Source organism: Aliivibrio sp. SR45-2, assembly GCF_963890165.1.
Taxonomy (GTDB): Bacteria; Pseudomonadota; Gammaproteobacteria; order Enterobacterales; family Vibrionaceae; genus Aliivibrio; species Aliivibrio salmonicida.
Genome location: NZ_CAWPRC010000150.1, coordinates 1 through 57,671, shown reverse-complemented (window position 1 = coordinate 57,671; position 57,671 = coordinate 1). Strand labels below are relative to the sequence as shown.

Below are 57,671 nucleotides of genomic sequence, written 5' to 3'. Positions count from 1 at the left end.
CCACGAATTTCAGCTAGCTGTGTTTGACGTCCATTGTTACTGCGTGAACTTGCGTATAATTTAGGCGGTGTAATACCTGGATTAATCGCCACTTCAATAAATGGTTTTAGTAGCGTTAATTCACCACTGGTTGCAATCATATAGACCGCATCAATATCGCGACGACTGCGTGGTTGAGATTCTAAATCAATACCAGCTAAGGCGTTCATTTGGTAAATACGAGCTTGGCTGCTTTCAAGGCCAAATACGCTGTTCACTTTTTGTTGTAGCTGTGCTTTTGAACCAAAGTAACTTGTCGATGGTTTTTGTGACGTTAATTGGAACCATTTATCACTGAATGCTTGATTCAAACGTTCACCCATTCTTCCTTGCGGAGCAAGAAACAAGGGATGTTTGTGACCAAGTTTAAATAAGTGAATGGCTGCTTGCTCTACTTCTTGTTCCGGAGATAGAGTGAAATAGCAGCTGTTTTTATCAACATTAATTTCGCTTGGAATATTAAGCGCGAGTTGCGGAATGTCTGCTGAATTTAAGGTCTGAAACTCTTCAATTTCACTGCGAATTAGCGGGCCAACCACAAATTGAATTTGCTCTTTATCAAGGATAGGAAGAATCTCTGACATTGGGGTTACTTGAGTGTCGATAATTTTTAATGTAGTGAAATCGTCACGTTCTTTATCTTCCATCATGGCATTAATAAAGCCATCGCGTACACGCATACCTTGTGGTCCAAAGCGACCAGTCAAAGGAAGAAGTAAAGCGACATGCTCTGGGCGAACAATATCTAATGCTAATATATCTAATACTTCTTGTGGAGTGTAAGTCGCTGCAGGATGCATTGGATTTGCTTGTAACCAGTCTTTAAATGCTTGCTGCAAACGAACAGGAGAATGTTTTAGTGTGTCTGAATAGGTTGCTAATTGGACCCAACCATGAAGAATGTTTTCTTTTTCGTCAAGTTGTATTGCTTGAAGGCTTGCGCTATTTAGTGATGAAATATTCGTCCATACTTGTGACCATAATTGCGCTTTTTGATCTTGGGCTTTAAAAGGTTCTAATTGAATGAGCTCTCTTGCCGCATTCAGATTGTCGCCATTAAATAAATACAGTTCATGACGAAGTTCGTAGTACTCAATCCATTGTGAGTTTTCTAGTTTCCACCAAGCTTCAAAGTGTAGTTCTTGCAACGCTTGAGTGTATTTATTTTGTGACTTCAGTTGCTCTGCTTTTATTAACTGAATCTCAGCGATTTGAGCTGGGGATAAATCCATCGTAGCTAAACGCGTAAGTAAATTTTTAGAGAGCTCTGTATTCTGTTCTTGTACCGCGGCCTTCAATGCCATGATAAGTAAGTCAGCTTGTAAGTTACCTTGTTGCTGATCGGCTTTTAGAATATAAGCAGAACTTGTTTCTGATGGCGATTGAGTGATATCAAGACGCTCAGGGGATGTCGGTGAGCTTGAACACGCGGCTAATGTTAGCGCTAAGGCTACAGGAGCAACAAGGCGTGTTACACTGTTCTTTCTAAAGGTCATATTTGCCATGGGTAATATACTGGTCCTACTTAAAAGGGCTGTTTTTACTATGGATGCGAATCACCCGAACAGCTAAAATATTATTTTCATTATAGTGATGTCTACTTATATTCCCTATATTAATCGCAGAAGAGATAGTAAACAAATGACAGATCACAATTTATCTGTGGTAGAGGCTGCAACTTTGTACATTGTACCTACCCCAATCGGTAATTTAGGCGACATAACCCAACGCGCTTTGGATGTTTTAAAATCCGTAGACTTGATTGCGGCTGAAGATACCCGACATACAGGCAGGTTATTGTCTCATTTTGGCATTTCTAGTCAAACGTTTGCATTACATGATCACAATGAACAGCATAAAGCAGACCTTCTAATCAGTAAATTACAAGAAGGTAAATCTATTGCTCTTGTCTCAGATGCGGGAACGCCACTGATCAGTGACCCAGGTTACCACTTAGTAAACCGCTGTCGTCAAGCAAATGTCAATGTTGTCCCATTACCTGGCGCTTGTGCTGTTATTACTGCATTGTCTGCTGCTGGTTTACCTTCTGATCGATTTAGTTTTGAAGGTTTCTTGCCCCCGAAAAGTAAAGGTCGTCGAGATAAATTTGAAGAAATAGCACAAGCAGAACGTACGTGTATTTTTTATGAATCACCACATCGAATTATGGATTCATTAGACGACATGTTGACAGTACTTGGTGCTGACCGACAGGTTGTCTTGGCTCGTGAATTAACAAAAAGATATGAAACCATTTATGGCGCACCACTGGGTGAGTTGATTGAATGGGTTAAAGAAGACGAAAATCGCAAGCGTGGAGAGATGGTTTTACTTATCCATGGCTTTAGAAGTGAAGCGAAAGATGAACTGCCATTTGAAGCAACTCGCTCTGTTTCTATCCTTGTAAAAGAGCTTCCGCTTAAAAAAGCAGCGGCGATGGCGGCTGAAATACACGGAGTGAAGAAAAATGCCCTATACAAATGGGGTTTAGAGCATTTAGATTAAGAGAATCGAGAAAAAGGGTGGTAAGTTATAACTGACTCTTATATCATTCGCTTCAGGAGCTGACTCGGTAATCGCTGCTTCATTCAAGTCCTTAGGGAAACTGGTGAAGGGGAGGAAAGTCCGGGCTCCATAGAGCAGGGTGCCAGGTAACGCCTGGGAGGCGCAAGCCTACGACAAGTGCAGCAGAGAGAAAACCGCCGATGGCTTAATCTTCTTTTATTCTTCGGGATAGGGAAGTAAGCACAGGTAAGGGTGAAAGGGTGCGGTAAGAGCGCACCGGGCGTCTAGTAATAGTGCGTTGCAAGGTAAACTCCACCCGGAGCAAGATCAAATAGGCCCTCACATAGCATTGCTCGTGTTTGGGGGCGGGTAGATTGCTTGAGCCTGTGAGCGATTGCAGGCCTAGACGAATGGTTACCACCGCGCAAGCGGGACAGAACCCGGCTTATATGTCGGCTCCTAACTTAGCCCACCATAAAACTATTTCGGTAGTCTTATGGTGGGCTTTGTGCTTTCTGCTACATTGGTTTAGAATTATCACTAATTTGACACACACCACTGTATTTTTAGTTTACACTTCTAGCTAAAATTCAGTCGCTTATTCTCATTATTACGGTAGTAAATACTCACTATGTCTGAACAATTTCAACACGTATCCGTTCTTCTTCATGAATCTATTGATGGTTTAGCGATTAAACCTGATGGTATCTATATTGATGGTACTTTTGGTCGCGGTGGTCATAGTCGTCAAATTTTATCTCGATTAGGTGAAAACGGACGTTTGTACAGTATTGACCGTGATCCTCAAGCAATCGCTGAAGCGAAAACCATTACGGATCCTCGATTCAACATTATTCATGGACCATTCTCGGGTCTAAAAGGGTATGTTGAAGAGTTAGGTTTAGTGGGACAAATTGATGGTGTTTTACTTGATTTAGGTGTGTCATCACCACAGCTCGATGATGCAGACCGTGGTTTTAGCTTCATGAAAGACGGCCCATTAGATATGCGTATGGATCCAACCTCTGGAATGCCGGTATCTCAATGGTTATTGACTGCCGATGTTGAAGATATTACTTGGGTTATTCGTGAGTTTGGCGAAGATAAGCACGCATGGCGCATTGCTAAAGGTATTGTTGCTTACCGTGATAACGAAGAGAATGAGCCGTTAACTCGTACTGGTCAACTCGCTAAATTAATTTCTGATGTTGCGCCTAAGAATTTTAAAGAGAAAAAGCATCCTGCGACTCGTACTTTCCAAGCATTCCGCATTTATATTAATAGTGAATTGGATGAGATTGATACGGCGTTAAATGGCGCTCTTGATGTGTTTGCTGAGGGTGGACGTTTGTCTGTGATTAGTTTTCATTCATTAGAAGATCGCATGGTTAAGCACTTTATTCGTAAAGAAAGCAGAGGTCCACAAGTTCCTCATGGTATTCCTCTGACTGAAAACCAAATTAAAGCATTAGGCAGTGCAAAAATGAAGCCTATTGGTAAAGCCATTAAACCTACCGTTAATGAAGTTGATGTTAATGTTCGCTCGCGTAGTTCTGTTCTACGTATCGCTGAGCGCTTATGAGCCACAAAGCATCATCACAATCCAGTTTAACTAAAATGATAGGTCTAGACTTAATAGGTGTAGGCCGTTTTCACTCGATCTTATTAATGTTTCTTTTTATCAGTGCTATTGGTGTTGTTCTTATCACTCATAATACTCGTCAAATGGCCGTGAAAAGTGAAAATTTATTACTTGAGAAAGATATTTTAGATGGTGAATGGCGAAATTTGATATTAGAAGAAAGTGCACTCGCAGAGCATAGTCGAGTGCAGTCTCGTTCCATACGTGAATTAGATATGGAAAGACCCTCCCCGGATAAAGAAGTCATAATAAAACTACGATGAAATTACCAAGTAGAAAGACAAATAATAAACGTATAAGCAAAGCGCCACCGACTTTAATTCAGTGGCGCTTTGGCGTTATTGTTTTTTTTGTTTTTCTTGCTTTGGCTATTTTGATTGCTCGTGCGGCTTATATTCAAGTAATAGAACCAGATAACCTTATTAAACAAGGTGATATGCGTTCTATTCGAGTTAAGACAATGCCTTCTGCTCGCGGTATTATTTCAGACCGAAATAATGAGCAACTTGCGGTGAGTGTTCCTGTTGATGCGGTGTGGGCTGATCCTGTCGCGATCTATAAAGCGGGCGGTTTAGTTGAAGTTGATCGTTGGCATGCTCTGGCTGATGTTCTTGGTTTAAAACGTACCGAATTACTCTCCAAAATAGAAAAGAATAAAAAACGCCGTTTTATCTATCTTCAGCGTCAAATTTCCCCTGCGGTTGCTGCTTATATTCGAAAATTAAAACTCGCCGGTATTGGTTTAAAAGCGGAATCTCGTCGGTATTATCCTTCGGGTGAGATCAGTGCTCATGTTATTGGTGTGACGGGGATTGATAGCCACGGCCTTGAAGGTGTGGAGCGAAGCTATGATGGCTGGCTAACCGGTGAACCAGGTCGTCGTACAGTGCGAAAAGATCGTTATGGTCGAGTGGTTGAAAATATTTCGTTAAAAGAGAAACAAGAAGGTAAGCCATTAACGTTAAGTATTGATCAACGTTTACAAGCGATTGCTTATCGTGCGATTAAACAAGCCGTTTCAGACTTTAGAGCCATGTCGGGTTCTGTTGTCATGATTGATATTAAAACGGGTGAAGTATTAGCAATGGTTAACGCCCCGTCTTACAACCCAAATGACAGAAGTCAGTTACAAAACTTTAGAATGCGAAATCGTGTTATTACCGATACGTTAGAGCCAGGCTCAACCGTTAAGCCTTTTGTCGTATTAGCGGCGCTTGATAGTGGCACTGCAAACCTAAATACGATTGTGGATACCGGTAATGGCATTATGCGAATTGGTGGAAGTCGAGTTCGTGATAGCTCTAAAGTGGGTAAAGCGAACTTAACTACTATTTTAAAAAAATCGAGTAACATCGGTGTGGCGCACTTGGCGTTAAATATGCCCTTACAAGAACTATTGGCGGAATACAGTGCGGTTGGTTTGGCAGATCCTTCTGGATTAAGTTTGATTGGTGAAGCGACGGGTATATTCCCTGATCGCCGTCGTTGGTCTGATTTTGAAATTGCCACTCTTGCATTTGGTTACGGCCTTTCTGTTACTCCCATTCAGTTAGCTCATGCGTATGCAACATTGGGTGCTTATGGTGAATATCGTCCGCTTTCTATTTTGAAAACGACGGGACCCACTCCGGGTAAACAAGTGGTTAATCGTGAACACGCTAAAGCGGTATTAGCGATGATGGAAACGGTAACTCAACCTGGAGGTACAGCGACTAAAGCGGCCGTTCCTGGATACCGAGTTGCTGCGAAAACAGGGACATCTCGTAAAGCGGTTCGCGGTGGCTACAGTGATGAATATATGACGGTAACCGCGGGTGTTGCTCCGGTAAGTAATCCTCGAATTGCTCTGGTGACGATAGTGAATCAACCGCAAGGCGATGAATATTATGCGGGTCAAGTCGCTGCGCCTATTTTTGGTCAGGTGATGAAAGATGCATTACAAATATTAAATGTAGCCCCAGACGAAAGTACCGTAAAACATATCGATGTATTGAATTAGGAAAAGGATGATGCAGTTATCTGAATTATTGTTGCCTTGGTGTGAATTAAATCAAGCCGTAGAAATATCATCCATGACATTGGACAGTCGCAAAGTAACCACTGGTTGCCTATTTGTTGCGATTAAAGGCCACGCGGTCGATGGCCGACAGTTTATCCCTGTTGCGATTAAGCAAGGAGCATCGGCGGTATTGGCTCAAAGTGATGAGGTTAATCAGACGGGAACCATTAGTTTTCTCGATCAGACCCCTATTATTTATCTCGATGCGCTATCGATAAAACTCAGCGCGGTCGCTGGGCGTTTTTATCACGCTGAACAAAGAAAAATGCAGTTGGTTGGCATTACTGGAACCAATGGAAAAACAACCATATCGCAAATTATTGCTCAATGGGCCACATTACTTGGTAAACCAGCTGGAGTCATGGGGACGACGGGCAATGGATTATTAACCGATCTGAAACCTGCGTTAAATACGACGGGTAGCCCAATAGAGATCCAACAGACATTAACGGGTCTTGAAAATATAGGGGCAAAGCTAACCGCATTAGAAATATCTTCTCATGGATTGGTTCAAGGGCGTGTTAATGCCTTGAATTTTGATGCTGCTGTATTCACTAATTTAAGTCGTGATCACTTAGATTATCATGGTGATATGGCAAATTATGCTGAAGCAAAAAAACTGTTGTTTACCTCTCACCGTCCTAAATATTCAATCATTAATGCCGATGATACTGTGGGTGCTTCTTGGTTAAAAGAATTGCCTAATGCTGTCGGGGTATCATTGAACGAAGGTAATCTTTCTTTTCATTCAGGGAAAAAAGTGTTTGCAACTTCTGTCATTTACTCTACGGATGGAATTCAAATATCTCTGAATTCTGATTGGGGAACGGCGGATCTTTCTGTTCCGTTGATCGGTGCGTTTAATGCCAATAATATTTTAGTCGCTTTTGCTACTCTTCTATCGCTTGGTTACGACATAACTGAATTAGCGGACGCTGCTCCTAAATTAACCGCGGTTATTGGACGAATGGAGCTTTTCAGTTCTGAAGGTAATGCGAAAGTGGTTGTGGACTATGCGCATACTCCAGATGCTTTAGATAAAGCCTTGCAAGCCCTTCGAGTTCATTGTGAAGGCAAGCTGTGGTGTATATTTGGTTGTGGCGGTGATCGAGATACGGGCAAGCGTCCGATGATGGCTAGTATTGCTGAGCAACAAGCTGATGTGATTATTTTAAGTGATGATAATCCTCGTTCAGAAGATCCAAGTTTGATTACTAAAGACATGTTAGCCGGTTTGAACCAACCAGACATTGCACACGTGATACATCAGCGTTTTGATGCATGCCAGTTTGCTCTCTCTCAAGCAAGTAAGCATGACATTATTTTATTGGCAGGCAAGGGGCATGAAGAATATCAAGTGCTTGCTACAGAAACGATTCATTATTCTGATCGTGAAACTGCGCAGAAATTATTAGGACTATCATCATGATCTTAATGTCATTGAATGAAGTGGCGAACATTTGTCAGGGACGTTTGAATGGGGTAGATACCTCGATTTCAAGCGTGTCGACTGACAGTCGACATATTGAGGCTCAAGGGCTGTTTGTTGCGCTGATTGGTGAGCGATTTGATGCCCATTCTTTTGTCTCAGTGGCTGAAGAACAAGGTGCGGTTGCTTTACTTGTTTCACATGAGGTTGATTCTTTATTACCTCAAGTGATCGTTAGTGATACGGAAAAAGCGCTTGGGTTACTCGGTCAATATGTTCATCAGCAATGCCATTCCTTTACCATTGCTTTAACTGGCAGCTGTGGCAAAACCACGGTAAAAGAAATGTTAGCGTCTATTTTAAAACGTTCTGGTGAAGTGTTGGCGACAGCGGGTAATTTTAATAATGAAATCGGCGTGCCATTAACGTTGTTACGATCTCAACCAAGTAATGATTTCTCTGTTATTGAACTCGGCGCTAATCATCAAAATGAAATCGCTTATACCACACAACTGGTTCGTCCTGATGTCGCCTTAGTCAATAATATTGCGGCGGCACATTTAGAAGGATTTGGTTCGATAGAAGGGGTTGCGAAAGCAAAAGGTGAAATCTTTGAAGGCCTAAAAGAAAATGCGACGGCTATTTATAATTTAGACAGTAATGGATTGCCTCGTTGGTCTGATTTATTTGAAAACAAAACGGTATTGAGTTTTTCACAAGAAAATAATCAAGCTGACTTTCATGCAAGTAATATAGAGGTCAATGGTCTTGGTGCTTCTTCATTTACATTGAATACACCGGTAGGAAGCATCGTGGTTTCACTCACGATTATTGGTAAGCATAATGTATCAAATGCAGTAGCGGCTGCGGCGTTAGCTGTTCAAGCTAACTGTACATTAGCTGATATTCAACAAGGCTTACAATCGCTTGAAAATGTAAAAGGAAGGGTTGCTGTTGAGGTTTTACCTTCTGGTTTGAAGGTGATCGATGATACTTACAATGCCAGTGTTCCTGCGATGAAAGCCGCAGTGGACTTACTTGGTGGCTTTAATGGCAGTCGTTGGCTGGTTTTAGGTAATATGGCTGAGCTTGGTAAAGAAAGCCTTGCACTTCACCGTGAAGTTGGTGAATATGCTGCCCCATATCAATTTGAGCAAGTAATAACGTTTGGTGATGATACCAAGGTGATCAGCGAATTATGCAATGGTCGACACTTTGAGTCTCGTAACGAATTAAATGCCTATTTATTGCAAGAATTACAATTAATTAAACATAATGAGGTTACCGTGCTAGTAAAAGGTGCCAATAGTTCACGTATGAGCGAAGTAGTTTTAGCTCTTAAGGAGTGTCAGTAATGATTATCTGGTTATCTAACTTTCTAGAGCAATATTTCCCATTTTTTCGTTTATTCGAATACCTTAGCTTTCGAGCTATTTTAAGTATTATTACCGCATTATCTATTTCGTTATGGATGGGGCCTAAACTGATTCGATGGTTACAAAACCTTCAAATCGGTCAAGTAGTACGTGATGATGGTCCTGAATCTCATTTCAGTAAGCGCGGTACGCCAACCATGGGCGGTATCATGATATTAACGGCTATTACGGTCACTGTCTTCTTATGGGCAGATCTTACAAACCCTTATGTTTGGGCGGTCATGTTTGTATTGCTAGGCTATGGTGCCGTTGGTTTTGTTGATGACTATCGTAAAGTGGTTCGTAAAAATACGGACGGTTTGATTGCTCGTTGGAAGTACTTCTGGCAATCAGCCATTGCATTAGTGGTTGCGTTTGCTTTATATGCTTATGGTAAAGATACGGCGGCAACACAGCTCGTTGTTCCTTTCTTTAAAGATATTATGCCGCAACTTGGTTTAACTTATATTTTGCTAACCTACTTTGTTATTGTCGGTACAAGTAATGCAGTAAACCTAACGGATGGATTGGATGGTTTAGCTATCATGCCAACGGTATTTGTTGCCGCTGGTTTTGCTTTTATTGCATGGGCGACAGGCAACGTACAATTTGCGAATTACTTACATATTCCACATATTCCACAAGCAAGTGAGTTGGTTGTTGTCTGTGCTGCGATTGTCGGTGCTGGATTTGGTTTCTTATGGTTTAACACTTACCCTGCACAAGTATTTATGGGCGATGTTGGTTCATTAGCACTGGGTGGCGCACTAGGTACGATAGCGGTTTTAGTACGTCAAGAATTCCTTTTGGTTATCATGGGTGGTGTATTTGTTGTAGAAACACTTTCTGTAATTCTACAAGTTGGCTCATACAAGCTACGTGGTCAACGTATCTTCCGTATGGCTCCAATTCATCACCATTATGAATTGAAAGGGTGGCCAGAACCGCGTGTAATCGTGCGTTTTTGGATTATCTCTATGTTATTGGTTCTTATTGCATTAGCGACATTGAAGGTACGTTAATATGACTGGTTTTTGTGGTGTAAAAAACGTTGTTGTAGTTGGCTTAGGAATGACAGGGCTATCTGTTGTTAAGCATTTGCTGAGACAACCAGAAGCGTTAATAGTCAAAGTTATTGATACTCGTGAAACGCCACCAGGCCAAGAACAATTGCCTGAACAGGTTGAGTTGCATTCTGGTGGTTGGCAACAAGATTGGCTGTTAGACGCCGATCTTATTGTTACTAACCCAGGTATTGCGCTTGCTTCTTCTCAATTACAACCAGCCATTAAAAAGGGCACGCCAGTTGTTGGTGATATTGAATTGTTTGCGTGGGCAGTGACGGCCCCTGTAATTGCAATTACCGGCTCTAATGGCAAAAGTACGGTCACCGATTTAACCGGTGAAATGGCCAATGCTGCAGGGGTTAAAACCGCTGTCGGTGGTAATATCGGCTTTGCTGCGTTAGATCTATTAGAACAAGATGCCGATCTTTATGTACTGGAACTATCCAGTTTTCAACTCGAAACTACATCATCATTAAAGCTAAAAGCCGCCGCATTTTTGAATCTATCTGAAGACCATATGGATAGATACCAAGGTATGGAAGATTATCGTCAAGCTAAGTTGCGTGTATTTGATCATGCCGATGTTTGTATTGTTAATCGTGATGATAAAGAAACTTACCCAGATACAGCAGATAAAACGTTAATTAGTTTTGGGTTTGATACCAGTGATGAGTACGGTTGCATTGAAGAAAACGGTCGGCTGTTTTTAGCTAAAAATAACACACCTATTATTGCTGCCAATGAGCTTGGTCTTGTTGGTAAACACAATATTGCTAACAGCCTTGTTGCTCTTGCTTTACTTGATGCTGCAGGTGTTAATACCAATAAAACATTAGATACGTTGAAGCGTTACAATGGATTAACGCATCGCTGCCAAGTTGTCGCTGAAATGAATGGTGTTCGATGGGTTAACGATTCTAAAGCAACCAATGTGGCGAGTACACTGGCTGCACTTTCTGGTCTTAGTATTGAAGGGAAACTTCATTTGTTGGTTGGTGGTGTTGGTAAAGGGGCTGATTTTTCGGAATTATCGCCAGCATTGAATAAATTGGATTTAATGATGTATTGTTTTGGCGAGGATGGCGTGCAATTCATGCCTTTAGATCCTCGGTCTCGATTATGCCAAACAATGGATGAGGCGATTGAGTTATTATCCCCTGAATTAACATTTGGAGATATGGTAATGCTTTCTCCTGCATGTGCCAGTTTTGATCAATATGCTAACTTTATGGCAAGAGGCGATGCATTTACAGCATTAGCTAAACACTATTCAACTGAGAAATAATTTTGGTTATTGAGCGAATTAAGCACTTAGCTTCTCCATTACAAGATTGGGTATTTACCCCATCACCTAAAGTTATGTTTGATCGTCAATTGATCTGGATTGCCTTGGGTTTGATGTTAACGGGTTTAGTGATGGTTGCTTCTGCTTCTTTTCCTATCAGTACTCGTCTGACTGGTCAGCCTTTTCATTTTATGATGCGACATATGTTATTTGTGTTTTTAGCATTAAGCATCTCCTCGATTGTTTTACGTATAGAATTGAATAAATGGCTTAAGTACAGTAGCCATTTGTTGTTAATTTCTCTTTTACTCCTTGCGGCTGTTCTTGTTGTGGGAAAATCTGTAAATGGTGCCGCTCGTTGGTTACCTTTAGGTATTTTTAATCTACAACCAGCGGAAGTCGCAAAACTGTCTTTATTTGTTTTTATCGCTGGGTATTTAGTTCGACGTCATGGTGAGGTTAGAGACAGTTTTCGTGGATTTGTTAAGCCTTTATTAGTCTTAATCACGTTGGCTTTTTTCCTTCTAATGCAGCCCGATTTAGGGACAACTGTTGTGATGTTTGTCACTACGATTGCGATGTTGTTTATTGCTGGGGCGAAACTTTGGCAATTTATTGCGTTAGTGATGGGCGGAATTTCGTTAGTTATCGTTCTTATTCTTGCTGAACCCTATCGTATGCGCCGAGTTACTTCTTTTCTTGACCCGTGGCAAGATCCGTTTGGTAGTGGTTACCAATTGACGCAATCTTTGATGGCGTTTGGACGAGGTAGCTGGTTTGGTGAAGGATTAGGTAATTCGATTCAAAAATTGGAATATTTACCAGAAGCTCATACTGACTTTGTATTTGCGGTTATCGCCGAAGAGCTCGGTTTTGTTGGTGTGTGTTTGGTGTTGTGTTTGATTTTTGCACTCGTATTTAAAGCGCTTTTAATTGGTCGAAAATGTCTTGCACATGACCAACGATTTGGTGGTTTCTTAGCGTTTGGTATTGGTATTTGGTTTGCGTTCCAAACGTTAGTTAATGTTGGTGCTGCTGCGGGTATTGTCCCGACAAAAGGTCTTACATTGCCATTGATTAGTTATGGCGGTTCAAGTTTAATTATTATGTCTGTTGCGGTGTCTTTACTTATTCGTATTGATCATGAGTGTCGTGTTTATCTAGCAAACGAGCCACCTCGGAGTGAAAATGAAGAACAAAAATAAACGTTTATTAGTGATGGCTGGTGGAACGGGCGGACATGTGTTTCCTGGATTGGCTGTTGCAAAACAATTACAAAGTGAAGGGTGGGAAATCCGCTGGCTTGGAACAGAAGATCGGATGGAAGCTGATCTCGTACCAAAACACGGTATTGAAATCGATTTCATTAAAGTGAAAGGATTACGCGGGCAAGGGCTTAAAAAACTATTAATCGCTCCTTTTCAAATTCTTGGTGCTATTTCACAAGCAAAAAAACACATTCAAGCATGGCAGCCCGATGTCGTTTTAGGCATGGGGGGCTATGTGAGTGGTCCTGGTGGCATTGCTGCATGGTTATCTGGGATCCCTGTTGTTTTACATGAGCAGAATGCCGTGGCAGGATTGACTAATCAATGGCTCTCTAAAATTGCTAAACGTGTTTTTCAAGCATTTCCAGGGGCTTTCCCTACGGCGGAAGTTGTGGGGAATCCCGTTCGTGAAGATGTTTGCCAACTGCCTCATCCTAAAGAACGATTTGCTGAGCGAAATGGTCCAATTCGTTTATTGGTTATGGGTGGAAGCCAAGGTGCGCGTATTCTTAATACGACCTTGCCAGAAGCATTATCAAAATTGAATCATCAAGTCGAGATTTGGCATCAAGCGGGCAAAGGAAATCAAGAGAGCGTAAGCGAGGCTTATCACTCGAATGGTTTATCAACAGCGAAAGTCACCGAGTTTATTGATGATGTGGCTGAAGCTTACGCTTGGGCTGATGTATTAGTTTGTCGCTCAGGAGCACTTACTGTTTCTGAAGTTTCGGCTGCAGGCGTGGGCTGTGTCTTTATTCCTTTTATGCATAAAGATCGCCAGCAAGCATTGAACGCAGATCACCTTGTACAGTGTGGCGCAGCGAAAATGATAGAACAACAAGATTTAACAGTTCAGAGTTTGGTTGATACACTGAACGGTTTAGAGCGACCTAAGTTATTAGAAATGGCATGTAATGCCCGTAATGCAGCTATTATTGATGCAGATGTACGTGTTGCCACTGCGATTAAAAGCCTCGCTAAATAAAAGAATTGAGATTAAAAAATGACAACAGAACAGAAACTACAATTAGCTGAAATTAGAACGATGATCCCTGAAATGCGCCGTGTTGAATGCATCCACTTTGTTGGAATTGGCGGTGCGGGTATGAGTGGAATTGCGGAAGTTTTATTAAATGAGGGCTACCATATTAGTGGCTCTGATGTTGCAGAAAATAGTGTCACTGTTCGTTTAGCTGAAAAGGGTGCTGATATATTTTTTGGGCATCACGCAAGTAATGTAGAAAAAGCGAGTGTGGTGGTTGTATCAACGGCGATAGATCAAGCTAACCCTGAAATCGTAGCAGCAAAAGAAAATCGTATCCCTGTGATACGTCGCGCTGAAATGCTTGCTGAATTAATGCGTTATAGACATGGGATCGCGGTTGCGGGGACTCATGGTAAAACAACAACAACGGCATTAACCACTCAAATTTATTCAGAAGCAGGTTTAGATCCTACTTTTGTTAATGGCGGCTTGGTTAAGAATGCCGGAACGAATGCCCGTTTAGGCTCAAGTCGTTTTCTTATTGCTGAAGCCGATGAAAGTGATGCCTCATTTTTACACTTGCAGCCAATGGTAAGTATTGTCACTAACATTGAAGCCGATCATATGGATACTTATGGCGGTGACTTTGAAGTGTTAAAACAAACTTTTATTGATTTTCTTCATAACCTGCCATTTTATGGCCAAGCTGTCATGTGTATTGATGATGATGTGGTAAGAGAGTTATTACCGCGCGTTAGTCGCCAAGTTATTACGTACGGTTTTTCCGATGATGCGGATGTACGTTTAATTAATTATCGTCAAGAAGGTCAAAAAAGCTTTTTCACGGTACAAAGAAAAGATCGTACAGATTTAGATATTGTCCTTAATATTCCGGGTAAACATAATGCATTGAATGCAACAGCAGCCATTGCTGTTGCTACTGAAGAAGACGTTGAAGATAGCGCGATTCTTTCCGCATTACTCAATTTTGAAGGTGCTGGGCGTCGATTTGATCAGTTAGGTGAGTTTGAAACGGGCAATGGACACGCGATGCTTGTCGATGATTACGGTCATCACCCTACAGAAGTCGATGTTACAATTAAAGCGGCACGTGCAGGCTGGGAAGATAAACGTTTAGTTATGATATTCCAACCTCACCGTTATAGCCGAACGCGTGATTTGTATGATGATTTTGCTAACGTTTTAGATAATGTTGATGTACTTATTATGCTTGATGTTTATTCTGCGGGTGAAAAACCCATTGCAGGTGCTGATGGCCGAGCGTTGTGTCGTACGATTCGAGCTCGCGGTAAATTAGATCCAATATTTGTTCCAACTATTGATGCATTACCCTCTGTTTTGGCTAACATCATTCAAAATAATGATTTAGTGCTGACACAAGGAGCTGGTGATGTTGGTAAATTAGCAAAACAACTCGCTTCATTGGAATTAAATATCCAAGCAATGAAAGAGTTAGGTTAAATATTGTTTAAATAGTTAGAACAACTAAGAAAAAAACGCATAATGGGATAGAATCCTCATTGTATTAATAATATGCTATCAAACATTGGATAGAGGGTTTTTACACCCTATAATTATTAGATAATGGCATTTTGGCATTACTTAATGTCTATTTGAGCGAATTAGGTAGGCATTACATTGTTTATTAACACTGTTATGAAAATTATATGATTAAGACTGTCAAAATGAATACATCATTTGATAAAGAGAAAATAAGAAAACACTTACCAGGTGGCTTATTTCTTTTATTTGTTATTATCATTTCGCTTTGGTTGTTAGTGTCGACGATTAGCTGGATGACGGATAAAGATAGATTGCCCTTATCTCACATGATCATTCAAGGACAATTAAAACATATAACGGCTGATGATATTCGTGGAGCCATTGAATCTATGGATTCTGTCGGTACCTTCATGACTCAGGATGTCAATAAACTGCAAGATGCATTGTTATCTTTGCCTTGGATAGCTCAAGTCTCGGTTAGAAAGCAATGGCCAGAAACGATTAAAGTGTTTGTGGTTGAGAATCAACCGGAAGCAACATGGAATAACAGCGTTATTGTTAATCCTGAAGGTGTTGTTTTTAATGCACCAATGAGCGATTTGTTAGAGCCAAAGCCTGCATTATTTGGTCCAGATACGGACAGTAAAGAAGTGTTGAGTTTTTGGCATCAACTACAAAAAGAATTTAAACCACTAAATATTACGGTTCACAGTGTTGCGTTAACTGAACGATTATCTTGGCAAGTGGTTCTCGATAATGGTATTCGATTAGAACTTGGTCGCGATGCGCGTGAAGAAAGAGTGGAACGCTTTATTGCTTTATATAAGCAATTAGCAGATAAGAAACATTCGATTGATTACATAGATCTTCGTTATGACACCGGTGCCGCTGTTGGCTGGAAATCAGAAAATCTAGAAGACAAAGAAGAGAATTGACATGAGTAAAACGCCAGAAGGCAGTATTATTGTTGGTTTAGACATAGGTACAAACAAAGTATCCGCACTCGTGGGTGAGGTTTTACCTGATGGCCAAGTGAGTGTAATAGGCTCTGGTTCGTGTCCCTCTCGTGGAATGGATAAAGGTGGTGTCAATGACCTTGAGTCAGTAGTGAAATCGGTGCAACGCGCGATTGATCAAGCTGAACTGATGGCTGAGTGCACGATTACTTCTGTATTTATTTCTTTATCAGGAAAGCATATTGCGAGCCAGATAGAAAAAGGAATGGGGTCGATATCTGAAGAAGAAGTTACCCAAGATGATATGGACAGTGTTATTCATACTGCAAAATCCGTTAAAATCGGTGACGAACAGCGAACACTGCATGTAATACCACAAGAATTTACGATAGATGTTCAAAAAGGCATCCGTAATCCAATTGGCTTGTCAGGTATGAGAATGGAAGTGAGCGTTCACCTCATTACGTGCCATAATGATATGGCAAGGAATATTGTGAAGGCCGTTGAACGTTGTGGCTTGAAAGTGGAACATATTATATTTTCAGGTCTAGCTTCAAGTAATGCTGTTATCACTGAAGATGAACGTGATCTTGGTGTTTGTGTTGTCGATATCGGCGCAGGTACAATGGATATTGCGATTTGGACTGATGGTTCATTACGTCATGCAGAAGTGCTTCCATATGCTGGAAATGCAGTAACTAGTGATATAGCTTACGCTTTTGGTACACCATTTAACGATGCTGAAAAATTAAAAGTAAAGTATGGTTGTGCACTTAGTGAGCACATTAATCGTGATGAAACGGTCAATGTTCCTAGTGTTGGTGGGCGTCCATCAAGAAGTTTACAACGAAGAATGCTAGCAGAAGTGATTGAACCAAGGTATTCTGAACTGTTAGGCTTAGTAAACCAACGCATTATCGCGATTCAGGACAAATTACGTACTGAAGGAACTAAGCATCATCTTGCCGCTGGTATTGTATTGACTGGTGGTGGATCACAAATTGATGGTTTGGTTGATTGCGCAGAACGAGTCTTCCAGACCCAAGTAAGAATTGGCCAACCTCTAGATGTAACAGGCCTAACAGATTACGTAAAAGAACCATATCAAGCAACAGCGGTAGGTCTTTTACATTACGGTAAAGAAAGTCAGTTTCATGACGACGACGATTATGTGCCAAGTAAGCATCAATCGTTTACTACCGTAATTAAGAAATTTAAAAATTGGATACTAAAAGAGTTTTAACCTGAGCGAACAGGAAGAAACGGAGAGAACAAATGTTTGAGCCGATGATGGAAATGTCCGACGACGCAGTAATTAAAGTTGTTGGTGTAGGTGGCGGTGGCGGTAATGCCATTGAACACATGGTACGTGAGTCAATTGAAGGCGTTGAGTTTATCAGTGTCAATACTGATGCTCAGGCACTTCGTAAGACGAGTGTAAACACAGTTATTCAGATTGGTGGAGACATCACGAAAGGCTTAGGTGCTGGTGCAAACCCACAAGTAGGCCGTGATGCAGCTCTAGAAGATCGTGAAGCGATTAAAGAAGCTCTGATGGGTGCCGATATGGTATTTATTGCAGCTGGCATGGGGGGCGGTACAGGTACTGGTGCGGCTCCAATTATTGCTGAAGTTGCAAGAGAGCTGAACATCTTGACTGTTGCTGTCGTAACAAAGCCATTTAGCTTTGAAGGTCGTAAGCGTCTTGCTTTTGCTGAGCAAGGAATCGAAGAATTATCAAAACATGTTGATTCATTAATTACGATTCCAAATGAAAAATTACTTAAAGTACTTGGTCGTGGTATTACGTTATTAGAAGCGTTTGCGAAAGCAAATGATGTTCTTCGTAATGCAGTTCAAGGTATTGCTGAGTTAATTACTCGTCCTGGTATGATCAACGTCGATTTCGCGGATGTTCGTACGGTAATGTCTGAAATGGGACATGCAATGATGGGTAGCGGCGTCGCCGTTGGTGAAGAAAGAGCAGAAGAAGCGGCTGAGATGGCTATCTCAAGCCCATTGCTTGAAGATATCGATTTGGCTGGTGCTCGTGGTGTTCTTGTTAACATTACCGCTGGTCTTGATATGCGCCTTGACGAATTTGAAACCGTTGGTAACACAGTAAAAGCATTTGCTTCAGATAATGCGACAGTTGTTATTGGTACCTCTTTAGACCCTGATATGACTGATGAAATTCGAGTTACTGTTGTTGCGACTGGTATCGGCACTGAAAAAAAGCCTGAAATTACATTAGTAACAAATAAAGCAACCTCTGCACCAGCACAACAAACACCAGCGGCTCAAGTTAAGCCAAAGGTAGAAGCTCCAGTTGTTGAACCGGTTGTTGAGAAAGCGGCACAAAATGTGCAAGTAACGAAACCAGCACCACAGCAAACAACATCGACCTCTCCGGCGGCTGGTGTTCAGAATGCAGGTGCAGCACAAGCTAAACCAGATCAAAAAGAAGATTATTTAGATATCCCGGCGTTCTTACGTCGTCAAGCTGACTAATTAATCATCAAAACGATTTGGTTTTATTAGAAGACTTATGCTAAAATCCCAAACCAGTTCATTGAATTGGTTTGGATTCAAGTATATTTAAGTTGGGATGAGCATATGATCAGACAACGTACACTGAAAAGTATAGTGCAAATGACAGGCGTGGGTTTACACTCAGGCCGTAAAGTCACGCTTACTCTTCGTCCTGCAGCGGCAAATACAGGTGTAATTTATCGTCGTACAGACCTTAATCCACCGGTTGATTTCCCTGCGGATCCAGAGTCAGTTCGCGATACTATGCTATGCACAGCGTTAGTTAATGATGATGGCGTACGAATCTCAACGGTTGAACACTTAAACGCTGCATTAGCGGGCGTTGGTATTGATAACGTAGTTATCGAAGTCGATGCTCCTGAAATTCCAATTATGGATGGCAGTGCGAGTCCTTTTGTTTATCTTTTACAATCTGCGGGTATTGAAGAACTTAATACAGCGAAGAAATTCATTCGTATTAAGAAACCTGTTCGCATTGAAGATGGTGATAAGTGGGCTGAAATTCGTCCTTATAACGGTTTCCGCTTAGATTTCACAATTGACTTCAATCACCCTGCGATTGAATCGGATGACCAAAAGTTAGTGTTTGAATTTTCAAGCCAATCGTTTATTAAAGATATTTCACGTGCCCGTACTTTTGGGTTCATGCGTGATATCGAGTACTTACAATCACAAAACCTATGTTTAGGCGGCAGTTTTGATTGTGCTATTGTACTAGATGATTACCGTATTCTTAATGAAGACGGGTTACGTTTTGAAAATGAATTTGTAACACATAAAGTACTAGATGCTGTTGGCGACCTTTATATGTGTGGTCATAGTATTCTTGGTGAGTTAAGTGCTTATAAATCAGGTCATGCACTAAATAATCAGTTGCTCCGTGCCGTTCTTGCTGATCAAGAAGCATGGGAGTGGACAACCATTGAAGATGAAAAAGACTCTCCAGTTGCGTTTATGCAACCGGGAATGGTTCTTGCGTAAACTATCATCGAAATAAAAAAGCCAAGCATTGCTTGGCTTTTTTTATGTCTGAAGAATAAAGCTTATTTTTTATTTGCCAATGCAGCTAGGCTCTCTAAGCGTTTTTTTAATTTTGGTGAAGCGGTTTCTGCAACCATTTCCAAAGCACTTGCGGCTGCTTTAGATAACTCTCGTTTTGCCTGCGTTTCTGTTTTATAAACCTCAGGCTTTTCTCCCACAAAAGATCGAGCGAGATCTGGGTTGATCTTAACCTCTAAGTTCGATAATCCTGGTAGGCCGTGCTTACGAAATGTAGACAGTATCGTTAATCGCTCATAGTTTATTCGTGTTGCCCAGACACTGCTTGACACTTCGATCACTAAAGATCCTTGGCGATAATTTGCCACACGGCAATGATCTTCACAGCCTTTAGGCAATGAATCTTTTAAAACATGGGATAATTTAGACAAAATAATCGCTTTTTCTTGTAGATCTTTAAATCGAGTATTATTGAAAAAATCATTTGCCGGTTGAGGTCTATGGTCACGCATTATTGGTATATCTCATAAATAAGCTAGGAAAAAGTCATAAATGCCAATTAGATCTGAATTTTTCAGAATTGAAATCAAACTCTACGGATTTAACTTAGGATTGCTTTACATTATCGCTTATACTTTCTTAATTATTACTTATGCTGATAAGCAACACAACCATCAGCTCAGGCCTTGAAAAATCATTGCCTCATCCCCATAAAATAATTATACCGAAGAAGTATTTTTCTTAGAGTAATTTCTCTAGGTGATTGATTCAAATTTCAAATTAAACGATCTATTACGATCAAGAGATAAGAGAAGCAACGGAATCATGTTTTCTAAAATCCTAACTAAAGTTATTGGTAGCCGTAATGATCGTACATTACGTAAGCTACGTAAAATTGTTGACCAAATTAATAAACTTGAACCACAATTCGAATCATTACAAGACGAAGAATTAAAAGCGAAAACGATAGAGTTCCGTTCACGTTTAGAACAAGGTGAATCTTTAGATGATTTACTGCCAGAAGCATTCGCAACAGTTCGTGAAGCTTCTAAGCGTTTATATGGCATGCGTCACTTTGATGTACAAATGATTGGCGGCATGGTGCTAAATGATAGCCAAATCGCAGAAATGCGTACAGGTGAAGGTAAAACATTAACGGCAACCCTACCATGTTACTTAAATGCGTTAACAGGTAAAGGTGTTCATGTTGTTACTGTGAATGATTACCTTGCTAAGCGTGATGCAGAGACAAACCGCGAATTATTTGAATTCTTAGGCATGACAGTTGGTATTAATGTACCGAATATGCCACCGCAAGAAAAAAAATCAGCTTATCAATCCGATATATTATACGGAACAAACAATGAGTTTGGTTTTGACTATCTACGTGACAACATGGCTTTCCGTGCTGAAGACCGTGTTCAACGTGAGCGTTATTTTGCGGTAATCGATGAAGTGGATTCAATTTTAATCGATGAAGCTCGTACTCCATTGATCATTTCTGGTCCTGCAGATGACAGTTCTGAGCTATACACCCGTATCAATATACTGATCCCTCAGCTTGTTAAACAAGATGAAGAAGACAGCGAAGATTACCGCGGTGAAGGTCATTACACATTAGATGAAAAAGGCAAGCAAACTCATTTAACTGAAAATGGTCAAGAATTTGTTGAACAATTACTAAAAGATGAAGGCTTAATGGAAGAAGAGGATACGTTATATTCTCCTGCTAACATTAGTTTACTTCATCATATCAATGCGGCATTACGTGCTCATGTATTGTTTGAAAAAGACGTCGATTATATTGTAAAAGACGATGAAGTTATCATCGTTGATGAACATACTGGCCGTACTATGCCTGGTCGTCGTTGGTCTGAAGGTTTGCACCAAGCTGTAGAAGCGAAAGAAGGTGTGAAAATTCAAAATGAAAACCAAACATTAGCTTCTATCACATTCCAAAACTTCTTCCGTTTATATGACAAACTATCTGGAATGACGGGTACCGCTGATACTGAAGCTTTTGAATTCCAGTCTATTTATGGTTTAGATACGGTTGTTATTCCAACGAACCGTCCAATGACTCGTAATGACATGGGTGATTTGGTCTACATGACTGAAGCTGAAAAATTTGCAGCTATCATTGAAGACATTAAAGCGTGTTCTGAACGTGGTCAGCCAGTATTGGTTGGTACTGTTTCAATTGAAAAATCTGAATTACTTTCAAATGCATTAAAAACAGCAAAAATTAAGCACAACGTTCTTAATGCTAAATTCCATGAACAAGAAGCCGATATCGTTGCTAATGCGGGTACGTCAAGCGCCGTAACTATTGCTACAAACATGGCTGGTCGTGGTACTGATATCGTGTTGGGTGGTAACTGGCAAGCAGAAGTTGCTAAGTTAGATAATCCGTCTGCTGAACAAGTTCAAACCATTAAAGCCGCTTGGAAAGAAGCGCATGATACGGTTTTGACTGCTGGTGGTCTTCATATTATTGGTACAGAACGTCATGAATCACGTCGTATTGATAATCAATTACGTGGTCGTGCTGGTCGTCAAGGTGATGCTGGTTCTTCACGTTTCTACTTATCAATGGAAGATGCGTTAATGCGTATCTTTGCTTCAGATCGTGTGTCTAACATGATGAAAAAGTTAGGTATGGAAGAAGGCGAAGCGATTGAGCATCCTTGGGTAACTAAAGCGATAGAAAACGCACAGCGTAAAGTTGAAGGTCGTAACTTCGATATTCGTAAACAATTACTTGAATACGATGATGTTGCAAATGACCAACGTAAAGTCGTTTATGAATTACGTGATGAGTTAATGAACGTTGATGATATCAGTGAAATGATTAATCATAATCGTCAAGACGTACTTGAAGGGTTGTTTGGTCAGTATATTCCGCCACAATCATTAGAAGAAATGTGGGATGTTGAAGGGTTAACGACTCGTCTACGTACTGATTTTGATTTGGATTTACCAATTCAAGAATGGCTAGACAGCGATAATAAACTTCATGAAGATAACCTACGTGAAAAAATTATTGAAAGTGCATTCCAAGTTTATAAAGATAAAGAAGAGTCTGTTGGCGAATCTGTTCTACGTAACTTTGAAAAAGCCGTGATGCTGCAAACGCTTGATGGATTATGGAAAGAACACTTAGCGGCGATGGACCATTTACGTCAAGGTATTCATTTACGTGGTTATGCTCAAAAGAACCCGAAACAAGAATACAAGCGTGAGTCATTTGAGTTATTTGAAGGTTTACTTGATACATTAAAATTGGATGTTGTTTCAATTTTAAGTAAAGTCAGAGTTCAACAACAAGAAGATGTTGAACGTATGGAAGAGCAACGTCGTAAAAATGCAGAAGAAGTTGCTCGACTTCAAAAACTACAGCATCAAAATGCAGAAAATCAACTTGATGACGGTCATTCTTCAGATCAAAGCCACTCACCAATGGTACGTGATGAACGTAAAGTTGGACGAAATGAAGTATGCCCATGTGGTTCAGGTAAAAAATACAAACAATGCCATGGTAAAATCTAGTCAGTCATTTACCTGCGCATGAATAAATAAAAAGCCGCTCTTGTTAGCGGCTTTTTTTATAGCGATGCCGATTTAAAATTGAAAAATATAGGGAAGATAATGAAGCGTGTACATATTGTGGCTGCGGTTATTTTAAATGAAGAGCAAGATCAAGTGTTCATCACTAAACGCCCAGACAAGGCTCATAAAGGTGGTTTTTGGGAGTTTCCTGGTGGAAAGGTCGAGCTTGATGAAAGCGCAAAGCAGGCATTAATAAGAGAGCTTAACGAAGAGGTTGGGATAGAGACTACGGAATTAACGTTATTTGAATCGTTAAATCATGACTATTCTGATAAATCGCTCTATTTTGATTTTTTTACTGTGACTAAATTTAACCATTTCCCTTATGGAAAAGAAGGTCAACAGGGGTTGTGGGTACCTATTTCTGAATTGAATCAGTATGAATTTCCAGAAGCCAATGTACCGATCTTAAATAAAGTGATGACATGTTACTTAAGATAAATATGAACTGGATAGAATAAAAAAGGTGAATCATTGAGATTCACCTTTTCTTTTTATATGGACGTATTAATACGGTTCTGATGACCATCCATCAGAGTCTGACATATCAGGTGCACCAGCAATTGACTTCTCTTCATCTGCCCATTCACCAAAATCAATCATTTGGCATTTTTTGCTGCAAAAAGGACGAAATTCACTTTCTGTATTCCAAACGACTTTGTTTTGGCAAGTTGGACATTTCACGATCGTTGGTTGTTGACTGTTCGGTTGTGACATAATTTCCTCAGCAGACAGCAAGGGTAAACTCGATGTCTTTTTCACAATTCTTGTTTGTTTCAAAAGACATAAAGCGTAACGCAAATCGACTTTTATGCCCAGAGATCATTGGGTAAACACCTTGGTCAATCGGAATTTCTAAGCGAAGTAAATTGGAATTTTCCATTTCGCTTTGCATAAATCCATTACGTGCAATCTGAGGTGTATAACGTGCGGTTTCCCTGGTTAAACGTAACCATAGAGATAAAGCATCAGACAGAGAGAGTAATTGAGACATCCAGTTGTGTGTATTTCGACAACGTACATCAAGAGGGAGGTGTAGCCAATGATGAAGTGCCGGTAAATCGAAACAGCAATCGCCACCAGGAATAAAGAAACGTTGCTTCAATGCAGAAAGAAAGCGATCTTCTTTTAGGCTATGTCCTGGACGAGTCGTTTGCATTAGGTTTTGGTGAACTTGACTTATTTGTTCTAATACGGAAAGAAGCGCAGATTGATCGACGCCTTCAATATTCATCCATGCACGGTATTGTAAACGCAGTTTTTCTAAGTCTTTACCTAGATCGGCTTTGACTTGAACCTGCTCTAAAATATCCAACATATGGAATAAAGAGCTAAAGAACACTTGGTATTCGTAAGGTTGTGTTAAATCAGCAGAATGACCAAGCTTACGCAATAGAGATTCTATACGTAAATAAATTCGAGTCCTTTCATTTAAAGGATGTTCAAACTTTTGCATTCCAAGTCCATTCATAGTCGTTATCAATTCTTTTCTTCTATCTTAGAGGCTTGAGACAATACCAGATATTTCTGATGTAGAAGAGCAATTTTGCCATTAAGGTCTACATTTTGTTGGCTATTATCAATGACATCATCGGCAATCGCCAGACGTTGCTCTCGACTTGCTTGAGAAGCAAGAATAGCATTAACTTGTTCTTTAGTTACTCTATCACGATTCATTGTTCGATTAATTTGAGTTTGCTCCGAAACATCAACAATGAGAATACGATTTGCTAAGTTTTGTAGATTGTTTTCAACTAATAGAGGGACAACGAGTAAAGCGTATGGTGATTGAGTCAGAGTAATCTGATGTTGCATCTCTTGGCGAATTAAAGGATGAAGTAAATTATTTAGCCATTCTTTTTCTTTTGGATCAGAAAAAATACGTTGTCGTAACTCTGCGCGATTTAAACTGCCATCACTTAATAAAATCGAGGATCCAAAATGCGCTTCGATTTGGTGTAATCCGTTTGTTTTCGGTTTAACAACATCACGAGCAATGATATCGGCATCAACAATATCAATGTCATATAATTGGTTAAATTTATCTGCAATTGTCGTTTTACCACTGCCTATACCACCAGTAATAGCGATGACATAACTCATACGGGAAACCCTAGAATTGAGGTGAAGTACCATTGGCTAATTTCTTGGCCCCACAATAAACATATCCAACCTGCAATCGCGAGATAAGGACCAAATGGAATGGCTTTGTCATACCCATTTTTTTGTGCGCTTAACATTGCAATGCCAATGATGGCACCAACAATAGAAGACAATAAAACGATTAATGGCAATTGTTGCCAACCAAGCCAAGCACCAAGTGCGGCTAATAATTTAAAGTCTCCATACCCCATGCCTTCTTTACCGGTTAATAATTTAAATGCCCAATAAATGGACCATAATATTAAATAACCAGCCATGGCTCCAATGACCGAATCCATTAAGCTGACAGAACTCCAACCGACTAAGGATAAGTATAGGCCAGCCCACAGTAATGGCAGCGTTATTTGATCGGGGAGTAACATGGTATCGATATCAATAAAGGTTAATGCAATAAGCGTTAGAGTGAAAAGAACGGCAGCAATAGCAAAATAAGAAAATGGTAATAAGTAAGAGACGCCAAAACACATTGCACCTGACAGAAGCTCAATGGCAGGATAACGGAAGCTAATAGGATTACTGCATTGGCGGCATTTTCCACGCAACAACAACCAGCTAATAACGGGAATGTTATCGTAAAATTTTATTTGAGTATTGCATTTAGGACAGCGTGAACGAGGAACACTTAGATTGAATTTTTCTTCTACATCCGTTGTTTTTGATGTGGATTTCAAATCAGGAAAGCAGTCAATGCATTCTTTTTTCCATTCTCTTTCCATCATTATCGGCAAACGGTAGATGACCACATTTAAAAAGCTACCGACGAGTAGGCCAAATAAAGTAGCAAAGAGCGGAAAGAGCCAAGGGTAGTATTCAAAAGCAGCCATGTGAAATTGCATCCGATATTAATTATATTTTTAGTTAATTAATTTTATCAGAGTTCGATGCAATGAAGTAGGAGAGAGTCGCGGTAACATGGTTGAATTATTTTAACTTTATCCAATAACGTTCATTAAATTGAAGATAGGAAGGTACATTGATACGACTAACCCTCCAATCATCGTTCCTAGAAATAGAATAATAAAAGGCTCAAGTATTTTACCTAAATTATCAACCGTGTTATCGACGTCATCTTCATACACCAGTGCGACTTTGTTGAGCATATCATCCAGTTGTCCTGATTCCTCCCCTATCATCACCATCTGTAACACCATTTCAGGAAAGGTCTGGGTATGGCGCATCGCTAAATACAGAGGCATACCTGCTGCGGTATTTTGTTGTACGGAGAGAATCGCTTGTTGGTAATGAAGATTACCCGCAGTTTTACTGGTGGTGTGTAAGCTATGTAGAATGGGTAAGCCAGAGCTAAAACTGGTTGCTAGCGTTCGACTAAATTTAGCAATCGCGGCTTTAGATAATACGGTTCCAATGATGGGGATCTGAAGACTACGTCGACTGACCATTAATCTAAATTGATAGGATTTTTTTTTCAGTAAATTGAGCGAGAGAATAGCGGAAACAAGCATTAATAGAATCAAAAAACCATAGCTTTGAAGAAAATGTGAAGCATTGACAACTTGTTGGGTAAACCAAGGCAGCTCGGCTCCGAACCCTTTAAAAATAGATTCAAATTCTGGAATAACAAAAGTTAGCATTAATACCGTCACGGTAATGGCGATGATAAAAACCATGCTAGGGTAAATCATCGCTTTGATGACTTTAGCTCTAAGCGCTTCACTTTTTTCTCTGTATTCCGCGAGACGAGAGAAGGCAAGAGAAAGGCTCCCTGTCTCTTCTCCAGTAGCCACGAGATCAATATAAAAAGAATCAAAATGCGAGCAACTGGTTGAAAGTGCTTTTGACAGTTGGGTTCCCGCTTCAATCGACAAGCAAACTTGATTTAGAATGGATTTCATTTCTGCTTTGATATTGTTTTCAGCAATCAGATGCAAAGATTGAACGATAGGAACACCAGCCCCTAGCATTGTCGCAAGTTGTCGGGTGAAGAGGGTAATGTCTTTTCGTTTAACGGCATGTCGCATTTTTTCAAAGCTAGAAATACTGCGTTTTTTTAGTTTTTTAATCTGAATGCTTTGAGCGGTAAGTTTTGCTCTGACTTCGGTATCGGTAAGAGCCATAATTTTACCTGATACCTTTTTTCCTGTGCTATTGATACCACGCCAATGGAAGTTTTTTAAGGTCGGTGTTTTTACTTTTGTGGTTTTTTTTAGCATGGGGAAATTCACTTTACTGCTGAGTGATTAAAAATACAGAACACGAGTTAATTCTTGTAAGCTGGTTGTACCATCTTCGAGGCGTTTAATTCCTGATGTGGCTAAATTATCCATGCCTTGCTTGATAGCAAGTTGTTCAATCTGTCTTACCGTTGCGCCTTTTAAAATCGCAATGGAAAGCTCTCGGGTAAACGGCATGACTTCGTAAATGCCAATTCGCCCTGAATAGCCATGCGTACATTCATTACAGCCTTCAGTGTGCGCTTGAAAAACAGTGCCTAATAAATCAATACCATATTCTTCTCTGATCTCTGGGGTTAATGGATCGATAGCTTTGCAATGAGGACAAAGCCTTCTTGCTAATCGTTGAGCAATAATAAGAGTAAGAGAGGAGGCAAGGTTAAAATTCTCGATCCCCATATTTCCTAAACGTACCACTGTTTCTGCCGCTGAGTTGGTATGAAGTGTTGAAAGAACTAAGTGCCCAGTTTGTGCGGCTTTTACTGCGATTTCGGCGGTTTCTAGATCTCGGATCTCTCCGACCATCACAATATCGGGATCTTGACGAAGAAATGATCGCAAGGCGTAAGCAAAGGTAAATCCAATTTTAGGGTTTACTTGAACTTGGTTAATGCCATTCAGATTTATTTCGACAGGATCTTCTGCGGTGGATATGTTTTTTTCTGTCGTATTTAAAATGTTTAGGCCAGAGTAAAGAGATACTGTTTTGCCACTGCCGGTTGGGCCCGTCATTAAGATCATGCCTTGAGGGCGTTTTAATGCCGTTAGGTATAATTCTTTTTGCGCGTCACTGTAACCGAGCTTGTCGATATCCAAGCTGGCCGCGCTGCTGTCTAATAATCGAAGAACAATCTTCTCTCCCCATAATGTAGGAAGAGAGGAGACGCGCATATCAATGGAGACTTCGCTGTTCAGTTTAAGTTTGATGCGTCCGTCTTGTGGTAATCGTCGCTCTGCGATATCAAGTTTTGCCATGATTTTTAAGCGGGCTGAAAGACGACGACTTAAATGAGAAGAAGGGCTACTGTTCTCAACTAAAATCCCATCACAACGGAAACGTACACGATAAGTTTCTTCATAAGGTTCAAAGTGAATATCAGAAACGCCTTTTCGAACGGCCTCTAGTAATATTTGGTTTATAAAACGGGTAACTGGGGCGTCGTCTTGGCTGAGATCTTCTGTGAATACCATTTCATCATTGGATATATCAACCAGTGATGCGAGCTCATCTTGGGTGATTTCTTTATTTTGTGATGGCTGTGAATCCGATAACCCTTTCCCATAAAGACGCCGAATGGCCGCTTGAAGCTGTCCTTCGTCAGCTAACACCAATTCAATTTGCTTGTTGGTTATGAAGCGAAAATCATCCTCAATTTGAGCAATACTTGGATCACTCACTGCGAGTCGAATCAAGCAGTGATCATAATGAATTGGTAATGCTTGATGTTGGGTAATGAGCTCTCTTAGCCCTAATTTTTGACAGCACGTGGCGTAATCATATTGAGCGACATTAATGACATCCAAACCAAAAATTTGAGAAAGATGACTGATTAATTCATCAGGTGTAAAAATATGAGCAGCTAAAAGCGCAGAAGGCACAGTGTGTGCCCCTGATTGAACGTGTTCGATAATGGTATTTTCTTGCGTCAAGCTAATGAGTTCAGCTTGACGCAAGATTGAAGCTAGGTTGGTGTGCACTCTTACTCTTTACCTTTACATGTCTTAGGTAGCAATGAGTCTGCTTCGTTAATATCAGTTGATGAACATTTCCATTCACCTGAAGTCGCAGTTCTTGTTAATGTTAAATTTTTAGTTGAAACTAATGTACTAACACTTGCACTGGCTGTCGTCGAAAATGTAAATGTGATTGCACCACCATCTCCTTCAGCAGTTGGAACAAACAAAACTGTGCCTAAACTCATTCCTGGAACACCTAAAGCGGATTCAGTGTTAGCGGCAGGGAAAGTTCCATGTTCAACAGTATGAGCTTCAACATTTGTTTTTACTCCAGTTAAAGTAGCTAGAACAGAAGCGACTTCTGCTTTGGCAACATACTTTTGGTATTGAGGCATAGCTATCGCTGATAACACTCCAATCACTGCAACCACGATCATTAATTCAATTAAGGTAAAGCCTTTCTGTCCTTGACACTTGTTCATTATTTTCTCCAATATAAATCAGGCTGATTTATGTTTTATTTGATGCGTGAAATAATAAAACGAATGAGGAGATATAATAGAAGGAAAAATAGGCACTTCGAGTGAGGTTGCACTTTATTATGTGCTTATTGAGGAGTTACAAATCTAATACGACGCACTTCAATTTATGCTCTTTTTTAATGATCTGTAGATCGCAATTCTTATTTTAGAAACAAATGGTTAAGTGATATTTATCATTATGGATATATGTGGTATTCATCAAAGAAAGTAGATGATTTTTATGTTCAGTTTAAACAAAAAGAGCCAACCATTAAGGCTAGCTCTTTTATAAAACAAGGTGAGATTAATTTATTTAAAACGCATGGATAAATCCATTGCAGTAAGGTGCTTAGTTAAGGCGCCCACAGAGATATAATCGACCCCTGTTTCTGCGTATTCCGCGATGGTATCTAAAGTGACATTACCTGAATTTTCTAATGCTGCACGACCTGCGTTTAATTTAACGGCTTCACGCATCATGTCTGTGGTAAAATTATCGAGCATAATAATATCAGCCCCTGCATCAATGGCTTGTTGTAACTCTTCTAAACTTTCTGTTTCGACTTCTACAGGCTTGCCCGGATTCAATTCTTTTGCCGTTGAAATGGCCTTTTCAATGCCACCACATGCAATGATATGGTTTTCTTTAATTAGATAAGCATCAAACACACCGATACGATGATTATAACCACCGCCACACGCGACGGCGTATTTTAATGCACTGCGTAACCCAGGGATAGTTTTACGCGTATCAAGTAAGCGGCATTTTGTGTGTGCGATTTTTTCAGCATAGGTTGCGGTAATCGTCGAACAACCAGATAACGTTTGAATAAAGTTCATCGCATTACGCTCACCCGTTAGTAGGGCGCGTGAAGGACCGCTTAATGTACAAAGTGTTTGGTTTGGTTTTACTTTGTCACCATCTTCTACGTGCCATTCAATCGTAACGGTCCCGCCTAATTGTTTAAATACTTCTTCGGCCCACATTTTTCCACAAAATACACCGTGTTCTCGGGTAATAATCGTCGCAACAGATTGACTGTCTTCTGAGATTAAACTTGCTGTAATATCAGCAGAAACATCAAGTGTTCCTCCTAGATCTTCACGAAGTGTATCGGCAACGGCGCGAGTAATTTCAGCAGGAAGTTGCTGTTTTAAATATTCAAGACGAGAGTCGCTGTCGTGGGTTTTAATCATGCTGAGGTCCATTGAATTATTTGAAATAAATTGATTCACACAATAATACTCGCGCTAGAGCAGAATTTCATCATAAGATACCTAAAGTTACTTCAATTTATGTAGGAATAGACATGAGATTCACGTTATCAACAACGCATTGGATCAATGAAGCGAAACACGTTGTCTCGCCATTTTATGACGAACGCTCCGATGACTTAGATATATCTTTACTTGTGGTACACAACATCAGCTTACCGCCGGGTCAGTTTGGTGGCCCTTATATTGAACAATTATTTACGGGAAAACTGGATCCGACAGAACATCCTTTCTTTAACGTTATCTATCAATTTAAAGTGTCTGCCCATTGTTTAATTCGTCGAGATGGCAGTGTTATTCAATTTGTGCCCTTTAATTCTCGAGCGTGGCATGCGGGAGCATCGTCGTTTGCGGGCAGATCGAAATGCAATGATTACAGCATCGGGATTGAATTAGAAGGAACGGATTCAGTGGCCTATACTGAGGAGCAGTATCAATCACTGGCTTCATTAACAAAGGTGATACAACAGCATTACCCGTTAGTAAAGGATGATCGTATTACGGGTCATCAGTATATAGCGCCGCTTAGAAAGACAGATCCGGGACTGTCTTTTCATTGGGAAAAGTATAATAAGTTAAGAAAATAGGGGAGTTACCTCTGAAAAGGTATATACATTGTTAGGGGTTGTGGCACAATCTTTTTGCCTCACAAATCAAATTGGTCTGACCAATTATTTCAAATATGTTTTTATATTGTTAATTAACGGTATATAGCAACTTCGTTCCATGACTCAAATCAACTTTTATCTAGACAGATCGTCTTTTTTTATGATAAATTTCAGCTCAGTTAAAATTGGTATTACCAATTAATTAGAATGACGAATGACTCACGGTAAAGTGAGCGGTAATCAACTTAAATTAGGTTGAGCTACGATGGCATATCAAAGGATCCGTCAGCCAAAATTGTCCGATGCAATCGAACAAGAACTTGAACGGCTGATATTAGAAGGAACCCTTTCTCCGGGACAGAAGCTACCCGCAGAAAGAGAGTTAGCAAAACAATTTGATGTTTCTCGCCCTTCTGTGCGAGAGGCAATACAACGTTTAGAAGCGAAGCATTTATTAACTCGCCGTCAAGGTGGCGGTACGTTTGTTAATAAAGGCTTGTGGCAAAGCTTTTCAGAGCCGTTGCTCGATTTATTGGCAACACACCCTGAAACGCAATTTGACTTACTGGAATCGCGTCACGCGTTAGAAGGTATTTCTGCTTATTACGCGGCTTTACGTGGTAATGAAGAAGATTTCAAACGGATTAAAGAGTCACATGAATTAATCCAACAAGCGCAACAGGATGGTGATTTAAAAGCAGAAGCCTCTGCGGTTATGCATTGTCTTATTACGGTCACTGAATCAGCGCATAATGTGGTATTACTTCACATGGTGCGCAGTTTAGAGCCGTTGCTTGAGCAAAACGTATTACAAAACTTTACCTTATTAAATCGTCGCGAAGCGGTGGTTGAAAAGGTGAGAGCACATAGAGCAGAAATGGTAGAAGCGATTGTGTCAGGAAAGCCTGAAGAGGCTCGTTTGGCATCTCATTCTCATCTTGCTTATATTGAAGAAACATTGTTGGAATTGACAAAAGAAGAGAGTCGCCGAGAGTGCTCACTTCGTCGAATTCAACAAAGTAATGACATGAATTAATCTGATTCATTTCATTGTCACCCTATTTGAACCAACAAATAAAAGGATAGCTCGCATGTCTGACATGAAGCATGACGTTGATGCACTAGAAACTCAAGATTGGTTAGAAGCTCTTGAGTCAGTTGTACGTGAAGAGGGTGTTGAACGCGCCCAGTATCTATTAGAGCAAGTTCTTGATAAAGCTCGTTTAGATGGTGTTGATATGGCTACAGGTATCAATACAAACTACATCAATACCATCCCTGTAACGCAAGAACCTGCGTACCCTGGTGATGTTACTCTTGAGCGTCGTATCCGTTCAATTATTCGTTGGAACGCAATCATGATCGTTCTACGTGCTTCTAAGAAAGATTTGGATCTAGGCGGCCACATGGCGTCTTACCAATCTGCAGCAGCATTTTACGAAGTCTGTTTTAACCATTTCTTCCGTGCTCCAAATGAGACGGATGGTGGTGATTTAGTTTATTACCAAGGTCATATCTCTCCAGGTATCTATTCTCGTGCATTCGTTGAAGGTCGTTTAACGGAAGAGCAACTAGATAACTTCCGTCAAGAAGTTGATGGTAAAGGTATTCCTTCTTATCCACACCCTAAACTGATGCCTGAATTCTGGCAGTTCCCTACCGTATCGATGGGTCTTGGTCCTATTTCTGCTATCTATCAAGCGCGCTTCCTTAAGTACCTTGAAGGCCGTGGCATGAAAGAGACTGGCGCTCAGCGTGTATACGCTTTCTTAGGTGATGGTGAGATGGATGAGCCAGAATCACGCGGCGCGATTTCTTTCGCTGCTCGTGAAAAACTGGACAACCTATGTTTCCTAATTAACTGTAACCTACAGCGTCTAGATGGCCCTGTTATGGGTAACGGCAGCATCATCCAAGAACTAGAAGGCCTATTTAAAGGCGCTGGTTGGAATGTTGTTAAAGTTATTTGGGGCAGCAACTGGGATTCACTACTTGCTAAAGACACGACTGGTAAGCTTCTTCAGTTAATGAACGAAACTATCGATGGTGATTACCAAACATTCAAATCTAAAGATGGCGCTTACGTACGTGAGAACTTCTTTGGTAAATACCCTGAAACAGCAGCGCTTGTTGCTGATATGACTGATGACGAAATCTTCGCTCTTAAGCGTGGTGGTCATGATTCATCTAAACTGTTCGCTGCATTCAACAATGCAAAAGAAACTGGCGGTAAGCCAACAGTTATCCTAGCTAAAACCGTTAAAGGTTACGGCATGGGCGATGCAGCTGAAGGTAAGAACATTGCACACGGTGTTAAGAAAATGGACATGACTCATGTTCAACACCTACGTGATCGCTTAGGTCTAGAAGACATTCTTTCAGATGAGAAGATCAAAACGCTTCCTTATCTTACATTGGAAGAAGGTTCTGCTGAGTATAATTACTTACACGCTCGTCGTAATGCACTACACGGTTACACACCTAAGCGTCTACCTAAGTTCACTCAAGAATTTAAAGTCCCTGAACTAGATGCATTCTCTCCTCTATTAGGTGAGCAGAAGCGTGATATTTCTACCACAATGGCTTACGTGCGTATTCTTAATATCTTATTAAAAGATAAGAATATCGGTAAGAACATCGTACCTATCATCTGTGATGAAGCACGTACGTTTGGTATGGAAGGTCTGTTCCGTCAAGTTGGCATCTACAACCCACACGGTCAAGATTATACTCCTGAAGATAAGGGCATTGTTTCTTACTATAAAGAAGCTAAGTCAGGTCAAGTTCTTCAGGAAGGTATCAACGAACTAGGTTCAATGGCGTCTTGGGTTGCTGCTGCAACATCATACAGCACCAACGATCTACCAATGATCCCATTCTACATTTACTACTCAATGTTCGGTTTCCAACGTATTGGTGACATGGCATGGTTAGCGGGTGACCAACAAGCTCGTGGTTTCCTATTAGGTGCTACTGCTGGTCGTACAACGCTAAACGGTGAAGGTCTACAGCACGAAGATGGTCATTCTCACATCATGGCAAACACAGTTCCTAACTGTATTTCTTATGACCCAACGTTTGCTTACGAGTTAGCGGTAATCATGCAAGACGGTATTAGTCGCATGTACGGTGAGAACCAAGAGAACATTTATTACTACCTAACAGTAATGAATGAAAATTATGCAATGCCAGCAATGCCAGAAGGCGCTGAAGAAGGCATCCGTAAAGGTATCTACAAGCTTGAATCTTACACAGGTTCTAAAGCTAAAGTTCAGTTAATGAGCTCAGGTACTATTATGAACGAAGCTCGCAAAGCAGCTCAAATTTTGAGTGAAGAATATGGCGTAGCATCGGATGTTTTTGCGGTTACTTCATTCAATGAATTGACTCGTGACGGTCAAGCGGTAGAGCGTGACAACATGCTTCACCCTGAAGCTGAAACAAAAGTACCTTACATTACTCAAGTTCTTGGTAACGAACCTGCAATCGCAGTAACGGATTACATGAAGAACTACGCTGAGCAAGTACGTGCATTCGTTCCTGCTGAGTCTTACAAAGTACTTGGTACTGATGGTTTTGGTCGTTCAGACAGCCGTGAGAACTTACGTCGTCACTTCGAAGTTAATGCAGGCTACGTTGTAGTTGCTGCTCTAGCTGAACTTGTGAAACGTGGTGATATTGATAAATCTGTAGTTGCAGAAGCAATTGCTAAATTCAATATTGATACTGAAAAAACTAACCCGCTATACGCATAAGGTAGAAAACAATGACAATCGAAATTAATGTACCTGACATCGGTGCAGATGAGGTTGAAGTAACTGAGATTCTAGTTAAGGTCGGTGACCGAGTTGAAGAAGAGCAGTCACTGATCACTGTTGAAGGCGACAAAGCTTCAATGGAAGTTCCTGCGTCTCAAGCGGGTATCGTTAAAGAAATTAAAATTTCTGAAGGCGATTCAGTAACCACTGGTTCTCTAATTATGATCTTTGAAGCTGAGGGTGCTGTTGCACCTGTAGCTCCAGTCGTTGAAGCGGCTCCAGTAGCCGCTCCTGCTGCGGCATCTGTTGCTGAGCTTAAAGAAGTTCATGTTCCAGATATCGGCGGTGATGAAGTTGAAGTAACTGAAATCATGGTTTCTGTTGGCGATACAGTAGAAGAAGAGCAATCTCTTTTAACTGTTGAAGGCGACAAAGCGTCAATGGAAGTTCCTGCACCATTCGCTGGTACAGTTAAAGAAATCAAAATCGCTTCTGGTGATTCAGTGTCAACTGGTTCTTTAGTTATGATCTTTGAAGTGGCAGGTTCTGCTCCAGTAGCGGTTCCTCAAGCGGCAGCAGCACCAGTTGCAGCGGCTCCAGCAGCCTCTGCTGAAAAAGAAGTTCACGTTCCAGATATCGGCGGTGATGAAGTTGAAGTAACTGAAATCATGGTTGCTGTTGGCGATACAGTAGAAGAAGAGCAATCTCTAATTACTGTTGAAGGCGATAAAGCATCGATGGAAGTTCCAGCACCTTTTGCTGGTACTATCAAAGAGATTAAGATTGCAGCTGGCGATACAGTATCAACTGGCTCTCTAATCATGACATTTGTTGTTGAAGGCGCAGCACCAGTTGCAGCGCAAGCGACAGCAGCACCAGCAGCACCAGTTGCACAAGCAGCTCCTGCACCAGTTGCAGCGGCTTCTGCTCCAGCAGCTACGGGTGAATTTGAAGCAAACAACGAGTACGCACATGCGTCTCCAGTTGTTCGTCGTCTTGCTCGTGAGTTTGGTGTAAACCTTGCTAAAGTCAAAGGTACTGGCCGTAAAGACCGTATCCTAAAAGAAGACGTTCAAAGCTTTGTTAAAGATGCGCTTAAGCGTCTTGAATCTGGTGCTGTTGCATCAAGCAAAGGCGGTGACGGTTCAGCTCTTGGTTTACTTCCATGGCCAAAAATTGATTTCAGCAAGTTTGGTGACACAGAAGTTAAGAAACTTTCTAAGATTAAGAAAATTTCTGGTGCTAACCTGCACCGTAACTGGGTAATGATCCCGCACGTTACACAGTGGGATAACGCTGATATCACAGAGCTAGAAGCATTCCGTAAAGAACAGAATGCAATCGAAGCGAAAAATGATACAGGTATGAAGATCACGCCACTTGTGTTCATCATGAAAGCAGTTGCGAAAGCACTTGAAGCATTCCCATCGTTTAACTCTTCTTTATCTGATGATGGCGAAAGCATCATTCTTAAGAAGTACGTAAACGTAGGTATTGCCGTTGATACGCCAAACGGTCTTGTTGTTCCTGTCTTTAAAGACGTGAACAAAAAAGGCATTTACGAGCTATCTGAAGAGCTAATGGCTATTTCTAAGAAAGCACGTGCTGGTAAATTAATGGCTTCTGATATGCAAGGTGGTTGTTTCACAATCTCAAGCCTTGGCGGTATCGGTGGCACAGCATTTACTCCAATCGTAAATGCACCAGAAGTAGGTATCCTTGGGGTATCTAAGTCTGAAATCAAACCAGTATGGAATGGCAAAGAGTTCGCTCCTCGCCTACAGCTTCCTCTGTCTCTGTCTTATGATCACCGAGTGATTGATGGCGCAGAAGGTGCTCGTTTCATTACTTTCCTAAACAGTGCATTATCAGACATTCGTCGCCTAGTACTGTAATTAGCGGTAATTGAAATAAACAATAAGGTGGCAAATAAGCCGCCTTATTGCTTCATAAATTGGAGGGAAATCTTCAGTTTTTTTGAATTAAATTAAATACAATTTACGAATATTATTGTCTCTCTCTTAGAGTTGTCGTAACGTGAATTGTTGTCTAGCTCACAGGCTAACCCAATCTTGCTTTCACACTGTTAACATCTATGTAAAATAAAGTCAGTCTGAAAACAATAATAGAATATCGGTCAGCCTGTTAGGGAAATGACTATAACGAGGTCAAAATGAGCAAAGAAATTAAAGCACAAGTTGTCGTACTTGGTGCCGGCCCTGCTGGTTACTCTGCCGCATTCCGTTGTGCAGATTTAGGTTTAGAAACAGTTATCGTTGAACGTTACAACACGCTTGGTGGTGTATGTTTGAATGTGGGTTGTATCCCATCAAAAGCCTTGCTTCACGTAGCTAAAGTTATCGAAGAAGCAAAAGCGATGGCCGCTCACGGTATCGTATTTGGTGAACCTCAAACAGATATCGATAAGATCCGTCTGTGGAAAGAAAAAGTAGTAACACAACTAACTGGCGGTCTTGGCGGTATGGCTAAGATGCGTAAAGTAACGGTAGTTAATGGCTTTGGTAAATTTACTGGTGCTAATACTATTGAAGTGACTGCTGAAGATGGCAATACAACAATCAATTTTGATAATGCGATTGTTGCTGCTGGTTCTCGTCCAATTAAACTGCCATTCATCCCACATGAAGATCCACGTATTTGGGATTCAACGGATGCACTTGAGCTAAAAGAAGTACCTAAGAAACTGCTTATTATGGGCGGTGGTATTATTGGTCTAGAAATGGGTACAGTTTACCATGCTCTGGGTTCTCAAGTTGATGTTGTTGAGATGTTTGACCAGGTTATTCCTGCGGCAGATAAAGATATCGTTAAAGTTTATACTAAGCGTATCAAAAACAAGTTTAACCTAATGCTTGAAACGAAAGTGACAGCAGTTGAAGCGAAAGAAGATGGTATCTACGTTTCAATGGAAGGCAAAAAAGCACCAGCAGAAGCTGAGCGTTATGATGCTGTTCTTGTTGCAATCGGTCGTGTTCCAAACGGTAGTTTACTAGACGCTGAGAAAGCGGGTGTTGCTGTTGATGAACGTGGTTTCATTAATGTTGATAAGCAAATGCGTACTAACGTACCTCATATCCATGCTATTGGTGATATCGTAGGTCAACCTATGCTTGCTCACAAAGGTGTGCATGAAGGTCACGTAGCTGCTGAAGTTATTTCTGGTAAGAAGCACTACTTCGATCCTAAAGTAATTCCTTCAATTGCTTATACTGAACCAGAAGTCGCGTGGGTTGGTAAGACAGAGAAAGAAGCAAAAGCTGAAGGCATTAACTACGAAGCAGCAAGCTTCCCTTGGGCTGCATCAGGTCGTGCAATCGCTTCAGATTGTGCTGATGGTCTAACTAAGCTTCTTTTTGATAAAGACACTAACCGTGTTATCGGTGGTGCTATTGTTGGTACTAATGCTGGTGAGCTTCTTGGTGAAATTGGCCTTGCAATCGAAATGGGTTGTGATGCAGAAGATATCGCACTAACTATCCATGCTCACCCAACATTGCATGAATCAATTGGTATGGCTGCTGAAATCTATGAAGGTTCTATTACAGATCTTCCAAATGCAAAAGCAGTTAAGAGAAAAAAATAATTTTCTCTTAACCCAATAGAATTTAAATATAAAAAAACCGCTGACTAATCAGCGGTTTTTTATTATCTATTTCTTTAATTCTGAATATTATTTATAAATACACAGCATATTTAAGAAGCAGTTAGCCGTTTGTTCTAGTTCTTCATAAGAGCTATTACGGTTTGCTTGAATAAATACAGAGTAACAAATCCCATGAAGCATTTTAGCTAAGTTTTCAGGGGTATGATCATTACATACTTCGTTACGCTCAATCCCTTCAGCAAACATATCATGAATAACTTTTTGGTTATTCACTTGAGTGCTTAAGAAAAGAGGCCATACTTCTTCGCGAGTAGAGGTGCTCCATTCAAACCACACTTTAATCCACTTATTATCCACTTGAACTGTCTCTATGATGTTCACGAGTAAAGAGTGAAGATTAGAGCGTACATCTCGGTCTAATGAGATTGAATTTAGAATAAAGTTATGAAATTGTTGTTCAACTCGATTTAATACATCATCAACCAGATCTTCTCGGGTTGGGAAGTAATTAAATACCGTAGCAACAGATACTTGAGCAATTTCTGCTATATCTGCATGACCGCCACGACCAATACCACGTTGAGAAAAAACCTCAATCGCAATATCAAGTAGTTGTTCTTTTCGTTTCTCTGGAGATAGCCTAGTTCTCGGTCTTTTTTGGATCGTTTCCATTTTATTATATCCTTGCCAACAAATTATTATTTTTTATAGGGGTATTATTATTATTATTCTCAATAACTGTACATAAGGCTGTTTATATATTCAACAATTATTACGGGTCTCAATCAAATTTTTGACGGAGTTAAAGATTATTTTGGAAAATTACATACATTTGTCATATCAATTTTAACCTTTCGATAGCTATCGCAAAGCTTATAGATCTATTGAACGGCATATAATCTTAAAAACTTTTTATAATTGGCGGTATGTCGATTCTTATTTTGTTGTAAACTGTGTCTGTCTAAGTCCTACCGTTGGTGGGTTTAATGAATAAGTGAGATGGTATGAAACATACAGTAGAAGTTATGATCTCTGAACAAGAGGTTAATAAGCGCGTATTAGAGCTAGGAAAGCAAATTTCAGAACACTATAAAGAGTCTGAAGGGCTTGTTATGGTTGGTTTGTTACGTGGTTCATTTGTTTTTATGGCAGATTTAGCTCGTGCGATTGATACTCCAATGACTGTCGATTTTATGACGGCATCAAGCTATGGCAATAGTATGGAAAGCACACGAGATGTACGAATTCTTAAAGATCTTGATGATGATATTAAAGGAAAAGACGTATTATTAGTGGAAGATATTATTGATACTGGTAACACGTTGAGTAAAGTATGTGACATTCTTTCTATTCGTGAGCCGAACTCAATCGCAATTTGTACGTTACTTGATAAACCTTCTCGTCGTGAAGTTGAAGTTAAAGTAGATTGGCTTGGTTTCTCTATTCCTGATGAATTTGTTGTGGGTGTGGGGATTGATTACGCTCAAAAGTACCGTAACTTACCTTATATTGGTAAAGTTGTTCCTCAAGAATAACGTGAATCAAAAATAATAATTAAATAAAAAAGCCAAAGAAAATACTCTTTCTTTGGCTTTTTTATTGATGCTTCTATTACTTGCAGTGTGTAGATAAAAATAGGGTATTTAAGGAGATTAACTATATATTTATAGGATAAATGATGTTCTATTTATCTATTTCCATTAATTTATTTTGTTTTTTTTATACTGTTACTCAGTGCTTGATTAATAATTGTTAGTGGTTACAATTTAACCGTAAATAAGTTTTTACAACTCACCCATTTAAAGAATTAATTTTAGTTTAGGAGGCTCAATATTTTGGTATTTCATTCATTAAAACAACGTTGTGCTGATTTTATATTGTTTGCATCTGTAAACGATCGAAACTGGTAATTAATTCGTAATCTTTTTATAGGCTGCGATTATTGCGGCTATATAAAAAGGGATCCCATCTCTTCGTATTTTTTAGTCGTAATATATCTGCCTTATTTTGGAGAAATATTATGCGACATTCACTATATCTACATTTAGCTACGTTATTAATTAAAGCTGACTTTGCTCGAGAAGAGAGAGAATGGAAGCGGAAAGTACGTAAAGTTAGATATGAAATTCCATTTGGAAATGAGTATTTACTTAAAGACATCGGTTTACATTCTGATGGTCGTACTATTAATGATTTAGAGATCCCAACAATAAAAGCAGAACGCCAAATGCGTCACCTTCGTCGACTTGTTCGGTTGAAAATTACAACGTAATGATAACCAGAAGGAAATATCCTTCTGGTTTATTTAGTAATAACATAGCGTAAATCTTAAAAAAGAGCAGATTATCTGCTTTTTTTTGATTTATGCTTTATTAATAGGATTCGTTATAACGGCCATAGCGGCTTGGTAAGATATTTCTAAGGATTCTCTGCTGTGTCCTTTGACACCAAGATCATTTAAAACACCATCCCCCATACCATAGACGACACCATGAACATGAACTTCTTGGCCTCGTTCCCATGCATTTTGCATAATGGTAGAATTACCTACATTATAAACTTGTTCCGCTACATTTATTTCACATAATTTATCACCCCATTCTTCACGAGGAAGGAAGCCAAATAAAGTACGATGTTTTAAATATAAGTCTCTGATATGTAGTAGCCAATTATTGATTAAACCTAATTGAGGATTATCAATGGCGGCATTTACACCGCCACAGCCATAGTGGCCGCAAACAATTATATGTTTGACTTTTAATACATCGACCGCATATTGGAGTACAGACAAACAATTTAAATCTGTATGAATAACTTGGTTCGCTACATTACGGTGTACAAAAAGCTCACCTGAATGTAATCCGGTTAGGCGTTCTGCCGGTACTCGACTGTCAGAGCAGCCAATCCATAAATAATCTGGGTTTTGTCCTTCTTCTAATTGAATGAAGAATTCTGGATTTTCAGATTTTATTTTTTTAGACCATTTGCTGTTATTGGCAAAGAGTTCTTTTAATTCTGGCATGGTAAGTCCTTCTATTTATCCTGCTTTACTATACACAAGCTTTTGATTTATCAAATCCGATTTGTTGTAAATATTTCAATAAGAAGATAACAAAATATGAATGCATTAGAAATTACACAATTAACGAAGACGTATGCAGGTGGTGTTCAGGCCTTGAAAGGAGTCTCGTTAAACGTTGAAAAAGGCGATTTTTACGCATTACTTGGTCCAAACGGAGCGGGTAAGTCGACGACGATAGGAGTTATCAGCTCCCTTGTAAATAAAACATCAGGAAAGGTGAGTGTTTTTGGCTACGACATTGACACCCATTTAGTTCAAGCTAAGCAACAAATCGGTTTAGTTCCACAAGAATTTAACTTCAATCCGTTTGAAACCGTGAAACAAATTGTTATGCAACAGGCGGGTTATTATGGGGTGTCACGTGCTTTGGCAGCAGAAAGGGCTGAAATCTATTTATCTAAATTGGATTTATGGGAAAAGAGAAATGAACGTGCTCGCCATCTTTCTGGAGGAATGAAACGTCGCCTGATGATAGCAAGGGCATTAATGCATGAACCTCAGTTATTGATTTTAGATGAGCCTACGGCGGGCGTTGATATCGAATTACGTCGTTCTATGTGGGAGTTTCTAAAAGAAATTAATGAACAAGGAGTGACGATTATTTTAACCACTCACTACCTTGAGGAGGCTGAAATGTTATGTCGAAATATAGGGATCATCAATAAAGGCGAAGTCATTGAAAATACGTCAATGAAAGCATTATTGAATAAATTGCAAGTTGAAACGTTTATTTTAGATTTGGCTGAAGGCAGCCCTGAACCTATTCTGGAAGGGGCGAAGGTAACGAATGGCAAAGAGGGGTCAATTGAAGTTGAGATTGATAAGTCACAAGGTTTAAATTATTTATTTGAACAGTTAAATCACCAAGGAGTTAATGTGCTGTCTATGCGTAACAAGGCAAACCGATTAGAAGAGCTATTTGTTAGTATTGTTCGTAATGGAGATGCTAAGTAATGATGGATTTATATTGGACTGCATTTAAAAGTCTTATTTCGAAAGAGATAAAACGTTTTACTCGTATTTGGGTTCAAACGTTAGTTCCTCCAGCGATTACCATGACACTTTATTTTATTATTTTTGGTAATTTAATCGGTTCCCGTATTGGTGAAATGAGTGGTTTTAGTTACATGGAATACATTGTTCCTGGTTTAATTATGATGTCAGTGATTACTAACTCTTATTCAAATGTGGCTTCTTCATTTTTTAGTGCGAAGTTTCAAAAGAACATTGAAGAGCTTCTCGTTGCGCCTGTGCCTAACTATATCATTATTGCTGGTTTTGTCGGTGGTGGTGTCGTACGCGGGCTTCTCGTGGGTGCATTAGTTACCTTTGTCTCTTTGTTTTTTGTTGATATTCAAATTGCTCATATTGGCGTTATTGTTTTAACGGTTCTTATGACGTCGATTGTTTTTTCTCTTGGTGGTCTAATTAATGCTGTTTTTGCGCGAACTTTTGATGACATCAGTATTATTCCAACATTTATTCTAACGCCATTAACGTACTTGGGCGGCGTTTTTTACTCGATTAATTTATTGCCCGAATTCTGGCAAAGCGTATCTAAATTAAACCCAATTGTTTATATGGTAAACGCATTCCGTTATGGTTTTTTGGGAGTGTCAGATGTTGGTATTGGAGTGGCTTTTTCCGTACTGACGGGGCTTATTCTTGGTTTGTACGGTGTGGCTTGGTACTTAATATCAAAAGGTATTGGCTTAAGAAGTTAATTTAAGGGGAGATAAATGAAATAAAAAGGGCAGACGCTATAATAGCATCTGCCCTTTTTTGTGATTTAATAATAAGGAAGGGATTACTTTTCTTCTTCCTCTTCTTCCTCATTTGTGGCAGTTGTTAATTCAACAACGAGATTATCAATTAAACGTACTTGACCAAGAAAAGCGGCCATTAGGATAACGGCTTGTGTCGTCTCTTCTGTAGGCTCTTGCAGTGTTTTTGCATCACGAATAAAAATTTCATCGGGTTGTAAGTCTGCTGCACGCAGTTGATCACTTGCATCTTCAATTAATGATTCCTAATCATTACGCCCACGGCGCATTTGACTGCTTATCCAGCGCATAGTACGAGCGAGTACCGGTGAGCGTTGGCGTTCATTCAATGTAAGCAAGTTATTGCGAGAGCTCATTGCTAATCCATCCATTTCTCGAACGGTAGCAACACCAACGACATCAATATCCATGGCCATATCAATAACCATTTGACGAATTAGCGCTAATTGCTGGAAATCTTTTTCACCAAAACAAGCAACGTCAGGTTGAACGATATTAAATAGTTTTGCAACGACCGTCGATACACCTTTAAAGTGCCCAGGTCGAGACGCGCCTTCTAGAATCGTTGAAATTACAGGAACATCGACAACCGTCTGCTTATCTAAACCGTCGGGATACATGACTTCTGGCGTGGGAGCAAAAAGCATATCCACATTTTCAGAGGTTAGCTTTTCAATATCTTCATCCATTGTACGAGGGTAATTTGTTAAATCATCAACATTATTAAACTGCATTGGATTTACAAAAATACTAGCGACAATAATATCAGCATGTTCTCGGGCAGTTCGTACTAAAGTAAGATGGCCTTCATGCAAATTTCCCATCGTAGGAATAAAAGCAATACGCTTTCCTTCTCGTTTCCATGTTTTTATTTGCTCACGCAATGGTAAAATATCGGCAAAAATTTCCATTACGGTTCCTTAGTTAAACGTATGTTCAGCTGCAGGGAATACACCCAGCTCAACATCTTTAATATATTTGGTTACAGCGGTACGCATATCGCCAGTTTCAGCTAAGAAATTCTTAGAAAATTTAGGCATGTAGTTTGCTGAGATACCAAACATGTCATGCATTACTAAAATTTGACCATCAGTCACGTTACCAGCACCAATGCCAATCACGGGAACGGTACAAGCTTTCGTTATACGTTCAGCAAGCGAAGCGGGAACACATTCCAATAAGATAATTTGAGCGCCAGCTTTCTCAAGAGTCAGTGCGTCTTTTACCATTTGATTCGCTTTGGTTTCATCACGACCTTGAATTCTAAATCCACCAAAAATGTTGACAGATTGAGGGGTTAACCCAAGGTGAGCACAAACAGGTACCGCTCTTTCTGCAAGGAGTTTAATGGTTTCCGCTATCCATTCACCACCTTCGATTTTTACCATATTAGCGCCAGCTTGCATTAACTTAGCCGCGTTCTGACAGGCTTGTTCTGGAGTGGCGTAACTCATAAATGGCATATCAGCCATTAATAAGCTGTTTGGGCTACCAGCACGTACACAGCGTGTATGATAAGCGATCTCTTCGGTTGTTACAGGCAATGTATCGCTTTTACCTTGTAATACCATACCTAATGAATCACCGACTAATAAAACAGGCATATCTTGCTGTTCAAATAGTTGTGCGAAGCTAGCGTCATAAGCTGTGACTGTTGCAAATTTACGACCATCTTGCTTCCATTTCATTAGATCATGAATAGAGATTTTTTTCATAAAACATCCTTACGAGAAGCGATTACTTTTCCCAAACGGCTAGCCCATTCTTATCTACTGTTGCCAATAGTTGAGAAAGGGTTGAGCCATCAGGTAAAATTAAATCGTTATTAATTTCTGCGAGCGGGTAGAGAACAAATTCTCGTTCTCTCATTCCGTAGTGAGGTACGGTTAATCGCTCATTGTCGATCGTTTGATCGCCAAATAAAATAATGTCGAGATCAAGGGTTCTTGGTCCCCAGCGTTCATCTTTTCTTACTCGACCTCTTTCAAGTTCGATTTTCTGGGTAAGATCCAATAATGCTAAGGGAGACAGTGCTGTTTCTATTTCTACTACCGCATTAATATAGTCAGGTTGATCTTGAGGTCCCATAGGTGAGCTGCTATACAGTGATGATACCGCCGTCACTGTTGAGTCTGGTAATTGATGAAGAGCATCAATCGCCGCTTCTGCTTGGGCTACAGGGTCCCCTAGATTACTCCCTATGGCGATAATTACTTTGATCATGAATCGTTATTCGTTCTTTTTTTCTTACGATAAGGGCTACGACGTTTACGTGTACCGGTTGAACGGCCACCATGTAAGCCTTGAATCATGTTATTACGGTGTGGAACTGGTGCGTCCTGGAATTCAGTCCACCATTCAGCGAGTGCTTTTACATCACCACCTTCCACTTTTCCACGCATTTCAAGGAAATCATAAGCAGCACGGAATTTTTGTTGGTCAATAAGAATAAACGCACGTTTACCAGTACGACGAGGTAAACGGAGTTGTAATTGCCAAATATCACGAATAGTCGCGGTTAAGCGACGAGGGACCGCCGTGCTTTTTACTTGAATATCAAGCATGATATTAGATGCTTCCATAATGGATTCGTATTCATCAAGTTTGCTATTTTCGTTTTGAATTTCTTTTGCTTGAGCCGTTAATGGATACCATAACATTGCTGCAAACATGAATGCAGGGTTAACTCGTTGACCGCTATTTATACGGTTGTCTGTTGAATGTAATACAAGTTCGATCATTTGTTCCGTTTGACTGTTGCCTTCTTTTGTTAAAAATGGCGTAAGCGCGGGGAATAACTGTTGAAACAAGTTAAATTTACGCAGCATTAAATAGGTATTTAAGCCTTTTCCTGCTTGAAGCAGTTTAAGTGATTCTTCAAATAAACGAGCAGCAGGGATATCACGTAAAAGTGGGGACAATTCAACCATTGGTTCTGCGGTTTTATTGCAAATTGTCATGTCTAATTTTGCAGCAAAGCGTACCGCACGTAGCATTCGAACAGGATCTTCTCGATAACGAGTTTCAGGATCACCGATAAGACGTACGATACCATTTTTTAAATCTTCAATGCCATTGGCATAATCATGAATTGAGTAATCTGCAATGTTGTAATACATCGCATTAATCGTAAAGTCACGACGTTGGGCATCTTCTTCAACGGTGCCATAGACATTATCACGCAATAACATACCTTCTTTTGATTGAGAAGAGATGTTCTTTTTCTCTGATTCTTCTTCTTTATGGTGACCACGGAAAGTGGCAACCTCAATGACATCTCTGCCAAAAAGAATATGAGCAAGACGGAATCTACGGCCAATCAATCGGCAATTTCTAAATAGTTTTTTGATTTGCTCTGGAGTGGCATTGGTGGCGATATCAAAATCTTTAGGTTCTTGTCCTAGAATTATATCGCGCACACCTCCTCCTACTAGATAGGCGTCGTATCCAGCATTGCTTAGGCGGTAAAGAACTTTGAGTGCATTATCACTTAAGTCTTTACGTGAAATATTATGTTCTTGGCGTGTGATAACGTTCAGTTTCAAATCCTCTGTTGAGCAGATTTCACTGTTGTTTTTGAGTAAATTACGACAAAAACGGGCGACTTGATTAAAGATAATTTACCTCGATATTCAAGTGAGCAGTCAAAAATAGGCGCACATGATAGCTTAAATTGAAGAGCTTGAGAATGGGGTAGTGATCTCGAGCCCAGCAGGGAGCTGTTTTAGTTGCCAATTTTTGATTGCCCATTGAAAAATTTCATTCAATGTGGCTTGTTGTATATCCCTGGGTAAAACAAAACCTAAAAATACTAACGCTGCTAATAGTGTCGGTATTGGGTTGTTATTGTCTATTGCCGGGGCATGATTTTGTTTGGATAATTTTTTCCCTAAATTATCAACGGCCAGAGGTAAATGAAGGTAACTTACTTCTTTTATATTCAGTTGACGGTATAGTGAAATTTGACGTCCTGTTGGCTCTATTAAATCAGCGCCTCGAACCACCTCAGTAATGCCTTGTTCTATATCATCTAAAACAACCGCTAAATTATAAGCAAAAAGGCCATCACGGCGTTTGATTATAAAATCTTCTTTAGCGAGTTGTTGCGGTATATGAATCGTACCATGCTTTATGTCTTCAAATGCTTCTATGGGATGAGTCATAACAAGACGAACGGCAGAGTCTATTTTAGCGCATTGCTTATCCTTGCAATGACCAAGATAAAAACCACCGTCTTCTTTTATTCTTTTTCGAGAACATTGGCAATAGTAAGCTTGATTTTTTAGAAGTAATTCTTCGATTTTATTTTGGTAGATATGATGACGTTGGCTTTGGTAAATTACTTCATTATCCCATTCGAACCCAAAATCTTCGAGGGTTTGTAGAATAAGGGCAGAAGCGCCTTCTACTTCACGAGGGGGATCGAGGTCTTCAATACGAACTAACCATTGGCCCTGTTGGGACTTAGCTTGCAAGTAACTTCCTAATGCAGCGATAAGAGAGCCAAAATGCAATGGGCCAGAAGGTGATGGAGCAAATCGTCCTATGTACTGAGTGTTCATCATATTCTACTATTTAGACGTAAAAAAGGGAGCCAATGCTCCCTTTTTAATTACTTTATAGGTATTAACCTGCCATTTGCTTTTCTTTGATTTCTGCAAGTGTCTTACAGTCAATACAAAGGTCAGCAGTTGGACGTGCTTCTAAGCGACGAATACCAATTTCAACACCACAAGAATCACAGAATCCGAATTCTTCTTCTTCGATTTTGCTTAGTGTTTTTTCAATTTTTTTAATCAGGCGACGCTCGCGATCGCGATTACGTAGCTCTAAACTAAATTCTTCTTCTTGAGCGGCGCGATCTACTGGATCCGGGAAATTCGCTGCTTCATCTTTCATATGATTAACTGTGCGTTCAACTTCTTCCCTTAGTTGATTACGCCAAGCGTCTAGAATTTTAGTAAAATGTTCTACTTGTGCTGGGCCCATGTACTCTTCACCAGCTTTAGGCTGGTAAGGTTCTACACCTGCAATAGCTAGAATACCTAGCGTCTTTTTTGTATTGCTCTGTGGCATTACAGCTTCTCCTAAAAACATCTCTGACTCTCACTAGCCAAATGAGGGCGCTATCTATAACAGAAAGAAAAGGGGCAATCAAATATTGATTTCACCAATTGAGATCTAGTATCAAGAACGTAGCACTTTTCTTCAAAAGAATGTATTTATTGCCATTAAATGCAATTAAATACTAAAAGGTAGCTTGCGTACGATCTTCATCTCTGTTGGTGACATCTCTGCTTGGTAGCAAAGTACAGTGACCCCACTTTCTATCGCTTCTAATAATAAAGAATAATATTGTTGGTCTATATGGTGTGCGATAGAGACTTTTTCAATACCTGAATGCAAAACAGCAAAAAATAAAACGGCTTTTTGTCCATTTTGCGCTATTTCAGTCAGTTCTCTAAGGTGTTTTTGTCCTCTTGTTGTGACTGAGTCAGGAAAATAGCCTTGCCCAGATTCATCCAATAGAGTGACACTCTTCACTTCAATATAGCAGTCAGGCAGCATTTTTTCACTGAGTAAAATATCAATACGGCTATTTTCTGAACCATATTTTACTTCAGTTTTTAACTCTGCGTAATTAACTAACTCATCAATCTCTTTATTGATAATGGCTTCAACAACCAATTGATTTGCTCGGATGGTATTAACGCATATTGTGTGATTCTGTTCTGTGACGCTGAGCTCCCAACTGTTAGGGTATTTGCGCTTTAGGTTACTGGATGTTGAAAAAAACACCGTATTGCCTGGTTCTGCGCAGCCAGTCATCGCTCCAGTGTTCGCACAATGTATTGTTCGTTCACTTTTATCGGGTAACTTTATGTCTGTTAAAAAGCGTTTATAACGTTTTATTAATATTCCAGACTCTAATTTGGCTTCAAATTTCATTTAACTACTGTTTTTTTGTACAATGGTTTAATTCGAGATAATGCCATAAGGCGAGAACATTGTCACAGTTGCCGATTGAAAGAGTGATCCCATCACTGATTGATAAATTACGAACGCATTCACAAGTGATTTTAAAAGCATCGACGGGGGCGGGTAAGTCGACTCATTTACCTCTGATGTTATTAAAAGAGAATGTCATCACGGGTAAAATTATCATGCTAGAACCGAGACGATTGGCCGCGAGAAATATTGCGTCTTATTTAGCGTCTTTGTTAGGTGAGAAGGTGGGAGAGCAAATCGGATTTAGAGTTCGTGGTGAGACGAAAGTAAGTAATAAGACTCGACTTGAAATTGTGACTGAGGGGATTATGACTCGAATGATTCAATCTGACCCTGAATTATCCGGTGTTGGCCTATTAATCTTCGATGAATACCATGAACGTAGTTTACATGCAGACACGGCGCTGGCGTTTGCATTAGAAGTTCAAGAAGCCTTACGAGAGGATCTTAAGCTACTTGTTATGTCTGCAACATTGGAACATGACGCGTTAAAACAACTTTTACCACAAGCCTGTTATTTAGAATCTGATGGGCGAATGTTCCCGGTGACAACGCAATATCAACCTTTAAAAGTAAATCAAAGAATTGTTGAAGCCACTGAGTCTTCTATTCGTAAAATGTTAGATGAAGAAAAGGGATCTATTCTTGTTTTTCTTTCTGGTGCTGGTGAAATTAGACAATTAGAAGATAGGCTTAGAAATGTATCTTCAGATGTGATTGTTGCTCCACTTTATGGTCAGCTAGAACCGAAAAAACAATTACAAGCTTTGCAGCCTGCAGTGAATGGAAAGAGAAAGGTGGTATTGGCAACAAACATTGCTGAAACAAGTTTAACAATTGAAGGGATTAGAATTGTTATTGATAGTGGTTATGAGCGTACTGCTACGTTTGATGCGAAAACAGGTATTACTAAACTAGAACAAAAACGAATAGCTCAATCTTCTGCGGAACAACGAAAAGGAAGGGCAGGACGCTTAGAAGAAGGGATTTGCCTTCGCTTATACAGTGAATCTCAATACCAACAATTGGCGGTATCTCAAACGCCAGAGATTGAGTCTTCGGATTTATCTTCGCTTATCGTTGAGCTAACAAAATGGGGGGTGACAGATCCTCTTGACTTAATGTGGTTAACTCCACCGCCAGATTCAAATATGAATCAAGGAAAGGAATTGTTGTGCTTACTCGGGTTGATTGATCAACAAGGTAAATTGACATTAAAGGGAGAGCAAGCTCAACGACTGGGTATTGAACCTAGATTAGCGACGGTGTTATTACAAGCGAAGGCTTTGTCTAATGAGCACTTACAGACCGCATTACATATCTTACCGATTATTGAAGAGTCCGCTAAATCAATTAGATCGAATGATCTTTCCCTTCATCTTTCTGTTTTTATAGACGGAAAGTACCCAAAACAACATTACTATCAGCAAAGGGTCTCTCGTTTAGCCAAATTGATGGAAGTGGATGTTGATCTACATAACGTCTCCTTAGCGTTAATTGGTGAGACATTAGCGTGTGGTTTTCCTGATCGTATAGCGATAGAAAAGGGAGCCGTGGGTCATTTTCAATTATCTAATGGTCATGGAGTTCAAATTGATGAAATTGAATCTATTGCCCAGAGTGAACATTTGGTGGTGGTGGATTTATTAAAAGGAATGCAGAATCGCAGTCAGGTGTTTTTAGCGGCAAGTTTATCGAGAACATCATTAAATACCGTGTGTGCAAGTTGTATATTTGATGTTGAGCATGTGGATTGGGATGAAAAATCAGGGAGAATGATTGCAGAAAAGCGAACTTATTTAAATAAAATCCTTTTAAGCAAAGAGCGAATGTCTTCCCCTGATAAAAATAAGATAGCACATGCGTTATTATCGATGGTTAAGCGTAAAGGATTAGATTGCTTAGGCTGGAGCTCTACGACGTATTCATTGCTATTACGCTTACGTTGCATGGCACTGTGGATGCCAGAACATCCACTGCCTCCTACGAATGATGACGATTTATTAAGCCGACTTGATGAGTGGTTATTGCCGTTCATGAACGGTGTTAATAACGATAAACATTTGAAGTCGATTAATTTAAAAGATGCGTTAGAAGCCTACGTCGGGTGGGAAAACATTAAGTTGTTAAATGAGTATTTACCTACTCATTATGTCTTACCTACGGGCACTAAAGCAGCAATTGTGTATGATCCACAATATGAGCCTAAAATATCCGTTAGAATGCAAGAAGTGTATGGTGAAGCGGATTCTCCTTTATTAGCTCAAGGTAAAAAACGTTTAGTGATGGAGTTACTGTCTCCTGCTCAACGACCATTACAAACAACGAGTGACTTAGCTGGTTTTTGGGCTGGGTCTTATCGAGATGTTCAAAAAGAGATGAAAGGACGCTACCCAAGACATATTTGGCCTGATGATCCTGCATCCCATGCAGCAACAAAGAAAACAAAACGTCATTTTAATTAATTTTTTATTCTCTAATTTAAAAAGAACTCTCATGGTTGAAAAAAAGAAAACACCAGTAAAGGCTGCACCAAAAAAGCCGGTAGCAAAAAAGAAAACGCCAACAAAGCGTAAAGCGACGGCAAAAAAGAAAATACAGAATAAAAATTCGTTTTGGAAAGCTCTATTTATTCTTGGTTTGAAGTTAGGGTTAGTCGTACTCGCTGTTTTAGTTATCGCGGGTATTTATTTAGATACTGTGGTTAAAAATCGATTTGATGGTCAATTATTTAAATTGCCTACGGTTGTTTATAGTCGAGTATTGTCGTTATCTCCTGGGCAAAATATCAGTTTAAAATCCGTTAAAAGTGAATTGAATTTTTTAAAATACCAAAAAGTAGGGCAACCACAGCGACCTGGTGAATATTCATCATCATCAACAAAAATTGAATTGATCCGTCGACCTTTTGAATTCCAACAAGGTCCAGAACCCGATCGTCATGTCATGTTGTATTTCAATTCTGATGGTTTACAAAAAATAGTTAATTTGAGTGTGAAAAAGCAAATGGGCTTTTTACAAATAGAGCCTCAATTTTTAGGTATGCTAGATGCGGATGATGACCAACAACGTTTGTTTTTGCGTAGAGAGCAATTTCCAGAAGTTATGGTCGATGCGTTATTGGCAACAGAAGATCGTGATTTTTATCAACATGATGGCGTTTCTCCTTTAGCCATTGCAAGGGCGATGGTGGTAAATATTAAAGCAGGTAGAACAGTACAAGGCGGAAGTACCTTGACTCAACAACTTGCTAAAAACTTATTTTTATCAAGTGAGCGAACATTGTGGCGAAAAGTGAGAGAAGCCTACATCGCACTTATCTTGGATTATCGTTACAGTAAAGACCGTATATTAGAAGCGTATTTAAATGAGGTTTATTTAGGGCAAACAGGAGGCGAAGCGGTTCATGGCTTTGGTTTGGCTGCTCAAGTTTATTTTGGACGTCCAATTGAAGAGTTAAGAATTGATCAACTTGCTATGCTTGTTGGTATGGTGAAAGGACCTTCTTATTATAATCCGATGCGCTTCCCTGAAAGAGTAAAAGAGCGTCGAGATTTGGTATTACGTTTGATGATGCAAGAAGAGATCTTATCACCTCGTCAATATGAAATGGCAGCGACTCGTCCTTTGGATGTAAAAAAGAGAGCGACGATATCTACCCGCCAACCTGCGTACTTTCAGCAACTGAAATGGGAATTGAAAGAAAAAGCAGGGGAGGCGTATCAAAAAGGCGAAGGGCTACGAGTCTTTACTACACTTGACCCATTATCACAGCAAAAAGCAGAACAAGCGGTAGAACGAACGGTTCCTCAGCTAGAGAAGCGAGCAGGTAAGGGATTAGAGGCTGCAATGGTTGTGGTGGATCGTCAAAGTGGTGAAATTAGAGCGATGATTGGTGGTAGTCGAACGGGATTTGATGGATTTAATCGAGCGATTAATGCGAAGCGTCCTATTGGTTCGTTAGTAAAACCGGCTATTTATTTATCTGCCTTAGAAAGTCCTGAGAAGTTTTCATTGGCGAGTACGCTAGATGACAAACCGATCGAATTAAAAGGAAGCAAAGGAACTACGTGGACTCCGAGAAATTTTGATCGCAAATTCAGAGGGGAAGTCCCTCTTTATTATGCATTTTCGCGTTCGTTAAATGTGCCAACGGTCAACCTTGGCTTAATGGTTGGTTTAAATAAAGTAACAGATACCTTGGTCAAGCTTGGTATTGAAGCGAGTGAAATTAATCAGGTTCCTTCAATGTTATTGGGATCATTAAATTTATCTCCTTATCAAGTGGCTCAAATGTATCAAACATTAGGCAACGGTGGGCGAAAGTCACCTTTAACGGCACTTAAAGCCGTTGTGAATAGTGATGGAGAGTTACTTTATGAAAACTTCCCTCGATCTTCTCTGGTTGTCCAAGAACAAGCGGTTTGGTTAACTATCTATGGGATGAAGAAAGTCGTTAGTGAAGGAACGGCAAGATTCTTAAACAGTAAATACAATTGGGCCACTCTAGCGGGTAAAACAGGTACCAGTAATGACTCTAGAGACAGCTGGTATGCAGGGATTGATGGAAGAGAAGTCGCGATCACATGGCTTGGAAGAGATGACAATAAGCCGATGAAGTTGACTGGTTCTAGTGGGGCATTAAGGGTGTACGCAGATTATCTTAGCTTAAGAACGCCAGAAGCTTATCAATTACCTTGGCCTAAAGAAGTGACAACGGCCAGATTTGACTTAGAAAGTAATAAAACATTAGAGCCGGATTGTTCTGGAAGCGTTAAGTTACCTATCTGGGATAAGAGTGGGCAATATAAAATTGAATGTGAGAAGAAAAACAGTCCTGCTAGATGGTTAACTGATATTTTTGGGTTGTAAGTCTTAGTTAATCGAGATTAATGATGGTTTTCAAGAGATGTAATAATTGCGAATGAAGCCTGTGTTTGATGTTGTATTTTAAGTGCTATGTTTAATGAAACGTTATAAAAACAGGCATTCAGTGTATATTTTCATCAAACGAACTTTTTTTCGCAATTATTAGTTGACCTAGAAGCCAAAAAGCCGTCTAATACATCTCGTTGCCCGGATAGCTCAGTCGGTAGAGCAGAGGATTGAAAATCCTCGTGTCGGTGGTTCGATTCCGCCTCCGGGCACCATATTATATTGTTGGTGCTTAAATTTAATTAAACACGAGCAATTAAAAAATTAGTGTGCCGACTTAGCTCAGTAGGTAGAGCAACTGACTTGTAATCAGTAGGTCACCAGTTCGACTCCGGTAGTCGGCACCATTAATTCTCTTTATGAGACGCAATACCTATTCCCTTTTAGTTCAGTTGGTAGAACGCCGGACTGTTAATCCGTATGTCGCTGGTTCAAGTCCAGCAAAGGGAGCCACTTTTAAAGCCTCGTCAGAAATGACGAGGCTTTTTTCGTTTCTGTTTTATACATAGAAAGTATCTACCTTTTTAATAAAGTATCCAGATATAAAAATGGCACACCTGCGAGGTATGCCATTTTTTGTTTGAGTCAGTTATATATTATCCTTTAACTCGAAACTTGTTTAACCATGTTTCTAAATCATCAGCTAATTCTGTTAATGTTTGAGTACTTTCTTTGCTGTCTGCGACAACTCTTGCTAGTTGCTGTCCGCTTTCTTCAATAATATTAACGCGTTGAGTTATATCTTCACTAACATGCTTTTGTTCTTCAGAGGCGTTTGCAATTTGATGACTCATACTTGATATAGATTCAAGAGCAGTGACTATTTGCTGTAATGCATCAGAAGCATTTTTAGATTCAGCAACAGTACTTTGACTTGTTTCAGCACAAATTGTCATTGTTGATATGGCATTCTGTGAACCTTCTTGAAGGTTAGAGATCATTTGCTGTATTTCTTTAGTACTGCCTTGTGTTCGTCCTGCAAGATTACGAACTTCGTCAGCAACAACAGCAAAACCACGGCCTTGTTCACCTGCTCGAGCTGCTTCAATTGCGGCATTTAGTGCTAATAGATTGGTTTGTTCCGCGATGTCACCAATGACATCAAGCACTTTAACTATACTATTAACTTCATTATCTAATTCAGCAACGGCGGTACTTGCAGTGTTTAATTGATCTGCTAACCCTTCTATATTAGAAACGGTCGCATTAATTAATTCTTGAGTTCGAAGACTTTGCTTATCAGCTTCATCGGTATTGATTGCGGTTTGTTGTGCTGATTCAGCTACATTGTTTGCAGAAGAGGCCATTTCAGTTATAGCTGTTGCAATCATTTCTGTTGATTGGTGTTGGTTCTCTGTTAGTTGACTAACAGTGCCTGCCCTTGAGTGGACATCCGACAGTTCTGACTTTAATGCCAACATTGATTGAGTTAAGTGTTGAACAAGATCTGCTAAAGAAATATTCATCGTTTGTACTGCTTGATAAATACTGCCTTCAGGTGCTTTTATTTCAAATTGAGTTACGATCTCTCCTGCGGCTACTGTTTGAATAGCGGCATGGACATCTTTAGGTTCACCACCAAGTAAAGCTAGCATACGTTTAATTGAAATCATTAAAATACTAAATATTAAACTAGCAATAATAAAGGCAAGTCCAAACTGCCATTGAGCGGTAGACCAAAAACGAGTATTTACTTCTGTTTCTCCGATCCCTGTACCTACTACCCAATTCCAGTCTGTTGTTTTTTCTGCGATAGATAATTTTTTATCAATGCTGCCATCTGGCATTTTCAAAGACCAGGTATATTCAGCGATTCCATTTGGATTTTGAGAAATGGCATTATCTAAGATTTGACCTACGCTACGACCTTCACTGTCTCTAAATTCATGAAAACTGGTTCCATGGAGTTGAGGATCAAGCGGAGCAGCTAGAAACATTAAACTTTCATCAGCAACGTAAACGTATTCATTATCTTTATAAATATTATTTCGCAGGATAGTAATCGTTAGTTCTTTTGCTTTCTCTTCATCGATCTTACCTTCTCTTACCATATCTTCCATATTGGCAATTAAATTATAAGTTGTTTGAAAAAGCTCAGTAACTCGTGCTTTATTATCAATGGTACTTGCAACTCGCAAGGTCCATAGCCCAGTAGCTGTCATTATAATCAGTGAAAATAAAATAATAGTTGCGAGAACATAAGATTGTGTTTTTAGCTTCATGCTGTTGATCCTAATTTTGATGATTATCCTTAACTTGCTATATCGACCAAAAGAGAAATAAGTTTAAGGAATGAATGGCTTTGGTTTTTCAGCTCAATCTTATATAACACTTTGTTGGTATCTAATTAGATCTAAATCATAGAAGGTGGTCATTACGGTATACTTAGAGAGTTAATTAATAACTATGTGATTTGAGTATTTAATCGATAAAAGTTCATAATCTGAGCGTTAAGCTGTATTAATGTGCATCTAAGGTGGATTATTACGCACTTAAATTGAAAATTAATAATAATCACATAAAAGGCTTGCCAATGTGATCGAACTCTCTATAATGCGACCTCACTGACACGGAGAGCCCATCCCATAAGGGATTCGCAATCAGGTTAGTCAGGATGGTTTAGAAATTAAGTTTCGAATAAGTGCTTGACACTGAGGCTTAAAACGATAAAATGACCGTCCTCTTCACAGAAAAGCGAAAACGCTTT

General features: G+C 39.9%; 46 protein-coding genes, 3 tRNA genes, 1 other RNA gene and 2 pseudogenes (1 of these 52 running past the window's edge). 32 read left to right on the top strand and 20 right to left on the bottom strand.

What is annotated here, in order from left to right; all coding sequences use genetic code 11:
- Positions 1-1,544, bottom strand: partial view of a penicillin-binding protein activator gene (locus AACV33_RS09180; protein WP_182699238.1) — the 5' portion only. Its footprint begins 268 nt before the window's first position; only the first 1,544 of its 1,812 coding nucleotides appear in the window; its start codon is at positions 1,542-1,544; its stop codon lies off the left edge, out of view.
- 136 nt (positions 1,545-1,680) lie between these two features.
- Here AACV33_RS09180 and rsmI point away from each other — a divergent pair, with 136 nt between their 5' ends.
- The 16 genes and pseudogenes from rsmI (at position 1,681) to lpxC (ending at position 19,708) form a co-directional block, all read left to right on the top strand.
- On the top strand, positions 1,681-2,544 hold the full coding sequence (rsmI, locus tag AACV33_RS09175) for a 16S rRNA (cytidine(1402)-2'-O)-methyltransferase (protein ID WP_012551108.1): 864 nt from the start codon (positions 1,681-1,683) through the stop codon (positions 2,542-2,544).
- A gap of 55 nt (positions 2,545-2,599) precedes the next feature.
- Positions 2,600-3,008: RNase P RNA component class A (rnpB, locus tag AACV33_RS09170), an RNA gene on the top strand.
- A gap of 167 nt (positions 3,009-3,175) precedes the next feature.
- A complete protein-coding gene (gene rsmH / locus AACV33_RS09165) occupies positions 3,176-4,126 on the top strand; it encodes a 16S rRNA (cytosine(1402)-N(4))-methyltransferase RsmH (RefSeq protein WP_012551107.1) in 951 nt (316 codons plus the stop codon).
- Complete coding sequence (ftsL, locus tag AACV33_RS09160; RefSeq protein WP_012551106.1) at positions 4,123-4,449, top strand: cell division protein FtsL; 327 nt, start codon at positions 4,123-4,125, stop codon at positions 4,447-4,449. Before rsmH ends, ftsL begins: the two co-directional genes overlap by 4 nt.
- Positions 4,446-6,185 carry a penicillin-binding transpeptidase domain-containing protein gene (locus tag AACV33_RS09155; protein ID WP_023604185.1) on the top strand — a complete coding sequence of 580 codons (1,740 nt, stop codon included), beginning with the start codon at positions 4,446-4,448 and terminating at the stop codon, positions 6,183-6,185. Before ftsL ends, AACV33_RS09155 begins: the two co-directional genes overlap by 4 nt.
- 7 nt (positions 6,186-6,192) lie before the next feature.
- Positions 6,193-7,674, top strand: coding sequence for a UDP-N-acetylmuramoyl-L-alanyl-D-glutamate--2,6-diaminopimelate ligase (murE, locus tag AACV33_RS09150; protein WP_182699237.1), 1,482 nt, complete (start codon positions 6,193-6,195; stop codon positions 7,672-7,674).
- The gene (locus AACV33_RS09145; RefSeq protein WP_182699236.1) at positions 7,671-9,029 is read left to right on the top strand and encodes a UDP-N-acetylmuramoyl-tripeptide--D-alanyl-D-alanine ligase; all 1,359 of its coding nucleotides are present in this window, start codon (positions 7,671-7,673) and stop codon (positions 9,027-9,029) included. The genes murE and AACV33_RS09145 overlap by 4 nt, the downstream gene beginning before the upstream one ends.
- Positions 9,029-10,111 carry a phospho-N-acetylmuramoyl-pentapeptide-transferase gene (gene mraY, locus AACV33_RS09140; RefSeq protein ID WP_012551102.1) on the top strand — a complete coding sequence of 361 codons (1,083 nt, stop codon included), beginning with the start codon at positions 9,029-9,031 and terminating at the stop codon, positions 10,109-10,111. Before AACV33_RS09145 ends, mraY begins: the two co-directional genes overlap by 1 nt.
- Position 10,112: 1 nt before the next feature.
- Positions 10,113-11,441 carry a UDP-N-acetylmuramoyl-L-alanine--D-glutamate ligase gene (murD, locus tag AACV33_RS09135; RefSeq protein WP_182699235.1) on the top strand — a complete coding sequence of 443 codons (1,329 nt, stop codon included), beginning with the start codon at positions 10,113-10,115 and terminating at the stop codon, positions 11,439-11,441.
- A gap of 2 nt (positions 11,442-11,443) precedes the next feature.
- Entirely contained in the window at positions 11,444-12,646 is a 1,203-nt protein-coding gene (gene ftsW, locus AACV33_RS09130) for a cell division protein FtsW (protein WP_012551100.1), read from the top strand.
- Entirely contained in the window at positions 12,630-13,694 is a 1,065-nt protein-coding gene (murG, locus tag AACV33_RS09125) for an undecaprenyldiphospho-muramoylpentapeptide beta-N-acetylglucosaminyltransferase (protein WP_017022639.1), read from the top strand. The genes ftsW and murG overlap by 17 nt, the downstream gene beginning before the upstream one ends.
- A gap of 18 nt (positions 13,695-13,712) precedes the next feature.
- Positions 13,713-15,176 (top strand): UDP-N-acetylmuramate--L-alanine ligase, encoded by a 1,464-nt coding sequence (gene murC, locus AACV33_RS09120; protein ID WP_012551098.1) that lies wholly within the window; start codon positions 13,713-13,715, stop codon positions 15,174-15,176.
- A gap of 224 nt (positions 15,177-15,400) precedes the next feature.
- The gene (locus tag AACV33_RS09115) at positions 15,401-16,153 is read left to right on the top strand and encodes a cell division protein FtsQ/DivIB (protein WP_241802886.1); all 753 of its coding nucleotides are present in this window, start codon (positions 15,401-15,403) and stop codon (positions 16,151-16,153) included.
- Between the two features lies 1 nt (position 16,154).
- Positions 16,155-17,417, top strand: coding sequence for a cell division protein FtsA (gene ftsA, locus AACV33_RS09110; protein WP_012551096.1), 1,263 nt, complete (start codon positions 16,155-16,157; stop codon positions 17,415-17,417).
- A 32-nt stretch (positions 17,418-17,449) separates the two neighbouring features.
- A pseudogene (ftsZ, locus tag AACV33_RS09105) lies at positions 17,450-18,562 on the top strand (cell division protein FtsZ); the annotation flags it as partial.
- 228 nt (positions 18,563-18,790) lie between these two features.
- Entirely contained in the window at positions 18,791-19,708 is a 918-nt protein-coding gene (gene lpxC / locus AACV33_RS09100) for a UDP-3-O-acyl-N-acetylglucosamine deacetylase (RefSeq protein WP_012551094.1), read from the top strand.
- Positions 19,709-19,770: 62 nt separating this feature from the next.
- Here lpxC and AACV33_RS09095 read toward each other — a convergent pair whose 3' ends face one another.
- Positions 19,771-20,238 (bottom strand): DUF721 domain-containing protein, encoded by a 468-nt coding sequence (locus AACV33_RS09095; protein ID WP_012551093.1) that lies wholly within the window; start codon positions 20,236-20,238, stop codon positions 19,771-19,773.
- A gap of 313 nt (positions 20,239-20,551) precedes the next feature.
- Here AACV33_RS09095 and secA point away from each other — a divergent pair, with 313 nt between their 5' ends.
- Both secA and mutT read left to right on the top strand, forming a co-directional pair.
- Positions 20,552-23,275, top strand: coding sequence for a preprotein translocase subunit SecA (gene secA, locus AACV33_RS09090; protein WP_182699234.1), 2,724 nt, complete (start codon positions 20,552-20,554; stop codon positions 23,273-23,275).
- Between the two features lie 99 nt (positions 23,276-23,374).
- Positions 23,375-23,776 carry an 8-oxo-dGTP diphosphatase MutT gene (mutT, locus tag AACV33_RS09085; protein WP_182699233.1) on the top strand — a complete coding sequence of 134 codons (402 nt, stop codon included), beginning with the start codon at positions 23,375-23,377 and terminating at the stop codon, positions 23,774-23,776.
- 66 nt (positions 23,777-23,842) lie between these two features.
- Here mutT and yacG read toward each other — a convergent pair whose 3' ends face one another.
- The 8 genes from yacG to nadC form a co-directional block, all read right to left on the bottom strand.
- Entirely contained in the window at positions 23,843-24,052 is a 210-nt protein-coding gene (gene yacG, locus AACV33_RS09080) for a DNA gyrase inhibitor YacG (RefSeq protein WP_012551090.1), read from the bottom strand.
- 7 nt (positions 24,053-24,059) lie between these two features.
- Positions 24,060-24,806, bottom strand: a complete 747-nt coding sequence (gene zapD, locus AACV33_RS09075) for a cell division protein ZapD (RefSeq protein ID WP_012551089.1) — start codon at positions 24,804-24,806, stop codon at positions 24,060-24,062.
- A gap of 8 nt (positions 24,807-24,814) precedes the next feature.
- Positions 24,815-25,438, bottom strand: coding sequence for a dephospho-CoA kinase (coaE, locus tag AACV33_RS09070; protein ID WP_182699232.1), 624 nt, complete (start codon positions 25,436-25,438; stop codon positions 24,815-24,817).
- Positions 25,435-26,322, bottom strand: a complete 888-nt coding sequence (locus tag AACV33_RS09065) for a prepilin peptidase (protein WP_182699231.1) — start codon at positions 26,320-26,322, stop codon at positions 25,435-25,437. Before AACV33_RS09065 ends, coaE begins: the two co-directional genes overlap by 4 nt.
- A 108-nt stretch (positions 26,323-26,430) precedes the next feature.
- Positions 26,431-27,669: a type II secretion system F family protein gene (locus AACV33_RS09060; RefSeq protein WP_017022646.1), complete on the bottom strand. Its 1,239-nt coding sequence runs from the start codon at positions 27,667-27,669 to the stop codon at positions 26,431-26,433.
- A gap of 27 nt (positions 27,670-27,696) precedes the next feature.
- The gene (gene pilB, locus AACV33_RS09055) at positions 27,697-29,388 is read right to left on the bottom strand and encodes a type IV-A pilus assembly ATPase PilB (RefSeq protein WP_182699230.1); all 1,692 of its coding nucleotides are present in this window, start codon (positions 29,386-29,388) and stop codon (positions 27,697-27,699) included.
- A gap of 2 nt (positions 29,389-29,390) precedes the next feature.
- Complete coding sequence (locus AACV33_RS09050; protein WP_017022648.1) at positions 29,391-29,849, bottom strand: pilin; 459 nt, start codon at positions 29,847-29,849, stop codon at positions 29,391-29,393.
- A 348-nt stretch (positions 29,850-30,197) separates the two neighbouring features.
- Positions 30,198-31,085: a carboxylating nicotinate-nucleotide diphosphorylase gene (gene nadC, locus AACV33_RS09045; protein ID WP_023604198.1), complete on the bottom strand. Its 888-nt coding sequence runs from the start codon at positions 31,083-31,085 to the stop codon at positions 30,198-30,200.
- A 113-nt stretch (positions 31,086-31,198) separates the two neighbouring features.
- Here nadC and ampD point away from each other — a divergent pair, with 113 nt between their 5' ends.
- From ampD to lpdA, 5 genes are all read left to right on the top strand, one after another.
- Positions 31,199-31,750, top strand: a complete 552-nt coding sequence (ampD, locus tag AACV33_RS09040) for a 1,6-anhydro-N-acetylmuramyl-L-alanine amidase AmpD (protein ID WP_017022651.1) — start codon at positions 31,199-31,201, stop codon at positions 31,748-31,750.
- A gap of 286 nt (positions 31,751-32,036) precedes the next feature.
- The gene (pdhR, locus tag AACV33_RS09035; protein WP_012551082.1) at positions 32,037-32,807 is read left to right on the top strand and encodes a pyruvate dehydrogenase complex transcriptional repressor PdhR; all 771 of its coding nucleotides are present in this window, start codon (positions 32,037-32,039) and stop codon (positions 32,805-32,807) included.
- Between the two features lie 55 nt (positions 32,808-32,862).
- Entirely contained in the window at positions 32,863-35,526 is a 2,664-nt protein-coding gene (gene aceE, locus AACV33_RS09030; RefSeq protein ID WP_182699229.1) for a pyruvate dehydrogenase (acetyl-transferring), homodimeric type, read from the top strand.
- An 11-nt stretch (positions 35,527-35,537) separates the two neighbouring features.
- The gene (aceF, locus tag AACV33_RS09025) at positions 35,538-37,424 is read left to right on the top strand and encodes a pyruvate dehydrogenase complex dihydrolipoyllysine-residue acetyltransferase (protein ID WP_182699228.1); all 1,887 of its coding nucleotides are present in this window, start codon (positions 35,538-35,540) and stop codon (positions 37,422-37,424) included.
- A 278-nt stretch (positions 37,425-37,702) separates the two neighbouring features.
- Entirely contained in the window at positions 37,703-39,133 is a 1,431-nt protein-coding gene (gene lpdA, locus AACV33_RS09020) for a dihydrolipoyl dehydrogenase (RefSeq protein ID WP_182699227.1), read from the top strand.
- Between the two features lie 87 nt (positions 39,134-39,220).
- Here lpdA and AACV33_RS09015 read toward each other — a convergent pair whose 3' ends face one another.
- Positions 39,221-39,826, bottom strand: a complete 606-nt coding sequence (locus AACV33_RS09015; RefSeq protein WP_017022656.1) for a TetR/AcrR family transcriptional regulator — start codon at positions 39,824-39,826, stop codon at positions 39,221-39,223.
- A 332-nt stretch (positions 39,827-40,158) separates the two neighbouring features.
- Here AACV33_RS09015 and hpt point away from each other — a divergent pair, with 332 nt between their 5' ends.
- Both hpt and AACV33_RS09005 read left to right on the top strand, forming a co-directional pair.
- Entirely contained in the window at positions 40,159-40,689 is a 531-nt protein-coding gene (gene hpt / locus AACV33_RS09010) for a hypoxanthine phosphoribosyltransferase (RefSeq protein ID WP_012551078.1), read from the top strand.
- Positions 40,690-41,174: 485 nt separating this feature from the next.
- Complete coding sequence (locus AACV33_RS09005) at positions 41,175-41,426, top strand: DUF1127 domain-containing protein (RefSeq protein ID WP_182699226.1); 252 nt, start codon at positions 41,175-41,177, stop codon at positions 41,424-41,426.
- Between the two features lie 90 nt (positions 41,427-41,516).
- On the opposite strand, the gene can is transcribed toward AACV33_RS09005, so the two are convergent.
- On the bottom strand, positions 41,517-42,176 hold the full coding sequence (gene can / locus AACV33_RS09000; RefSeq protein ID WP_017022657.1) for a carbonate dehydratase: 660 nt from the start codon (positions 42,174-42,176) through the stop codon (positions 41,517-41,519).
- Positions 42,177-42,272: 96 nt separating this feature from the next.
- On the opposite strand from can, the gene AACV33_RS08995 reads away from it, so the two are divergent.
- Both AACV33_RS08995 and AACV33_RS08990 read left to right on the top strand, forming a co-directional pair.
- Positions 42,273-43,190: an ABC transporter ATP-binding protein gene (locus AACV33_RS08995; RefSeq protein ID WP_023604201.1), complete on the top strand. Its 918-nt coding sequence runs from the start codon at positions 42,273-42,275 to the stop codon at positions 43,188-43,190.
- Entirely contained in the window at positions 43,190-43,960 is a 771-nt protein-coding gene (locus AACV33_RS08990) for an ABC transporter permease (protein WP_182699225.1), read from the top strand. The genes AACV33_RS08995 and AACV33_RS08990 overlap by 1 nt, the downstream gene beginning before the upstream one ends.
- Before the next feature lie 83 nt (positions 43,961-44,043).
- Here the strand turns inward: AACV33_RS08990 and panC are convergent.
- From panC to sfsA, 7 genes and pseudogenes are all read right to left on the bottom strand, one after another.
- Positions 44,044-44,931 (bottom strand): annotated as a pseudogene (gene panC / locus AACV33_RS08985) (pantoate--beta-alanine ligase).
- A gap of 9 nt (positions 44,932-44,940) precedes the next feature.
- Entirely contained in the window at positions 44,941-45,735 is a 795-nt protein-coding gene (gene panB, locus AACV33_RS08980; protein WP_012551071.1) for a 3-methyl-2-oxobutanoate hydroxymethyltransferase, read from the bottom strand.
- A gap of 22 nt (positions 45,736-45,757) precedes the next feature.
- Positions 45,758-46,243, bottom strand: coding sequence for a 2-amino-4-hydroxy-6-hydroxymethyldihydropteridine diphosphokinase (gene folK, locus AACV33_RS08975; RefSeq protein ID WP_182699224.1), 486 nt, complete (start codon positions 46,241-46,243; stop codon positions 45,758-45,760).
- A complete protein-coding gene (pcnB, locus tag AACV33_RS08970) occupies positions 46,240-47,583 on the bottom strand; it encodes a polynucleotide adenylyltransferase PcnB (RefSeq protein WP_026469783.1) in 1,344 nt (447 codons plus the stop codon). Before pcnB ends, folK begins: the two co-directional genes overlap by 4 nt.
- A 105-nt stretch (positions 47,584-47,688) precedes the next feature.
- A complete protein-coding gene (gene gluQRS / locus AACV33_RS08965) occupies positions 47,689-48,582 on the bottom strand; it encodes a tRNA glutamyl-Q(34) synthetase GluQRS (RefSeq protein WP_023604205.1) in 894 nt (297 codons plus the stop codon).
- Between the two features lie 64 nt (positions 48,583-48,646).
- Positions 48,647-49,096: an RNA polymerase-binding protein DksA gene (gene dksA, locus AACV33_RS08960; RefSeq protein WP_023604206.1), complete on the bottom strand. Its 450-nt coding sequence runs from the start codon at positions 49,094-49,096 to the stop codon at positions 48,647-48,649.
- 165 nt (positions 49,097-49,261) lie between these two features.
- Positions 49,262-49,969, bottom strand: coding sequence for a DNA/RNA nuclease SfsA (gene sfsA, locus AACV33_RS08955; RefSeq protein WP_023604207.1), 708 nt, complete (start codon positions 49,967-49,969; stop codon positions 49,262-49,264).
- 59 nt (positions 49,970-50,028) lie between these two features.
- Here sfsA and hrpB point away from each other — a divergent pair, with 59 nt between their 5' ends.
- The 5 genes from hrpB (at position 50,029) to AACV33_RS08930 (ending at position 55,417) form a co-directional block, all read left to right on the top strand.
- Positions 50,029-52,494 carry an ATP-dependent helicase HrpB gene (gene hrpB / locus AACV33_RS08950; RefSeq protein WP_182699223.1) on the top strand — a complete coding sequence of 822 codons (2,466 nt, stop codon included), beginning with the start codon at positions 50,029-50,031 and terminating at the stop codon, positions 52,492-52,494.
- Between the two features lie 31 nt (positions 52,495-52,525).
- On the top strand, positions 52,526-54,901 hold the full coding sequence (mrcB, locus tag AACV33_RS08945; protein ID WP_182699222.1) for a penicillin-binding protein 1B: 2,376 nt from the start codon (positions 52,526-52,528) through the stop codon (positions 54,899-54,901).
- Between the two features lie 202 nt (positions 54,902-55,103).
- Positions 55,104-55,179, top strand: a tRNA-Phe gene (locus AACV33_RS08940).
- Positions 55,180-55,235: 56 nt separating this feature from the next.
- Positions 55,236-55,311, top strand: a tRNA-Thr gene (locus tag AACV33_RS08935).
- Positions 55,312-55,341: 30 nt separating this feature from the next.
- A tRNA-Asn gene (locus AACV33_RS08930) sits at positions 55,342-55,417 on the top strand.
- A 143-nt stretch (positions 55,418-55,560) separates the two neighbouring features.
- On the opposite strand, the gene AACV33_RS08925 is transcribed toward AACV33_RS08930, so the two are convergent.
- Entirely contained in the window at positions 55,561-57,186 is a 1,626-nt protein-coding gene (locus tag AACV33_RS08925; protein ID WP_182699221.1) for a methyl-accepting chemotaxis protein, read from the bottom strand.
- Positions 57,187-57,671: the final 485 nt, after the last annotated feature.

Excerpts from the sequence above, each read along its gene's own strand:
- AACV33_RS09005 (WP_182699226.1), top strand. The coding sequence starts at position 41,175 with ATGCGACATTCACTATATCTACATTTAGCTACGTTATTAATTAAAGCT.
- AACV33_RS08990 (WP_182699225.1), top strand. The coding sequence starts at position 43,190 with ATGATGGATTTATATTGGACTGCATTTAAAAGTCTTATTTCGAAAGAG.
- sfsA (WP_023604207.1), bottom strand. The coding sequence starts at position 49,969 with ATGAAATTTGAAGCCAAATTAGAGTCTGGAATATTAATAAAACGTTAT.
- AACV33_RS09065 (WP_182699231.1), bottom strand. The coding sequence starts at position 26,322 with ATGGCTGCTTTTGAATACTACCCTTGGCTCTTTCCGCTCTTTGCTACT.
- murD (WP_182699235.1), top strand. The coding sequence starts at position 10,113 with ATGACTGGTTTTTGTGGTGTAAAAAACGTTGTTGTAGTTGGCTTAGGA.
- AACV33_RS08925 (WP_182699221.1), bottom strand. The coding sequence starts at position 57,186 with ATGAAGCTAAAAACACAATCTTATGTTCTCGCAACTATTATTTTATTT.
- secA (WP_182699234.1), top strand. The coding sequence starts at position 20,552 with ATGTTTTCTAAAATCCTAACTAAAGTTATTGGTAGCCGTAATGATCGT.
- panB (WP_012551071.1), bottom strand. The coding sequence starts at position 45,735 with ATGAAAAAAATCTCTATTCATGATCTAATGAAATGGAAGCAAGATGGT.
- AACV33_RS09050 (WP_017022648.1), bottom strand. The coding sequence starts at position 29,849 with ATGAACAAGTGTCAAGGACAGAAAGGCTTTACCTTAATTGAATTAATG.
- dksA (WP_023604206.1), bottom strand. The coding sequence starts at position 49,096 with ATGCCACAGAGCAATACAAAAAAGACGCTAGGTATTCTAGCTATTGCA.
- mrcB (WP_182699222.1), top strand. The coding sequence starts at position 52,526 with ATGGTTGAAAAAAAGAAAACACCAGTAAAGGCTGCACCAAAAAAGCCG.
- murG (WP_017022639.1), top strand. The coding sequence starts at position 12,630 with ATGAAGAACAAAAATAAACGTTTATTAGTGATGGCTGGTGGAACGGGC.
- lpdA (WP_182699227.1), top strand. The coding sequence starts at position 37,703 with ATGAGCAAAGAAATTAAAGCACAAGTTGTCGTACTTGGTGCCGGCCCT.
- murE (WP_182699237.1), top strand. The coding sequence starts at position 6,193 with ATGATGCAGTTATCTGAATTATTGTTGCCTTGGTGTGAATTAAATCAA.
- AACV33_RS09155 (WP_023604185.1), top strand. The coding sequence starts at position 4,446 with ATGAAATTACCAAGTAGAAAGACAAATAATAAACGTATAAGCAAAGCG.
- mutT (WP_182699233.1), top strand. The coding sequence starts at position 23,375 with ATGAAGCGTGTACATATTGTGGCTGCGGTTATTTTAAATGAAGAGCAA.
- gluQRS (WP_023604205.1), bottom strand. The coding sequence starts at position 48,582 with ATGAACACTCAGTACATAGGACGATTTGCTCCATCACCTTCTGGCCCA.
- aceF (WP_182699228.1), top strand. The coding sequence starts at position 35,538 with ATGACAATCGAAATTAATGTACCTGACATCGGTGCAGATGAGGTTGAA.
- folK (WP_182699224.1), bottom strand. The coding sequence starts at position 46,243 with ATGATCAAAGTAATTATCGCCATAGGGAGTAATCTAGGGGACCCTGTA.
- can (WP_017022657.1), bottom strand. The coding sequence starts at position 42,176 with ATGCCAGAATTAAAAGAACTCTTTGCCAATAACAGCAAATGGTCTAAA.
- AACV33_RS09015 (WP_017022656.1), bottom strand. The coding sequence starts at position 39,826 with ATGGAAACGATCCAAAAAAGACCGAGAACTAGGCTATCTCCAGAGAAA.
- aceE (WP_182699229.1), top strand. The coding sequence starts at position 32,863 with ATGTCTGACATGAAGCATGACGTTGATGCACTAGAAACTCAAGATTGG.
- AACV33_RS08995 (WP_023604201.1), top strand. The coding sequence starts at position 42,273 with ATGAATGCATTAGAAATTACACAATTAACGAAGACGTATGCAGGTGGT.
- ftsL (WP_012551106.1), top strand. The coding sequence starts at position 4,123 with ATGAGCCACAAAGCATCATCACAATCCAGTTTAACTAAAATGATAGGT.
- AACV33_RS09095 (WP_012551093.1), bottom strand. The coding sequence starts at position 20,238 with ATGCGTGACCATAGACCTCAACCGGCAAATGATTTTTTCAATAATACT.
- nadC (WP_023604198.1), bottom strand. The coding sequence starts at position 31,085 with ATGATTAAAACCCACGACAGCGACTCTCGTCTTGAATATTTAAAACAG.
- yacG (WP_012551090.1), bottom strand. The coding sequence starts at position 24,052 with ATGTCACAACCGAACAGTCAACAACCAACGATCGTGAAATGTCCAACT.
- AACV33_RS09145 (WP_182699236.1), top strand. The coding sequence starts at position 7,671 with ATGATCTTAATGTCATTGAATGAAGTGGCGAACATTTGTCAGGGACGT.
- murC (WP_012551098.1), top strand. The coding sequence starts at position 13,713 with ATGACAACAGAACAGAAACTACAATTAGCTGAAATTAGAACGATGATC.
- coaE (WP_182699232.1), bottom strand. The coding sequence starts at position 25,438 with ATGAGTTATGTCATCGCTATTACTGGTGGTATAGGCAGTGGTAAAACG.
- rsmI (WP_012551108.1), top strand. The coding sequence starts at position 1,681 with ATGACAGATCACAATTTATCTGTGGTAGAGGCTGCAACTTTGTACATT.
- zapD (WP_012551089.1), bottom strand. The coding sequence starts at position 24,806 with ATGAATGGACTTGGAATGCAAAAGTTTGAACATCCTTTAAATGAAAGG.
- mraY (WP_012551102.1), top strand. The coding sequence starts at position 9,029 with ATGATTATCTGGTTATCTAACTTTCTAGAGCAATATTTCCCATTTTTT.
- rsmH (WP_012551107.1), top strand. The coding sequence starts at position 3,176 with ATGTCTGAACAATTTCAACACGTATCCGTTCTTCTTCATGAATCTATT.
- ampD (WP_017022651.1), top strand. The coding sequence starts at position 31,199 with ATGAGATTCACGTTATCAACAACGCATTGGATCAATGAAGCGAAACAC.
- AACV33_RS09115 (WP_241802886.1), top strand. The coding sequence starts at position 15,401 with ATGAATACATCATTTGATAAAGAGAAAATAAGAAAACACTTACCAGGT.
- AACV33_RS09060 (WP_017022646.1), bottom strand. The coding sequence starts at position 27,669 with ATGCTAAAAAAAACCACAAAAGTAAAAACACCGACCTTAAAAAACTTC.
- hpt (WP_012551078.1), top strand. The coding sequence starts at position 40,159 with ATGAAACATACAGTAGAAGTTATGATCTCTGAACAAGAGGTTAATAAG.
- lpxC (WP_012551094.1), top strand. The coding sequence starts at position 18,791 with ATGATCAGACAACGTACACTGAAAAGTATAGTGCAAATGACAGGCGTG.
- pdhR (WP_012551082.1), top strand. The coding sequence starts at position 32,037 with ATGGCATATCAAAGGATCCGTCAGCCAAAATTGTCCGATGCAATCGAA.
- ftsA (WP_012551096.1), top strand. The coding sequence starts at position 16,155 with ATGAGTAAAACGCCAGAAGGCAGTATTATTGTTGGTTTAGACATAGGT.